This is a genomic window from Micromonospora arborensis (assembly GCF_003205615.1).
Classification (GTDB): Bacteria; Actinomycetota; Actinomycetes; order Mycobacteriales; family Micromonosporaceae; genus Micromonospora; species Micromonospora arborensis.
Genome location: NZ_PYBV01000019.1, coordinates 1 through 55,030, shown reverse-complemented (window position 1 = coordinate 55,030; position 55,030 = coordinate 1). Strand labels below are relative to the sequence as shown.

At 71.1% G+C, this 55,030-nt stretch carries 61 protein-coding genes, 1 tRNA gene and 1 pseudogene (1 of these 63 cut by a window edge); 36 read left to right on the top strand and 27 right to left on the bottom strand.

The genetic code is table 11. The features are described from left to right. On the top strand, window positions 1-289 hold the 3' end of the coding sequence (locus tag C7C45_RS16240) for a S1C family serine protease (protein WP_110564501.1). The gene continues 1,001 nt to the left of window position 1, outside the view; only the last 289 of its 1,290 coding nucleotides appear in the window; its start codon lies off the left edge, out of view; the stop codon is at window positions 287-289. A gap of 76 nt (window positions 290-365) precedes the next feature. Continuing rightward, entirely contained in the window at window positions 366-788 is a 423-nt protein-coding gene (locus C7C45_RS16235) for a twin-arginine translocase TatA/TatE family subunit (protein ID WP_110564500.1), read from the top strand. Window positions 789-851: 63 nt separating this feature from the next. Here the strand turns inward: C7C45_RS16235 and C7C45_RS16230 are convergent, their stop codons facing one another. The 3 genes from C7C45_RS16230 to C7C45_RS16220 all read right to left on the bottom strand — a co-directional run bounded on the left by C7C45_RS16230 (window position 852) and on the right by C7C45_RS16220 (window position 4,017). Next, window positions 852-2,000, bottom strand: a complete 1,149-nt coding sequence (locus C7C45_RS16230; protein ID WP_110564499.1) for an Mrp/NBP35 family ATP-binding protein — start codon at window positions 1,998-2,000, stop codon at window positions 852-854. Window positions 2,001-2,087: 87 nt separating this feature from the next. After that, window positions 2,088-2,738 (bottom strand): DUF1003 domain-containing protein, encoded by a 651-nt coding sequence (locus C7C45_RS16225; protein WP_110564669.1) that lies wholly within the window; start codon window positions 2,736-2,738, stop codon window positions 2,088-2,090. Beyond that, on the bottom strand, window positions 2,731-4,017 hold the full coding sequence (locus C7C45_RS16220) for a magnesium transporter MgtE N-terminal domain-containing protein (protein WP_110564498.1): 1,287 nt from the start codon (window positions 4,015-4,017) through the stop codon (window positions 2,731-2,733). Before C7C45_RS16220 ends, C7C45_RS16225 begins: the two co-directional genes overlap by 8 nt. Before the next feature lie 33 nt (window positions 4,018-4,050). Here C7C45_RS16220 and C7C45_RS16215 point away from each other — a divergent pair, with 33 nt between their 5' ends. Both C7C45_RS16215 and C7C45_RS16210 read left to right on the top strand, forming a co-directional pair. Continuing rightward, window positions 4,051-4,920: a PhzF family phenazine biosynthesis protein gene (locus tag C7C45_RS16215; RefSeq protein ID WP_110564497.1), complete on the top strand. Its 870-nt coding sequence runs from the start codon at window positions 4,051-4,053 to the stop codon at window positions 4,918-4,920. A gap of 49 nt (window positions 4,921-4,969) precedes the next feature. Then, a complete protein-coding gene (locus tag C7C45_RS16210) occupies window positions 4,970-5,479 on the top strand; it encodes a hypothetical protein (RefSeq protein WP_110564668.1) in 510 nt (169 codons plus the stop codon). Window positions 5,480-5,487: 8 nt separating this feature from the next. On the opposite strand, the gene C7C45_RS16205 is transcribed toward C7C45_RS16210, so the two are convergent. After that, window positions 5,488-6,207 (bottom strand): HAD family hydrolase, encoded by a 720-nt coding sequence (locus tag C7C45_RS16205; protein ID WP_110564496.1) that lies wholly within the window; start codon window positions 6,205-6,207, stop codon window positions 5,488-5,490. 106 nt (window positions 6,208-6,313) lie between these two features. Here C7C45_RS16205 and C7C45_RS16200 point away from each other — a divergent pair, with 106 nt between their 5' ends. From C7C45_RS16200 to C7C45_RS33625, 3 genes are all read left to right on the top strand, one after another. Then, window positions 6,314-7,270 carry a DMT family transporter gene (locus tag C7C45_RS16200; protein ID WP_110564495.1) on the top strand — a complete coding sequence of 319 codons (957 nt, stop codon included), beginning with the start codon at window positions 6,314-6,316 and terminating at the stop codon, window positions 7,268-7,270. Window positions 7,271-7,367: 97 nt separating this feature from the next. After that, entirely contained in the window at window positions 7,368-7,490 is a 123-nt protein-coding gene (locus C7C45_RS35535; protein WP_280101379.1) for a hypothetical protein, read from the top strand. A gap of 52 nt (window positions 7,491-7,542) precedes the next feature. Beyond that, the gene (locus C7C45_RS33625) at window positions 7,543-7,875 is read left to right on the top strand and encodes a hypothetical protein (RefSeq protein ID WP_146247333.1); all 333 of its coding nucleotides are present in this window, start codon (window positions 7,543-7,545) and stop codon (window positions 7,873-7,875) included. A gap of 153 nt (window positions 7,876-8,028) precedes the next feature. On the opposite strand, the gene C7C45_RS16185 is transcribed toward C7C45_RS33625, so the two are convergent. Together C7C45_RS16185 and C7C45_RS16180 are read right to left on the bottom strand one after the other, a co-directional pair. Beyond that, window positions 8,029-8,304 (bottom strand): hypothetical protein, encoded by a 276-nt coding sequence (locus C7C45_RS16185; protein ID WP_110564493.1) that lies wholly within the window; start codon window positions 8,302-8,304, stop codon window positions 8,029-8,031. Between the two features lie 7 nt (window positions 8,305-8,311). Beyond that, complete coding sequence (locus C7C45_RS16180; RefSeq protein WP_110564492.1) at window positions 8,312-9,136, bottom strand: SDR family NAD(P)-dependent oxidoreductase; 825 nt, start codon at window positions 9,134-9,136, stop codon at window positions 8,312-8,314. A gap of 130 nt (window positions 9,137-9,266) precedes the next feature. Between C7C45_RS16180 and C7C45_RS16175 the strand changes: the two genes are divergently transcribed. Further along, on the top strand, window positions 9,267-10,223 hold the full coding sequence (locus C7C45_RS16175; protein ID WP_110564667.1) for an HpcH/HpaI aldolase/citrate lyase family protein: 957 nt from the start codon (window positions 9,267-9,269) through the stop codon (window positions 10,221-10,223). Between the two features lie 75 nt (window positions 10,224-10,298). Here the strand turns inward: C7C45_RS16175 and C7C45_RS16170 are convergent, their stop codons facing one another. Then, complete coding sequence (locus C7C45_RS16170; protein ID WP_110564491.1) at window positions 10,299-10,826, bottom strand: DUF4190 domain-containing protein; 528 nt, start codon at window positions 10,824-10,826, stop codon at window positions 10,299-10,301. A gap of 117 nt (window positions 10,827-10,943) precedes the next feature. Here C7C45_RS16170 and C7C45_RS16165 point away from each other — a divergent pair, with 117 nt between their 5' ends. Beyond that, window positions 10,944-11,849 carry an SDR family NAD(P)-dependent oxidoreductase gene (locus C7C45_RS16165; protein ID WP_110564490.1) on the top strand — a complete coding sequence of 302 codons (906 nt, stop codon included), beginning with the start codon at window positions 10,944-10,946 and terminating at the stop codon, window positions 11,847-11,849. A 36-nt stretch (window positions 11,850-11,885) separates the two neighbouring features. Here C7C45_RS16165 and C7C45_RS16160 read toward each other — a convergent pair whose 3' ends face one another. Further along, complete coding sequence (locus C7C45_RS16160; RefSeq protein ID WP_110564489.1) at window positions 11,886-12,371, bottom strand: DUF4190 domain-containing protein; 486 nt, start codon at window positions 12,369-12,371, stop codon at window positions 11,886-11,888. Window positions 12,372-12,548: 177 nt separating this feature from the next. Between C7C45_RS16160 and C7C45_RS16155 the strand changes: the two genes are divergently transcribed. From C7C45_RS16155 to C7C45_RS16130, 6 genes are all read left to right on the top strand, one after another. Then, the gene (locus C7C45_RS16155; RefSeq protein ID WP_110564666.1) at window positions 12,549-13,745 is read left to right on the top strand and encodes an acyl-CoA dehydrogenase family protein; all 1,197 of its coding nucleotides are present in this window, start codon (window positions 12,549-12,551) and stop codon (window positions 13,743-13,745) included. 269 nt (window positions 13,746-14,014) lie between these two features. After that, window positions 14,015-17,566 (top strand): ALF repeat-containing protein, encoded by a 3,552-nt coding sequence (locus C7C45_RS16150; protein WP_146247332.1) that lies wholly within the window; start codon window positions 14,015-14,017, stop codon window positions 17,564-17,566. After that, a complete protein-coding gene (locus tag C7C45_RS16145; protein WP_146247331.1) occupies window positions 17,566-17,988 on the top strand; it encodes a hypothetical protein in 423 nt (140 codons plus the stop codon). Before C7C45_RS16150 ends, C7C45_RS16145 begins: the two co-directional genes overlap by 1 nt. 54 nt (window positions 17,989-18,042) lie before the next feature. Continuing rightward, a complete protein-coding gene (locus tag C7C45_RS16140) occupies window positions 18,043-18,519 on the top strand; it encodes a hypothetical protein (protein WP_146247330.1) in 477 nt (158 codons plus the stop codon). Between the two features lie 264 nt (window positions 18,520-18,783). Beyond that, window positions 18,784-22,275 carry an ALF repeat-containing protein gene (locus C7C45_RS16135; RefSeq protein ID WP_208641183.1) on the top strand — a complete coding sequence of 1,164 codons (3,492 nt, stop codon included), beginning with the start codon at window positions 18,784-18,786 and terminating at the stop codon, window positions 22,273-22,275. Further along, window positions 22,275-22,694, top strand: coding sequence for a hypothetical protein (locus C7C45_RS16130; protein ID WP_110564484.1), 420 nt, complete (start codon window positions 22,275-22,277; stop codon window positions 22,692-22,694). Before C7C45_RS16135 ends, C7C45_RS16130 begins: the two co-directional genes overlap by 1 nt. A gap of 96 nt (window positions 22,695-22,790) precedes the next feature. On the opposite strand, the gene C7C45_RS16125 is transcribed toward C7C45_RS16130, so the two are convergent. From C7C45_RS16125 to C7C45_RS16110, 4 genes are all read right to left on the bottom strand, one after another. Further along, window positions 22,791-23,198, bottom strand: coding sequence for a CoA-binding protein (locus C7C45_RS16125; RefSeq protein ID WP_110564483.1), 408 nt, complete (start codon window positions 23,196-23,198; stop codon window positions 22,791-22,793). 120 nt (window positions 23,199-23,318) lie between these two features. Further along, a complete protein-coding gene (locus tag C7C45_RS16120; RefSeq protein ID WP_110564482.1) occupies window positions 23,319-24,263 on the bottom strand; it encodes a DUF2092 domain-containing protein in 945 nt (314 codons plus the stop codon). Beyond that, complete coding sequence (locus C7C45_RS16115; protein ID WP_110564481.1) at window positions 24,260-24,850, bottom strand: RNA polymerase sigma factor; 591 nt, start codon at window positions 24,848-24,850, stop codon at window positions 24,260-24,262. The genes C7C45_RS16120 and C7C45_RS16115 overlap by 4 nt, the downstream gene beginning before the upstream one ends. Before the next feature lie 206 nt (window positions 24,851-25,056). Beyond that, window positions 25,057-26,103: an Rv2578c family radical SAM protein gene (locus C7C45_RS16110; protein ID WP_110564480.1), complete on the bottom strand. Its 1,047-nt coding sequence runs from the start codon at window positions 26,101-26,103 to the stop codon at window positions 25,057-25,059. 93 nt (window positions 26,104-26,196) lie between these two features. Between C7C45_RS16110 and C7C45_RS16105 the strand changes: the two genes are divergently transcribed. After that, complete coding sequence (locus C7C45_RS16105) at window positions 26,197-26,616, top strand: thiol-disulfide oxidoreductase DCC family protein (protein ID WP_110564665.1); 420 nt, start codon at window positions 26,197-26,199, stop codon at window positions 26,614-26,616. Here C7C45_RS16105 and C7C45_RS16100 read toward each other — a convergent pair. The 3 genes from C7C45_RS16100 to trxA all read right to left on the bottom strand — a co-directional run bounded on the left by C7C45_RS16100 (window position 26,580) and on the right by trxA (window position 28,495). Beyond that, window positions 26,580-27,539, bottom strand: a complete 960-nt coding sequence (locus tag C7C45_RS16100) for an HTTM domain-containing protein (RefSeq protein WP_110564479.1) — start codon at window positions 27,537-27,539, stop codon at window positions 26,580-26,582. The genes C7C45_RS16105 and C7C45_RS16100 overlap by 37 nt on opposite strands. Continuing rightward, window positions 27,536-27,976 carry a hypothetical protein gene (locus tag C7C45_RS16095; protein ID WP_110564478.1) on the bottom strand — a complete coding sequence of 147 codons (441 nt, stop codon included), beginning with the start codon at window positions 27,974-27,976 and terminating at the stop codon, window positions 27,536-27,538. The genes C7C45_RS16100 and C7C45_RS16095 overlap by 4 nt, the downstream gene beginning before the upstream one ends. A gap of 156 nt (window positions 27,977-28,132) precedes the next feature. Next, window positions 28,133-28,495: a thioredoxin gene (trxA, locus tag C7C45_RS16090; protein ID WP_007455291.1), complete on the bottom strand. Its 363-nt coding sequence runs from the start codon at window positions 28,493-28,495 to the stop codon at window positions 28,133-28,135. Between the two features lie 548 nt (window positions 28,496-29,043). Between trxA and C7C45_RS16085 the strand changes: the two genes are divergently transcribed. From C7C45_RS16085 to C7C45_RS16040, 11 genes are all read left to right on the top strand, one after another. Beyond that, window positions 29,044-29,574 carry a MaoC family dehydratase gene (locus tag C7C45_RS16085; protein ID WP_110564477.1) on the top strand — a complete coding sequence of 177 codons (531 nt, stop codon included), beginning with the start codon at window positions 29,044-29,046 and terminating at the stop codon, window positions 29,572-29,574. Window positions 29,575-29,665: 91 nt separating this feature from the next. Continuing rightward, a complete protein-coding gene (locus C7C45_RS16080) occupies window positions 29,666-30,196 on the top strand; it encodes a hypothetical protein (protein WP_208641182.1) in 531 nt (176 codons plus the stop codon). Between the two features lie 275 nt (window positions 30,197-30,471). Then, window positions 30,472-31,095 (top strand): TrmH family RNA methyltransferase, encoded by a 624-nt coding sequence (locus C7C45_RS16075; RefSeq protein ID WP_110564663.1) that lies wholly within the window; start codon window positions 30,472-30,474, stop codon window positions 31,093-31,095. Between the two features lie 38 nt (window positions 31,096-31,133). Continuing rightward, window positions 31,134-31,853, top strand: coding sequence for a DUF6758 family protein (locus C7C45_RS16070; RefSeq protein WP_341866493.1), 720 nt, complete (start codon window positions 31,134-31,136; stop codon window positions 31,851-31,853). Window positions 31,854-31,969: 116 nt separating this feature from the next. Then, window positions 31,970-32,128, top strand: coding sequence for a hypothetical protein (locus tag C7C45_RS34090; protein WP_007455302.1), 159 nt, complete (start codon window positions 31,970-31,972; stop codon window positions 32,126-32,128). A 6-nt stretch (window positions 32,129-32,134) separates the two neighbouring features. Further along, a complete protein-coding gene (locus C7C45_RS16065; RefSeq protein ID WP_110564475.1) occupies window positions 32,135-33,010 on the top strand; it encodes a PH domain-containing protein in 876 nt (291 codons plus the stop codon). 103 nt (window positions 33,011-33,113) lie between these two features. Further along, window positions 33,114-33,845 (top strand): SigE family RNA polymerase sigma factor, encoded by a 732-nt coding sequence (locus C7C45_RS16060; protein WP_110564474.1) that lies wholly within the window; start codon window positions 33,114-33,116, stop codon window positions 33,843-33,845. Next, on the top strand, window positions 33,842-35,101 hold the full coding sequence (locus tag C7C45_RS16055; protein ID WP_146247329.1) for a hypothetical protein: 1,260 nt from the start codon (window positions 33,842-33,844) through the stop codon (window positions 35,099-35,101). The genes C7C45_RS16060 and C7C45_RS16055 overlap by 4 nt, the downstream gene beginning before the upstream one ends. 61 nt (window positions 35,102-35,162) lie before the next feature. After that, window positions 35,163-36,035, top strand: coding sequence for a PHP domain-containing protein (locus C7C45_RS16050; RefSeq protein ID WP_110564472.1), 873 nt, complete (start codon window positions 35,163-35,165; stop codon window positions 36,033-36,035). Window positions 36,036-36,075: 40 nt separating this feature from the next. Then, window positions 36,076-36,690: a MarC family protein gene (locus tag C7C45_RS16045; RefSeq protein ID WP_110564471.1), complete on the top strand. Its 615-nt coding sequence runs from the start codon at window positions 36,076-36,078 to the stop codon at window positions 36,688-36,690. 14 nt (window positions 36,691-36,704) lie between these two features. Next, on the top strand, window positions 36,705-37,655 hold the full coding sequence (locus C7C45_RS16040; protein ID WP_425271142.1) for a RecB family exonuclease: 951 nt from the start codon (window positions 36,705-36,707) through the stop codon (window positions 37,653-37,655). 14 nt (window positions 37,656-37,669) lie between these two features. Here the strand turns inward: C7C45_RS16040 and C7C45_RS16035 are convergent, their stop codons facing one another. Next, window positions 37,670-38,533, bottom strand: a complete 864-nt coding sequence (locus C7C45_RS16035) for an oxygenase MpaB family protein (RefSeq protein ID WP_110564469.1) — start codon at window positions 38,531-38,533, stop codon at window positions 37,670-37,672. 59 nt (window positions 38,534-38,592) lie between these two features. Then, on the bottom strand, window positions 38,593-39,021 hold the full coding sequence (locus C7C45_RS16030) for a Fur family transcriptional regulator (protein WP_110564468.1): 429 nt from the start codon (window positions 39,019-39,021) through the stop codon (window positions 38,593-38,595). Window positions 39,022-39,223: 202 nt separating this feature from the next. On the opposite strand from C7C45_RS16030, the gene C7C45_RS16025 reads away from it, so the two are divergent. Further along, complete coding sequence (locus C7C45_RS16025; protein ID WP_110564662.1) at window positions 39,224-39,706, top strand: DUF2231 domain-containing protein; 483 nt, start codon at window positions 39,224-39,226, stop codon at window positions 39,704-39,706. Window positions 39,707-39,722: 16 nt separating this feature from the next. On the opposite strand, the gene C7C45_RS16020 is transcribed toward C7C45_RS16025, so the two are convergent. Continuing rightward, window positions 39,723-40,055, bottom strand: coding sequence for a hypothetical protein (locus tag C7C45_RS16020; protein WP_110564467.1), 333 nt, complete (start codon window positions 40,053-40,055; stop codon window positions 39,723-39,725). Between the two features lie 95 nt (window positions 40,056-40,150). Between C7C45_RS16020 and C7C45_RS16015 the strand changes: the two genes are divergently transcribed. Then, the gene (locus C7C45_RS16015; RefSeq protein WP_110564661.1) at window positions 40,151-40,345 is read left to right on the top strand and encodes a hypothetical protein; all 195 of its coding nucleotides are present in this window, start codon (window positions 40,151-40,153) and stop codon (window positions 40,343-40,345) included. A 496-nt stretch (window positions 40,346-40,841) separates the two neighbouring features. On the opposite strand, the gene C7C45_RS35045 is transcribed toward C7C45_RS16015, so the two are convergent. After that, entirely contained in the window at window positions 40,842-41,474 is a 633-nt protein-coding gene (locus tag C7C45_RS35045; RefSeq protein ID WP_244200405.1) for a flagellar biosynthesis protein FlgA, read from the bottom strand. A 338-nt stretch (window positions 41,475-41,812) separates the two neighbouring features. Here C7C45_RS35045 and C7C45_RS35040 point away from each other — a divergent pair, with 338 nt between their 5' ends. Next, window positions 41,813-42,043 carry a hypothetical protein gene (locus C7C45_RS35040; RefSeq protein ID WP_244200420.1) on the top strand — a complete coding sequence of 77 codons (231 nt, stop codon included), beginning with the start codon at window positions 41,813-41,815 and terminating at the stop codon, window positions 42,041-42,043. Window positions 42,044-42,057: 14 nt separating this feature from the next. Here C7C45_RS35040 and C7C45_RS35035 read toward each other — a convergent pair. Both C7C45_RS35035 and C7C45_RS15995 read right to left on the bottom strand, forming a co-directional pair. Next, a pseudogene (locus tag C7C45_RS35035) lies at window positions 42,058-42,264 on the bottom strand (FmdB family zinc ribbon protein); the annotation flags it as partial. Then, window positions 42,261-42,911 (bottom strand): 5-formyltetrahydrofolate cyclo-ligase, encoded by a 651-nt coding sequence (locus tag C7C45_RS15995; RefSeq protein WP_425271141.1) that lies wholly within the window; start codon window positions 42,909-42,911, stop codon window positions 42,261-42,263. The pseudogene C7C45_RS35035 and the gene C7C45_RS15995, both read right to left, overlap by 4 nt. Window positions 42,912-43,023: 112 nt before the next feature. Here C7C45_RS15995 and C7C45_RS15990 point away from each other — a divergent pair, with 112 nt between their 5' ends. The 6 genes from C7C45_RS15990 to C7C45_RS15965 all read left to right on the top strand — a co-directional run bounded on the left by C7C45_RS15990 (window position 43,024) and on the right by C7C45_RS15965 (window position 50,085). Further along, window positions 43,024-45,339: a diguanylate cyclase gene (locus C7C45_RS15990; protein ID WP_208641181.1), complete on the top strand. Its 2,316-nt coding sequence runs from the start codon at window positions 43,024-43,026 to the stop codon at window positions 45,337-45,339. A 9-nt stretch (window positions 45,340-45,348) separates the two neighbouring features. After that, a complete protein-coding gene (locus tag C7C45_RS15985) occupies window positions 45,349-46,311 on the top strand; it encodes a UTP--glucose-1-phosphate uridylyltransferase (protein WP_110564464.1) in 963 nt (320 codons plus the stop codon). Further along, entirely contained in the window at window positions 46,308-47,621 is a 1,314-nt protein-coding gene (locus C7C45_RS15980; protein WP_110564463.1) for a molybdopterin molybdotransferase MoeA, read from the top strand. Before C7C45_RS15985 ends, C7C45_RS15980 begins: the two co-directional genes overlap by 4 nt. 102 nt (window positions 47,622-47,723) lie before the next feature. Then, the gene (locus tag C7C45_RS15975; protein WP_110564659.1) at window positions 47,724-48,374 is read left to right on the top strand and encodes a GNAT family N-acetyltransferase; all 651 of its coding nucleotides are present in this window, start codon (window positions 47,724-47,726) and stop codon (window positions 48,372-48,374) included. A 177-nt stretch (window positions 48,375-48,551) separates the two neighbouring features. Then, entirely contained in the window at window positions 48,552-49,334 is a 783-nt protein-coding gene (sepX, locus tag C7C45_RS15970) for a divisome protein SepX/GlpR (RefSeq protein ID WP_208641194.1), read from the top strand. Between the two features lie 674 nt (window positions 49,335-50,008). Continuing rightward, window positions 50,009-50,085 (top strand) — tRNA-Ala (locus C7C45_RS15965). Window positions 50,086-50,147: 62 nt separating this feature from the next. Here C7C45_RS15965 and C7C45_RS15960 read toward each other — a convergent pair. From C7C45_RS15960 to C7C45_RS15935, 6 genes are all read right to left on the bottom strand, one after another. Next, window positions 50,148-51,404 (bottom strand): tyrosine-type recombinase/integrase, encoded by a 1,257-nt coding sequence (locus C7C45_RS15960; protein WP_110564461.1) that lies wholly within the window; start codon window positions 51,402-51,404, stop codon window positions 50,148-50,150. A gap of 1 nt (window position 51,405) precedes the next feature. Further along, entirely contained in the window at window positions 51,406-51,600 is a 195-nt protein-coding gene (locus C7C45_RS15955; protein WP_110564460.1) for a helix-turn-helix transcriptional regulator, read from the bottom strand. Beyond that, entirely contained in the window at window positions 51,597-51,800 is a 204-nt protein-coding gene (locus tag C7C45_RS15950) for a hypothetical protein (protein WP_110564459.1), read from the bottom strand. The genes C7C45_RS15955 and C7C45_RS15950 overlap by 4 nt, the downstream gene beginning before the upstream one ends. An 88-nt stretch (window positions 51,801-51,888) precedes the next feature. Next, a complete protein-coding gene (locus tag C7C45_RS15945; RefSeq protein WP_110564458.1) occupies window positions 51,889-53,481 on the bottom strand; it encodes a replication initiator in 1,593 nt (530 codons plus the stop codon). Next, complete coding sequence (locus C7C45_RS34085) at window positions 53,478-54,341, bottom strand: hypothetical protein (protein ID WP_244200404.1); 864 nt, start codon at window positions 54,339-54,341, stop codon at window positions 53,478-53,480. Before C7C45_RS34085 ends, C7C45_RS15945 begins: the two co-directional genes overlap by 4 nt. Continuing rightward, window positions 54,338-54,760: a hypothetical protein gene (locus tag C7C45_RS15935; protein WP_110564457.1), complete on the bottom strand. Its 423-nt coding sequence runs from the start codon at window positions 54,758-54,760 to the stop codon at window positions 54,338-54,340. Before C7C45_RS15935 ends, C7C45_RS34085 begins: the two co-directional genes overlap by 4 nt. Window positions 54,761-55,030: the final 270 nt, after the last annotated feature.

Below are 55,030 nucleotides of genomic sequence, written 5' to 3'. Positions count from 1 at the left end.
CACCGGCAAGGCCCGGCGTACGGTGATCGGCGCCCGGCCGGACGGCCCGACCGGGCCCGCCGGGGGTGGTCTGCGGTTGGCGGAGGTGGAGCCGTCCGGCCCGGCGGACAGCGCCGGGTTGAAGGTCGGCGACGTGATCCTCAAGATCAATGGGCGGCCGATGACCGAGCCGACGGACCTGACCGCGTTGGTCCGCAAGTTCGCGCCGGGCTCGGTGGTGACCGTCGAGTTTCGGCGGGGCTCCGCCCGGCAGAACACGTCGGTAACTCTCGCCGCGGACGCGAAGTGAACAGCGCTCACCCCTTGTCCGCACGCCATCCGGCGTGCGTAGTCTTGCTGCTGACGGCCGAGAGGAGGCCAGCGGGATGTTGGACAACCTGAACTGGTGGGAGATCGGGGCGCTGCTGCTCCTGGCGCTGCTGATCTTCGGTGACCGGCTGCCCGCAGTCATCACCGACGGCCTGCGGCTGGTACGCAATCTGCGCAACATGGCCCGCAACGCCACCGGCGACCTGAGTCGTGAGCTGGGCACCGACATCCAGCTGGAGGATCTGCACCCGAAGGCGTTCATCCGCAAGCACCTCCTCAGCGAGGAGGACGAGGCGGCGATCCGCAAGCCGCTGCAGGGCGTCTACGACAACCTGCGTGCGGACGTCAGCGGCGTGCACGACGACCTGAAGGACGTGGCCAGTGCTGCGGACCTGCGGTCCAACGGCACCCGGCCCGGCACGGCCACCAGCAGCCCCTCGACGCCGGCGCCCCGCGCCAGCTACGACGACGCCACCTGACCGAGCCGCAAGGTGATCAGCCCGCCGGCCGAAGGGCCAGCGGGCTGATGGCGTTTCCGACGGTCAGCGCCCGGCGGGCTTGAGGCCGAGCGGCTTGCCGAGCAGCGACTCGCGGCGCAGCGCGAGCCGGTCGGCGATCGTGCCGAGCGCCTGCGCGGCCGGGGACTCCGGGTCGGCCAGCACGATGGGGTTGCCCGCGTCGCCGGCCTCGCGGACCCGGGTGTCCAGCGGGATCTGCCCGAGCAGCGGCACCTGGGCGCCGATGGTCCGGCTCAGCGATTCGGCGACGGCTGTGCCACCCCCGGCGCCGAAGATCTCCATCCGGGAGCCGTCCGGAAGCTCCAGCCAGGACATGTTCTCGATGACGCCGACCACCCGCTGGTGGGTCTGCAGGGCGATCGCACCGGCCCGCTCCGCCACCTCGGCGGCGGCGGTCTGCGGGGTGGTGACGATCAGGATCTCCGAGTTGGGCAGGAGTTGGGCCAGCGAGATGGCCACGTCACCCGTGCCCGGAGGCAGGTCGAGCAGGAGCACGTCCAGGTCGCCCCAGTAGACGTCGGCCAGGAACTGCTGCAAGGCCCGGTGCAGCATCGGGCCGCGCCACACGACTGCGGCGTTGCCGGAGGTGAACATGCCGATGGAGATCACCTTCACGCCGTGCGACTGCGGCGGCATGATCATGTCCTCGACGCGGGTGGGCCGTCCGTCGGCGCCGAGCATCCGGGGCACCGAGTGGCCGTAGATGTCCGCGTCGACCACGCCGACGGAGAGCCCGCGGGCGGCGAGCGCCGCCGCCAGGTTGACCGTCACGCTGGACTTGCCGACGCCGCCCTTGCCGCTGGCCACCGCGTACACCCGGGTGCGGGAGCCGGGCTGGGCGAACGGGATGACCGGCTCCTCGCTGGCACCCCCGCCGCGCAACTGCGACTGCAACGACTGTCGCTGCTCGGGGGTCATCACACCGAAGTCGATCTCCACACCGGTGACGCCGGGCACCGCGGCGAGGGCGGTGGTGATGTCGCTGCGCAGCTTGTCCTTGAGCGGGCAGCCGGCGACGGTGAGCAGCAGCTCGACCCGGACGACGCCGCTGGCAGCGATCGTGGCGGAGCGGACCATGCCCAGCTCGGTGATGGGCCGGCGGATCTCCGGGTCGTTGACGGTGGCCAGGGCGGCCTGGATCGCGTCCTCGACGGTGCTCACGGGTGCTGACATGCCCGCAATGCTACGTCGCGGGGCATCCGCTGCCGCTGTTGCCCGGGGCGGTGTGAGCCAAACGATGACCCCGCCCTGATGAGCTGGTCAGCCGTCCGAACGGCGCGGCCCGGTGCCGTCCGGCCGGGCGTCCCGGACGAAGTCGCCGTCCAGGTCGTCGCGTGGTTCGTCCAGGCCGACACCATCGGTCGGCCGCTGACCACGTTTCTCCTGCCGGCTGTCCTTCTCCTGCTGGCGACGCTCCAGGCGCTGCCGGCGCTGCCCCATCTCGTCCAGTTCCTCGGCCAGCCGGGCCAGCTCGGAGCGGAGGAAGTCGCGGGTGGCCACCTCACCCAGCGCGATCCGCAGTGCGGCGATCTCCCGGGCCAGGTACTCGGTGTCCGCCTTCTGGGCGGTGGCTCGCCGCCGATCCTCCTCCAGGGCCACCCGGTCCCGGTCGGCCTGCCGGTTCTGGGCCAGCAGGATCAGCGGCGCCGCGTAGCTGGCCTGCAACGACAACACCAGGGTCAAAAACGTGAAGGTGTACGGGTCGAAGCGCAGGTCCGCCGGTGCCAACGTGTTCCAGACGAACCAGATCGTGATCACCACCGTCATGACGACGATGAAGTTCGCGGTCCCCATGCCCCGGGCGATGCCCTCGGACCACCGGCCGAACGCCTCCGCGTCGAACCGGGGCAGCTTGATGCCCCGGGGCTCGCGGGGCTGGTCGAGCCGTTCGTTACGCCGCTGCTCAGCCATCCGCGCCATCCAGTGCCGCGTCGGTGGCGCCCGGGGCGGTCAGGGCATCGCGGTCCCGCCAGTCCCGGGGTAGCGAGTGGTCCAGGACGTCGTCCACCGTCACGGCACCGACCAGCCGGTTGTTGCGGTCGATCACCGGCATGGCGACCAGGTCGTAGGTGGCCATGCGGCGGGTGATCTCCGGCAGCGGGGTGGTCGGGCGCAGCGGGTCGATGTCGTTGACCACCACCTTGCCCAGCAGGTCCGCCGGCGGTTCGCGCAGCAGCGCCTGGAAGTGCACCATGCCCAGGTAGCGGCCGGTCGGGGTGTTCTGCGGTGCCCGGGTCACGAAGACCTGCGCGGCGACGGCGGGGGAGAGCTGTGGCTCCCGGATCCGGGCCAGCGCCTCGGCGACGGTGGCGTCCGGCGGCAGGATCACCGGCTCCGAGGTCATCACACTGCCCGCCGTTCCCGGCGTGTACTTCAGGAGCTGACGCACCGGGTCGGCCTCGTCCGGCTCCATCAGGTCCAGCAGCACGTCCTGTTCCGGTGGGGGCAGCTCGTTGAGCAGGTCCGCCGCGTCGTCCGGGTCCATCTCCTCCAGCACGTCCGCGGCCCGCTCCCGGTCCAGCGCGGCGAGAATCTCCACCTGGTCGTGCTCCGGCAACTCGCTGAGCACGTCGGCGAGCCGCTCGTCGTCCAGCGCGGCCGCGACCTCGTTGCGCCGTGCGTCGGGCAGGTCCTGCAGAGCGTTGGCCAAGTCGGCCGGGCGCATGTCCTCCAGGACGGCGAGGAGGTTCGCCGTACCCCGGTTGTCGGCGATGCCGCTGAGCCCCCGCACCCGGTCCCATTCGACCTGGTGCAGGTGGCCGCGGCGGCTGAGCCGCCCGGTCTGCTCGCGTACGGCGACACGGGTCAGCGACCACTCACCACCCCGGGTGCACTCCATCGCGACGTCCACGACCGCGCCGGGCTGGCCGCCCGGCTCGAGTTGCACCCGTCGGTCCAGCAGTTCCTGGAGCACCAGCAGCTCGTTCGGGCGCTTCTCGAACCGGCGCAGGTTGAGGGTGCCGGAGCCGAGCACGACGGCGTCCGCGTCGATGGAGGTGATCCGGTTGATGGACAGGAAGATCCGCCGACGCATCGGCATCTCGGCGACGAGGCCCACCACCTCCGGCGGTCGCTTGGTCGCCCGGAGCCGTGCCACGGCGTCACGAACCCGGCCCACCTGATCACCGTTCGGGTCGAAGACGGCGACTCCGGCGAGACGGGCGATGTAGACCCGGGTCGGCGTGCTCACAGGCACCAGCCTAAGCGCCTAGTGTTTATCAACATGTCGACCTTGGCCTACGAGATCGTGGACGTCTTCACCGACCGCCCCTTCGCCGGCAACCCGCTGGCGGTGGTGTTCGGCGCGGAGGCGCTGGCCACCGAGCAGATGCAGGCACTCGCGCTGGAGTTCAACCTCTCCGAGACGGTGTTCGTGCTGCCACCGACCCAGGTCGGTGCCACCTACCGGGCCCGGATCTTCACCCCGGTCGAGGAGTTGCCGTTCGCCGGGCACCCGAGTGTCGGCGCGGCGGTCACCGCGAGCCGGCGGGGCATGTTCGGTGTGGGGCAGGTCACCCAGGAGTGTGGGGCCGGGGTGCTGCCGATCGAGGTGAGCGCGACCGGGGCGACGCTTACCGGTGGCACTCCGACCCTCGGGCCCGAGTTGGATCCGGAGCCGTTGCTGGAGATCGCCGGCCTGGTCGCGGACGACCACATCGGGCCTGCCCCGCGCGTCGCCGGCTGTGGGCTGGAGTTCCCGTACCTGCCGGTGCGGCCGGAGTCGTTGGCCCGCGCCCAGGTGAACGCGGCGGCGGCGCAGCGGTACGGGGTGTCGCACGTCAGCGTTTTCTCCTGGGACGCGGCCGCGCAAACCGCGCACGCCCGGGTCTTCGTACCGGGGATGGGTGTCCCGGAGGACCCGGCGACCGGCTCGGCGGCGCTCGGCCTCGGTGTCTGGCTGGTGGCGACCGGTCTGCTGCCGGGCGAGGGGCTGTCCCGTTACGCGGTCAGCCAGGGCGTGGAGATGAACCGCCCGTCCGCGTTGGCGTGCACGGTCACCGCGGCGAACGGTGTGGCGGTCGGTGCGACGGTCGCCGGTCAGGTGGTGCCGGTGGCCCGGGGTGAGATCGCCGTCCCGCCGTTCGTGGGCTGACACCCAGACGGCCTACGCGTCGCCGGTCGAGGTGCGGCAGGATGCGAGGGTGACTGACGACGCGCGTGGGTCGACGCCGCTGGTCGACGAGGCGATGAAGAAGGCTGCCGTGGCCTGGGTGAGTGTTGCCGGTGGGCCGGCGCTCGCGCTCTGGTGCGCCCCGCTCGAAGGTGCGCTGCTGGTGGTCACCGGGCCGGGTGAGCAGGCCGCCCCGGGCCTGGCCGACGCGACCGAGGCGCAGGTCACCCTGCGCGGCGACCATGGTGGTCGGATCGTCACCTGGCCGGCCCGGGTGAGCCGGGTGCAGCCGGGGACCGAGGCGTGGGACACCACCGCGCCGTTGGTGGCGGCGAAACGTCTCAACGCGCCCGGCCCGACCGCCGATCTGGTCACCCGGTGGGCCGCGGACGGTTGTGCGGTGAACCGGCTCACCCCGGCCGGTACGCCGCTGGCAGGTGCGGACCTGTCGGCCGACGCGCAGGCCGAGCCGCCCCGTGCCACCCCGGCGATCCGGGCCACCCGCAAGCCGTTCCGCCTGCACCGGGTTCGCCGCCGCTGATCGGGTCGTCAGCCTGGCCGACCGCCGACACCCACCACCTCGGCGTAGGCGTCGACGAGGGTGAGCACTTCGCCCAGGGTGCCGAGGGTGGGGCCGCGCCAGTCCAGGTCGGCGTTGAAGACCATGTGCGTGGCCAGGTCCGGTGCGGCGAGTCGGACGGCGGTCATCCCGGCCCGCTCGGCGCCGGTCAACTCCTGGCTGCCGCCGTCACCGACGTACAGGCAGTCCCCCGGCGCGAGCCCGAGCCGCTGGCAGGCGGTCAGGTAGAGCGCCGGGTCGGGCTTGCACCGGCCGACCTGCACGGAGAAGACCCGCACGTCGAGCAGCGGGGCGACCGCGAGTTGTGGCAGGAAGGCCGGCAGTTCGTGTGTGCAGTCGCTGATCACACCGGTGTGCAGGCCGCGTTGGCGCAGGGCCGCCAGCACCGGCACGGCGTCGGCCCGCAGCCAGGTGTCGGCGCGGACCGCGCGATGTCGGGACGCCACCGCCGCCCGGACCGCATAATCGCTGGGGTGTACGCCGGCCTGGGCGCACACCCAGCGAAGGGTCGCCTCCGCGTTACCGAGCCGGCCGGTGGCCCGCTCGTAGTAGGTGCGGTCCAGCACCTCGGTCAACGTGTCGGCGGGGCACCCGAGCAGTTCGGCGGTGCCGACGTGCGCGGCACCACGCTGCACCGAACGGGTCAGGGTGCCGAAGAAGTCGAACAGCACCGCCTGGTAGCTGGGCATGGCGAAGCGCCTCCGGGCGGTTGTGGTTCACCGGCGCGAACCCGCGTGATCGTAACGGAGTGCTGACTTTCCGTGCCGTCCGTCATACGTGTGAGGATTGCGTCCCGTGCCCCCACCTTCACACCGCCCCACTCCGGACCTGCTGACCACCGGCGCGGTCGGCCTGGCCGTGGTCGCCGTGTCGTCGTCCGCGCCGCTGATCGCGTACGCCGCCGCTCCCGCGCTGGCCATCGCGTTCTGGCGCAACCTGCTCGCGGTGGCCGTGCTGAGCCCCGTCTCGCTGGCCCGGCGCCGTGCCGAGTTCCGCAGGCTGACCGTGGGCGCGGGCCGGCGCGAGGGGCTGTTCTGCGTCCTCTCCGGGGTCGCGCTGGCCGGGCACTTCGCCACCTGGGTGCCGAGCGCGCAGCTCACCTCGGTCGCCACGTCCACCGCCCTGGTCGCCACCCAGCCGGTGTGGCAGGGGCTGATCGCCCGGGCCCAGGGGCGTCGACTTCCCCTGGTGGTGTGGATCGGCATCGCGGTCGCGGTCGGCGGCGCGGCGGTCGCCACCGGAACGGACGTGGGTGTCTCCGCCAGGGCCGTCCTCGGTGACGTGCTGGCGTTGACCGGCGGCTTGTTCGCCGCCGTCTACACCGCCTTCGGTGAGCGGGCCCGCGCCAGCATCAGCACCACCACCTACACCACCATCTGCTACGGGATCTGCGCGCTGATCCTGCTGGTCATCTGCCTCATCGGCGGCGTACGGCTGACCGGGTTCGACGGACGGACCTGGCTGGCCATCCTGGCCCTGGTGGCCGGCGCGCAGCTACTCGGGCACTCGATGTTCAACTACGCCCTGCGGAAGATCTCGGCGACCACGGTGAGCGTGTTGATCCTGCTGGAGGCGCCCGGCGCGGCCCTGCTGGGCTGGGCCTGGCTGGGTCAGGTGCCCCGCCCGTACGCGCTGCTCGGGATGGCGTTGCTGCTGCTCGGGGTGGCGGTGGTGGTGCTCGGCGGTGGCCGGGCCGCTCGCCGGGCCGCACCCACCACGCTGCCGACCGACCCGACTCCACTGGACGACTGATCGCACGTCGGGACCCGGAACGTGCTGAGGAATGTGGACGCTGGTTCCCTCTGCGGCGGGTCCGCCCGGCATCTGTCCGGGTGAGGAGGGCGATCCGTTGACGACTGAGGACCGCACCCGGGACGGCTTCGCCGACTTCGTCCGGGCCGAAATCGCCGGGCTGACCCGGGTGACGACCCCGACCTGCGGCTGGTGCTGTCAGCGGCGTTGGCCCGGCTGACCGTGCGCCAGCGCGCTGCCCTCGTCCTGCGTTACTACGAGGACCGGCGGCGGTGGACCTCCCGGAGGACCACGACATCGCTTGGGGGCCGTATCACGAGGTCGGCACGGAGGCGGTGGAACTGGTGGCGCTACGTCGGGGGGCGACCGCGCCGGAAGTGCTCTTCCGGACGCCGGAGGGCATCACCGACCTGTCGGTCGCCGCCGACCTCGCGATCAGCGGGGCGGTACGCGAGTCCGGCAGCCCCCACTACGGGCCACCGCCGTTCTGGGCGCTCGCGGTGGGGTTCGTCCTGGCGGTCCTGGTCGCACTGCCCGTGCTGGGTTGGCTGCGGCGCTGGCGCGATCGACGGCGGCCGGCGGTGACCGACGGCCACCTCCGTTAGGGCAAACGCGGTGTTGAGCGGTATACCTCAGAGTCATATTCATACCTCTGAGGTATACCGCTCAACAGCACATCGACATGGCAGGCAGCCAAACCGGATGGCGAGCGCCCTTCGCTGCGCCCGCAGCCCCGTCTTGAGTTAGGACTTAATCGTCTAGCCCTCGTGGACCTCGATGACGCGGGTGGTCGGTGCGGATTCACCGAGCGTGGAACGCAGGGCCGTTCGCTCCGGGTCGACGAGGAACGACTCGTAGCCTGCCCGGGCGTCGAACCGGATCACGTGCACCTCGTTCTGCCCGTCGGTGCCGCGCAGCCGCCGTTCCAGGTGGCCGCCGTGCCGTCCGAGCAGGGCCAGCACCGTGTCCTCGTAGCGTTGACCGACCGCCTCGGCTCCGACGGGAAACTCGACGATCGCGACGAAAGTCACCATGGCGGCGCTACTCCCCGATTCCGACGGCCTTGGCGCTGGCCTCCCAGAGCCGGGCGGCGAGCTGTGGATCGGCGGCCTTGCGGTACGGCCGACGCAGTCGACGGTCGGCGTAGTAACCCCCGTCGACCAGCCGGGAGCGATCCTGGTTGGCCAGCCACACCAGCGTCTCGGCGGCCTTCTCCGGGCTACGGAACGGCAGGATCCGCATGCCGAACGCCACCAGCTTGCTGTCGTTCGCGAACCGGGTGCGTACCACCCCCGGGTGGAAGCAGTACGCGGGAATGCCCGGCCAGCGGCGGGCCGCCTCGGATGTGAACAGGACGTTCGCCTGCTTGCTGGTGCCGTACGCGCCCATCGACCGGTAGCCGCGTAGTGGAGCGTTCAGGTCGTCCGGGTCGAGCGCGCCGAAGCGGTGTGCGCCGGAGGCGGTCACCACGATCCGGCCCAGCCGGTCGGCGAGCAGGTTGGTCAGCAGGAACGGGGCCAGGTGGTTGGCCTGGATCGACATCTCGAAGCCGTCGACCGTGGTGAGCGGCTGCAACGCGATGGCACCGGCGTTGTTGGCGAGCACGTCGATCCGGTCGTACGCGTCGCGTAGCCGCTCGGCGAGCCGGCGTACGTCGTCGAGGACCGCGAAGTCGGCGCGGAACAGCTCCGGACGCTCGCCCGAGTTCTCCCGTACCCGAACGGCGGCGGCCTGTAGGCGTGCCGGGTCCCGCCCGACCAGTACCACCTGGTCACCTCGGCAGGCCAGCTGCACGGCGGCAGCCAATCCGATGCCGGAGCTCGCCCCGGTCACCACCACCAGTCGACGCTCAGTGAGATCTTCCACAGGTCCATTCACCCCGGTCATGGCGCGAGGTTACCGTGGCGTCACAACGCCCTTTGGGATCGTTAAGGTCTCGGATCTGTCGTCAGGTGGCGTCGGCATGCCCGCCGGACGCTGGAAGGAGCGCCTCCCCATGGCCGCAGTCGGTCGCCCCCGCAGGTCCTGCCTCGCCGTGCCCGGTTCCAGCGTCAAGATGCTCGGCAAGGCGCAGGGGCTGCCAGCCGACCAGGTCTTCCTCGACCTGGAGGACGCCGTCGCCCCACTGGCCAAGCCGGACGCGCGGAAGAACATCGTGGCCGCGCTCAACGAGGGTGACTGGGCCGGCAAGACCCGGGTGGTCCGGGTCAACGACCTGACCACCCCGTGGACCTACCGGGACGTCGTCGACGTCGTCGAGGGCGCCGGCGCGAACCTGGACTGCGTCATGCTGCCGAAGGTGCAGACCGCCGCCCAGGTGCACTGGCTGGACCTGACGCTCACCCAGATCGAGAAGGCGCTCGGCCTGGAGGTCGGCCGGATCGGCATCGAGGCGCAGATCGAGAACGCCGCCGGTCTGGTCAACGTGGACGCGATCGCCGCCGCCTCGCCGCGCGTGGAGACCATCATCTTCGGCCCGGCCGACTTCATGGCTTCGATCAACATGAGGTCGTTGGTGGTCGGCGGCCTGATCCCGGACTATCCGGGCGACCCGTACCACTACATCCTGATGCGGATCCTGATGGCCGCCCGGATGCACGACAAGCAGGCCATCGACGGCCCCTTCCTGCAGATCCGGGACGTCGACGCGTTCCGCGAGGTGGCCAAGCGCTCGGCGGCGCTGGGCTTCGACGGTAAATGGGTGTTGCACCCGGGTCAGATCGACGCCGCCAACGAGGTCTACCAGCCGGCGCAGGCCGACTACGACCACGCCGAACTGATCCTCGACGCCTACGAGCACTACACCTCGGAGGCCGGCGGCCGGCTCGGCGCCGTGATGCTCGGCGACGAAATGATCGACGAAGCTTCCCGCAAGATGGCGCTGGTGATCGCCGCCAAGGGCCGGGCCGCCGGGATGATCCGTACCTCGACGTTCACCCCACCGGCCGAGTGACCGGTCGGGCCGGGACGCCCGCCGCCGGCTGTCGGTTCGGCCCGACAACCGGCGGTACGCCGACCAGCCCGTCGGTCAGTAGCTGCTGCTGCTGTCGCTGTCCACGCCAGTCGTGATCGCGTAGATGATCGCGGCGGCGTAGAAGGCGATCAGCAACACGAGCAACCCGGTGAGGATCCAGCCGACGATGATGGCGGCCTTCGCCATCCCCGCACCGCCCTCGCCACTGAGCCGGATCTGCTTCTGCGCCACGTGCCCGAGGATCGCGCCGACCGGCGCGGTGATGCAGGACGCGATGCCGACCAGCGCGAGCACCAGCGCCGCGATCGCCATCCCGTTGGTCTTCTGCGGTGGCGGGTAGCCGTAGCCGGGGTACTGCGGCGGGTAGCCGGGCTGGGCGTAGCCGGGTGCGGCGTAACCGGGCATCGGCTGACCCGCCGGCTGTGCTCCGGCGTACGGGTCGGCCGGCGCGTACGGGTCGGCGGTGCCCGGTTGGGCGGGCACCGGCTGACCGGCCACGAGGGTCGGGTCCGGTGCCGGGCTCGACGGCTGGGCCGACCACGTTGGATCGGTCCAGTTGCCGGGCGGCGGGGGATTGGTCATGCGAACTCTCCGTCAGGTCGGGGTGCGCTGTCAGGGTAGCCAGCGCCGCCCAAACCCGACGTCCCCACTACCGGGTGCCGCGTTGCTCGGGCCGGTCGTAACGGGCAGGATCCAGGCATGGCATTTGACGCGCGCGCCGCGGACCGCTCCGGCGGCCGACCCAGACGGGACGTCAGCCGCCCGGGCGGGGCACGGCGTGCCCGTGCCGCCATGCCGGCGGGCAGCCCCGGTCCCGACGAGCCGGTCGCGATGACCGATCCGGTGACCATGCGGCTCGACGGGCGGGTCGCCCTGGTGACCGGGGCGGGCAGCCCGGACGGCATCGGGTACGCCACCGCCCGGCGGCTCGCCGACCTGGGCGCTCGGGTGGCCATCGTCTCCACCACCCGGCGCATCCACGAGCGGGCCGGCGAGTTGGGTGTGACCGGTTTCGTCGCGGACCTGACCGACGAGTCCGAGGTCGGTGCGCTGGCCGACGCGGTCGCCGAGCAGTTGGGCGACGTCGAGGTGCTGGTCAACAACGCCGGCCTGGCCAGCCGGGCCAGCCAGGGAGTGCTGCGGCCGGTCGCGCAGCTGACCTACGACGAATGGCGCGGCGAGATCGACCGCAACCTGTCCACCGCATTCCTGTGCAGCCGGGCGTTCATCGGTGGGATGGCCGAGCGGGGCTGGGGTCGCATCGTCAACCTGGCGGCCACGGCCGGCCCGGTCAACGCCCTGCCCACCGAGGCCGCGTACGCCGCGGCGAAGGCCGGGGTCGTCGGGCTGACCCGGGCGCTGGCGATGGAGATGATCGCCGATGGGGTGACCGTCAACGCGGTGGCCCCCGGCACCATCTACACCGCCGCGTCCACCATGGCCGAGATCAAGCAGGGGCTGGGTACCCCGGTGGGTCGACCGGGCACGCCGGACGAGGTCGCCGCCGCGATCAGCTTCCTCTGCTCGCCGGCCGCCTCCTACATCACCGGTCAGATGCTGGTCGTGGATGGCGGCAACAGCGTCCGTGAGGCTCGGTTCCGCTGACCTGACGGTCCACGTCGGACCTTCCCGGGTCGCTGGTCAGTAGCCCCCGCTGTCGCCGGTGTTGTTGATCGCGAGGAGGGCCAGCCAGCCGCAGCAGGCCAGCACGGTGAGCCCGGTGAAGACGTACCCGAGGATCAGCCCCCAGGTCGCGAGCTGGTCGCCGTCCTCGCCGCTGGTGCGGATCTGCCGTTTGGCCACATGGCCGAGGACGGCGCCGGCCGGCGGAAACACGAAGGCGAACACCAGCGACAGGATCGCCAGCACGTTGGTGGCCCGACCCGGCCCGGACGGCGGTGGGCCGTACTGAGCGTAGGGGCCCTGCGGGGGGTACGGCGGCTGCTGACTCCAGTGCGTCGACTGGTGCGACCCCTGCTGCCCGTACGGCGGTGGTTCGTCCGTCGGTGGCCCGTACGGCGATGGTTCGCCGGTCGGTGGCGCGTACGGCGACTGGTCCCTGGGTGGCTCGTAGGGTGACGGTGGCGGCTCGTCCGATGGTGGTCCCGACGGCGGTGGGTAGCTCACAGCTGTCCTCCTCCTGCCGGTGCCGGAAAAGTCCCTCTTGCCGGACGCTACCCGCAGCGGTGAACCTTTTCACAGCGGTTGTGTGGACTGGTCGCCTTGGCCTCGTCGGCGTCCGAGACCGATACTGACCCAGCGTTCAGTTACCCACGAGTAGTGCGCGGATCCCCGGAGGCTGAGATGGCCCGACTCGCCCAGACGCCCGGCCTGACCGATGTGCAACTGTCGATCCTGGAGACCGTTCGGGAGTTCGCCGACAAGGAGATCATCCCGCACGCCCAGCGGTTGGAGCACGCCGACGAGTACCCCACCGACATCCTCGACGGCATGCGCGAGATGGGGCTGTTCGGCCTCACCATCGACGAGGAGTACGGCGGGCTTGGCGAGTCGCTGCTCACCTACGCGCTGGTGGTGGAGCAGCTGTCCCGGGGCTGGATGTCGATCTCCGGCATCGTCAACACCCACTTCATCGTGGCGTACCTGATCTCCCAGCACGGCTCCGCCGAGCAGAAGGCCCGCCTGCTACCGAAGATGGCCACCGGCGAGGTGCGGGGCGCGTTCTCGATGTCCGAGCCCGAGACCGGCTCCGACGTCGCAGCGATCAAGTCCCGAGCCGTCCGCGACGGCGACCGTTACGTGCTCAACGGGCAGAAGATGTGGCTGACCAACGGGGCGTACTCCTCGGTGGTGGCCACCCTGGTCAAGACCGACACCGGCGCCGACTCGGTGTACGGCAACATGAGCACCTTCCTGCTGGAGAAGGAACCGGGCTTCGGCGAGACGGCCCCCGGCCTCACCATCCCCGGCAAGATCGAGAAGATGGGTTACAAGGGCGTCGAGACCACCGAGATGGTGCTCGACGGCGTCACCGTGCCCGAGTCGGCGATCCTCGGTGGGGCCGACAAGCTGGGCCAGGGCTTCTACCAGATGATGGACGGCATCGAGGTGGGCCGGGTCAACGTGGCCGCCCGCGCCTGCGGCATCTCCATCCGCGCCTTCGAGTTGGCGGTCAGCTACGCCCAGCAGCGCAAGACGTTCGGCCAGCCGCTCGCCAAGCACCAGGCGATCGCCTTCAAGCTCGCCGAGATGGGCACGAAGATCGAGGCCGCGCACGCCCTCATGGTCAACGCCGCACGCCTCAAGGACGCCGGCCAGCGCAACGACGTCGAGGCCGGAATGGCCAAGCTGCTCGCCTCCGAGTACTGCGCCGAGGTCGTCCAGGAGGCGTTCCGCATCCACGGCGGCTACGGCTACTCCACGGAGTACGAGATCGAGCGGCTGATGCGCGAGGCCCCGTTCCTGCTCATCGGCGAGGGCACCTCGGAGATCCAGAAGACCATCATCTCCCGGGGTCTCCTCAAGGAGTACAAGCTCTAGACGCGGAGGATCGGCCAGCTGCCGAGCGAGCCGCCCATCTCCTCCGGGTGGCCCGTGGTTGGTCTAACATCGAAACTGTGACATGTGTCATATCCATTGGGCGCATGGCCTGCATCTCCACTGCCTAGTGTTAGCCAGCGCCTACTTAACGAAAAATTGCTACGTACTACGGGGGTAACGTGGCTGTACCTGCTTCCTGCCCGAAATCCAAGGGCAGGGCTATTCGTGTCCCACAAACGCGGGCGATCGTTCTTGCCACGTTCACAGGGTTGGTCGGCGCTCTGCTGACCGCACCGACGCCCGCCACGGCCGACGTCCGGGCGGACCGCTCCACCGTGCTTTCCCTACTCAAGACAGCCGGCCCGGCTACCGCCCACGCGGCCGAGGCCGCTCTCCTCGGGCCGGACGACCAGCTGACCGAGTTCGTTGCCACCGGGCAGCACGCCACCCGCCTCCAGGACGACCGGGTGCGACTCGCGCAGTTGATGGCGATGAGCGGGCCCGCCTTGTCGCAGGCCGCCAAGGCCCCCCTGACCGGTTCCCCCGAAGACGTTCGGGAATTCCTCGAAGACGGTATCGCCGGGCCAATGGCCCAGGACCTTCGCATCCGGACGGCCGAGATCATCGCCACGGGCGGTCCCGCCACCAGGAAGGCCGGCCAGGACGCGGCGACCGCGGGAGATACCGCGGTGGCGGCCTTCGTGGCACGCGGTCAGTATCTCGCCGCACAGCAGGACGACCGCATCGCGACATCGCTGGTGATGTCCACCGGCGGTCCACAGGTCCGAGCCGCGGCCACACTCGCTCTTCAAGGCACTCCCGCTGACGTCCGCGAGTTCCTCGAGTCCGGCCAGCACGTCGCGCGGGCACGTGACGAGGAGGTGCTTACTGTCAGCCGTCTCGTCGAGCTGGCAAAGGAAGCGCAGCAGACGGCCGCAGCCGAGTCGCGGGCAGCCAAGGAGGCGTCGGCTCGAGCGGTCACCGCCGCGCAGCTGGCGAAAGAGGCGGCCCAGCAGGCTGCCGCGGAGACCGCCGCGGCGAAGGACTCGGCCAAACTCGCCGCTGCCGCCGCTGCTCGGGCGGCGGACGCGGCCGAGCGCGCTGCCGCTGCGGCCCGCGACGCCATCGGGGCGGCGCGGGCGGCGACCAACGCCGCTCAGGTGGCGTCCATCGCCGCGTCCCGGGCGGCGAACGCCGCGGTACTGGCCGGTGAAGCGGCATCGACGGCCTACCGCGCGGCTGCCGATGCCGCCACGGACGCTTCAAAGGCGGGCGCAGCCCGGGTGGCAGCCCAGCGGGCACGGGACGTAGCACGGGCGGCAGGGCAGGCCGCCGATGCCGCACTGGCCTCCGATGACGCAGCCATCGCCTCCGCGGACGCAGCGAAGGCCGCACGCGGAGCGGCTGGTCACGCCAGAGAGGCGGCGGACGCAGCGGATGAGGCTGGCGGACATGCCAATGTTTCCGAGGCAGAAGCCCGCCGTGCTCGGCAGGCCGCCGAGAAAGCGAGAAGCCTCGCGGCCCGGGCCGAGCGTGCCGCAGCCGCTGCGGAGGGGCTTGCCCGGAAGGCCGCGTTGGCTGCCCGTGACGCCCGTCGCCACGCCCTTGATGCAGCCACGCACGCCAACGCTGCCGCGGCCGCAGCCGATCGCGCCGCAGACCACGCCGGCGATGCGTCTCAGGCAGCTGCTGCGGCGACCGCCCATGCCGCAGCCGCCGCCGTGGCGTCCGAAACGGCGACGGCTGCCGCAGCGACGGCCACGGACGTCGAGTTGACGGCTCGTGCCGCAGACGAGGAGCGGTTGCGGGCGGCGACCGAAGAGTCGATCGCCGAGGCGAAGGAAAACCGGGCTGTCGAGCAGGATCAGCCGTCGCAAATTCCTTGGGACGCGCCTGAACAGGACCGGGTCGACGCGGAGACACTGCGGCTCCTGACCGAGGCAGCCGCTGCCGACGCCCCCTCGACCGTCGTCCTCAGCAGCGGTCGGCAAGCAGCCCTGCGCCTGATGGCCGTGGGCGGCCCGTGGACGCGGGCGGCTGCGGAGAAGGCCATGACCGGCACCGAGGCGGACCTTCGACGGTTCTTGTCCGTTGACCGCGCCACGGCTGCGGAACAGGATGACCAGGCCCGCGTCAGCCACCTGACCGACCTGTCAGACAAGCCCGCGCTGCGGTCCGCGGTGCAGTCAGCGCTCTCCGGCGATCACGAGAACGTGGTGCGCTTCCTCAGGTTGCCGATGTACGAGGGCAAGACGCAGGACGACCGCGTCGCGATCGCCGAAGTCATGGCGAGCGGCGGTCCGGCGACCCACGCGGCGGCCGAGATCGCGTTGCGGGGCACGCCAGCGGACGCCCACGCCTTCCTGCGGACCGGGCGCCACGCCGCAGCCGAACAGGACGATCGCATCGCCATCGCTGCCGTTCTGGTCGAGGCGGGGCCCGAGGTGAGGGCGGCGGCCGAGATTGCGCTGAGCGGTCCCCGTTCCTACCTTCGACACTTCCTTGAGGTCGAGCAGTTCAAGGCTCGCCAACGTGACCAGGTCGCCGCGACCCACGTCGCCACGGTTCGGTCGCTTCTCGCGGAGGCCACCCGTTACGCGGCCCTTGCCGAGGCTGACGCCGCCGAGGCCGCGCGGGTTGCGGCGGTCGCGCGCGACGCGGCAGAAGAAGCTCGGATGTGGGCGGACCGGGCCGACGCGGCCGCGGACGATGCGGAGGTATACGCGGATCAGGCCCGCAGGTCGGCGGCCGAAGCGAAGGAGTCAGCGGCACGTGCGGCCGCGGCTGCCCAGGCGGCTCGCGACGCCGCGAATTCGGCCGCTACCTCAGCTGCCGCCGCCACTCGTTCCGCCGTCAAGGCCACGGCCTCGGCGGCGCAGGCCCGAGCCTCGGCTGATTCTGCATACCACGCCGCAGAGCAGGCCAGAGCCTCAGCTATTGCCGCTGGCAAGGACGCCGCATTGGCCGCAGAGGCGGCGGCAGAGGCGCTGCAGATCGCCATCACGAAGCAGCGCGAGGAGCAGCAGGCTCGCCAGGAGGCCGGCGTTCCAAGCCTGAGCGGGCCGGAGAGCGGCTTGACGGGTCTGGAGGAGTATGACGAGGGCACCGTCGTGTTGTGGTTCGACGGCGTCTGCTACCTCAACGGCACGCAGTTGCCGGGGACCTTGGGCGTGGAGTCCTGCACCGCCCTGGCGGAGGACTTCGACGACTGGTTGGGCGACCGCGCGGACTACATCTACTGGGAGAATCTCGCCAAGGTGGCGAACCCGGCCGAGGAACTGCTCAAGGCATACTGCGCCGACAAGGACAGTTGGTCCACGTTGCCATGGGACAATCGTGACGCTTGCGGAAAGGCCCTGCGGGACCAACTCGACACCGACAAGCCCTCGATCGTCCTCATGTACGCGGAGGCTGGTGCGGGGGGAGCGGCCTTCCGGGGCATTGGTCGGCTGCTCGGCATCGGGCTCCGGACGCCCGCGCTATACCGGATCCCGACCAACCGAGCGCTGTTCGAGACGTACAAGAACATCCTGCGCGCCGAGATGCAGCGGCCGAAGGTTGCCGACGCTGGTTTGTCGAAAATCATGGATGTCCTCTATCGCCCGGGTGCCACGATGGGCAGCGGAAGCACGGCGACCGCAGTCCGGTTCGAGACCTGGACGGGTGGTTCGGTGGGCGGAGCCCACCACACTCAGAAGGCGCGGGACTACATCGTCAACCTTGAGCGCTGGCTCCTCAACAACCCCGGTGCCAGTGCGGGTGACAGAGCCGCGGCGCAGAACGTGATCCTCGACATGCGCAACGCATTGGCGGGAAAGTGATGCCTGATCCGCAGTGGTGGCGATCGCTTCTGGCCACGAGCGACGTGCTGGCAACAGAGGACGCGGCCGAGGTGCGCCGGTGGACCTCGGGCTCCTCTGTCGACGAGGAGGGCGCGGAGGCTCCTCCTCTGTTGCTCCGTCTCTCCCACCTTGGCGAAGTGCTGGCCGAGCGCGTGGACGACGTGCCCGAGAGTGACCGCCGCGCCTTCTTCCGGATCCTGGACGGGGTGCTTGCCGATGGCGACCAGTCCGAGAAGGACGCCGTGGCGACCGGGTTCCTGGAATCCATGATGGCTGCCGGAGATCGGGGCTTCGACCTTCGCGGGGTGTGGCATGAGCTGGGTCCACGATCGCAGCAATACTGCCGCGATTGGAACGCTTTCACGGGAGTTCGATCACCTCGCTGGATGCGGTCATCCTGACGTTCGTTCCGACGCCGACCGTTCAAGTTCCGGTCGGGTAGAGAAGGGAAACACATGCGCAAGACCGTCATTCCCGCCATCGCGGCGGTACTGGGAGCTACGGCAGCGGTGGCTGTTCCGTTGACTCTGTCGGGAGGCCCGGCCAACGCGGCGGAAGAAATGCCCTCACTCGTGGAGGATTTCTCCTACCCGGGTGCCGCAGCCATCAAGCAGAGCCGCGACATCGAGCTCATCAAGGGCGATGGCCGGATCACCCTTGTCGACTGCACGGACAACCCAGCACTAATCCGGGTGGAGAGTCTCCTCCGCACCGACTTCTGCTTCGCGGTCAAGGACGACACCGGCTGGCTGAGCCTTCGCTTGGACGGCGTCTTCTTCATTCATTCCGGCGACCAGAAGGTGGCGGCGAAGGTGGCCGCAAACGGCGTCGAGGAGACGATCAACATCCGCGAGAATTCCCTTGAGCCGGTCGGCGTCGGCGATCCGGATTTCGGTGTGCTTCTCGAGCTACGAGCGACGCCGCCGGCCTGACCAGGCTGCATCTCCCTAGGTCTCGCCCATGCCGTGGTGGCGTGACCGAATGGCCAGTGGTGAGGGGCGTGCGCGTCCTTCACCACTGGTTCACAGACATTCTTCAATGTGATCTGAATCACTGCTTATCGGTTCCCGGGGATTAGATGTACATGAATAAATAGATTCATGTCATCCTCTTTTTCTCTTTGCCGAGAGTCTCATCCGGAGCTCTATTCACCACCGATTCCCCGACGAATACTGAAACGACTTCTCGCCGGTGCGGTGTCGGCCCTCCTGGCGATCGGCGCACCCTTCGTGTCGGGTTCGCCCGCGGTCGCTGAGGACCCGTTGCCCGGCCTGGTGTCCGACCGCGCCGGCGTCGTCTCGATCTTCTCGTCGGGTGGCCCGGCCTCCGCTCGGGCCGCTGAGGCCGCTCTGCTCGGTCCCGACGAGCAGCTGCAGGAGTTTCTGGCCACCGGGCAGCAGGAGACTCTGGTCCAGGACGACCGGGTGCGACTGGCTCAGTTGATGGCGACCAGCGGACCGGCGATGGCGGCGGCCGCCCAACCAGCGCTCACGGGTTCCCCCGCTGCCGTACGGACCTTCCTGTCGACCGGGTGGCAGGCGCCCGCCGCGCAGGACCGGCGAGTTCGCATCGCGGAGCTCATCTCGGTCGGTGGCCCGGCGACGAAGACGGCCGGACAGACCGCGTTGAACGGCGGCGACTCCGCCGTCGTGGAATTCCTGCGCAACGGCGCGTACGCGGCGCGGATCCAGGACAACCGGATCGAAGTTTCGACGATCATGTCGGTCGGCGGTGCGGAGGTACGCCGAACGGCCCAGGTCGCCCTGGCCGGAACTCCCCTGGACGTACGGGAATGGCTCGACAGCGGGCAACACGTCGCCCGAGCGCGCGATCAGGAAGTGATGACGGTCGCGCAGTTGATCGGGATTGCCCGGCGGTCGCAGGAACTCGCCGCAAAGGAGACCGCAGCGGCCGAGGAGGCGTCCGAAAGGGCGGTGACCGCCGCGCGGTTGGCCAAGGCGGCCGCGGAGACAGCTGCGGACGAGACCGAGGCAGCCAAGGATTCAGCGACCAAGGCGGCGGCCGCGGCCGGCCGTGCGGCTGACGCGGCTGCCCGTGCGGCCGATGCCGCCCAGGACGCGATCGGTGCCGCCAATGCCGCGAACCAGGCGGCCCGAAACGCTGCCAACGCGGCATCCCGGGCGGCTTCGGCGGCCGCGCTCGCGGGCAGGGCCGCCTCGCAGGCGTACCGCGCCGCCGCGGACGCCGCCACCGACGCGAGCAAGGCGAGCGCCGCGCGTCAGGCCGCCGAGGCGGCCCGAAGCGCGGCTCGTCTGATCGACGACGTCATCGCCTCGATGCCCAAGGTGATGGATGCGGCCAACGCGGCGAAGTCAGCCTCCGGCGCCGCACGCAGTGCGGTGGTCAACGCGAAGGCCGCCGCTGCGGCGGCTCAACGCGCGGGCGGTCAGGCCAACGTCGCGGAGAGCGAGGCCGCCCGAGCCCGTCGCGAGGCGAATCGCGCGCTGTCCTTGGCCGCAGCGGCCGACCGGGCGGCCACCAGGTCCGAGGCGCTCGCCGGGCAGGCGTCGGCTGCGGCCGCGCAGGCCCTCCAACTGGCGACGAACGCCGCGCAGCACGCGCGGGCGGCGGCGGCGGCCGCGGATCTGGCGGCCGAGCACGCCGGAGACGCTGCCAAGGCAGCAGAGGAGTCGAAGAGGCATGCAGAGGCCGCCCAGCTCGCGGCAGATATGGCGTCGGCTGCGGCGGAGCAGGCAGACCTGGTCGACCGTACGGCCAGGACGGGTGAGGCGGAACGGCTCGCCCTGGAGACCGAGCAGGCGATCGTGGAGGCTCAGGAACTCCGGCTCGTGGAGGACAGCCAGCCGGCGGAGCCGCTCTGGGATACGCCTGAAGAAGATCGGGTGGACAGCGGCACGCGGCAGTTGCTCGCGGACGCGGCTGCCCCGGGTGCCTCCACCGCAGTGGTGATGTCGAAGGGGCGGGCGGCGGCGGTCAACCTGAGTCGGTCAGGCTCCTCGTGGGGTCGGGCGGCGGCCCAGGCGGCCCTCGCCGGCGATGAGTCCGGTATGCGGAGCTGGCTTGCCACCGTGCGGGTCATCGCCGTGGAGCAGGACGATCGTGACCGAGTGTCCGAGTTGGCGACCACGACGAGCAAGCCCAACCTGCGGGCAGCGGCCGAAGCCGCGCTCAGGGGCACTCACGCCGACGTCGTCGCCTTCCTCAAGTTCCCGGCCTACGACGGTAAGGTGCAGGATGATCGGGTGGCGATCGCGACGGTCATGGACGCCGGCGGTCCGGCGACCAAGGCGGCAGCGCAGATCGCCCTCGGCGGCACGCCGCAGGACGCGCACACCTTTCTCCGCACCGGTCAGTACGTCGCGGCGGCCCAGGACGATCGGGTGGCCATCGCCGGCATCATGAATGGCGCGGGTCCCGAGGTCGTCGCGGCCGCGCGTATCGCGCTGGCCGGTCCGCGCGCCTTCGCCCGGGACTTCGTCCAGGTCGGGCAGTACAAGGCGGCCCTGCGGGACCATGACGCGGCGGTGCACGCCGCCACCATCAGGGGTTACGTCGCCCAGGGCGCCGAGTACGCCGCAACGGCGCAGGTTGACGCGGCACGTGCTGCGGAGGTCGCGGCACGGGCGCGGGCGGCCGCGAGCGAGGCACAGGGGCATGCCGACCGAGCCCGTCTGTTGGCGGAAGAGGCGGACGGGTACGCCGAGGACGCGGCGCAGTCGGCCCTGGATGCAAGGCGGTCCGCGGATCAGGCCGCGGCATCCGCGCAGACAGCCCGTAGTGCCGCCAACCGGGCGGTGCAGGCTGCTCAGTCGGCTAGTGCTTCGGCTTCGCGGGCCGCAGACTCGGCGCGGAAGGCCCGTGCGTCGGCCAACTGGGCGCAGACCTCTGCGGCAAACGCCCGGCAGTCGGCGCTCGCCGCGGGTGCGGACGCGGCCGCCGCAGCGCAGGCGTCCCAGGAGGCGTTCACGACCGCGATGGAGAGGATCCGGGCCGAGGCTGAGGCACAGCGGGCCGCCGGCCCAGAGGGAACCTTCTTCGGAGCGGAAGGGTACGGCCAGGTGCGTGCCACGGAGGCGACATCCGCCACCGCGCCGGGCAACGGCGTCATCGTCTTCCGACTGTTCATCAGCGACAAGTACTTCTATTGCCCACCGGGTGCGCTCCTTACCTGCGGTAAGGGCGATGGGCGCTCGTTCTCGACGGACTCCCAGGCGGGCTATCGTGTCGCGGTGGCCTGGAACACGGAGACGGGTGCCGTGAGCATCACGGCTTCCCCGAGCTGCTTCAAGATCGGGTATTGTTCGCCGCCGCGGTCGATCGGTCAGGGAAACAACCTCGACATCATCAGCTCGGGTGCCGGCCTGCTGAACTTCGCCGTGGCGGCCCAATCGTCAGTTCCGGGGCTGCCGACCATCAACCAGAACATCAGCATCAAGATTAATTCTGGAATGACCGTGATCAGCATCGAGGGTGATCCGTACCCGGACTTCGAGGCCGTCCAGTTCAAGAACAACAGCAACACTGGCACTCTGCTTGCCAATTCATCGCACGCAGGCCCGGGCGGGCCGCAAATCCAACTCCTGGATCTGATGGATAACCGCAAGGAGACCTGGGTCGACGGTCAAAGCCGTGACCTCGCGCTGGAGTACTACCTCCTGAAGAAGGAGCTGTGTCTACGCAACCCGGCCATGTCGATGTGTCGTTGATGGCGGACGATCGTGCGATGACCTGGCAGCGGCTCAGGGCCCTGCCGCTGCCAGGCTTCGTTCTCGTCTACACGGGGCTTTACGGCGTGCTGATCGTCATCGGCAGCACGGTCGGATACCTCGTGCTCGCCAACCAGCCGTCCTTCGGAGCGTTCGTGCTGGAGATGATGGTGGCCGCCGTGTATCTCGTGCTCGCCTCGGTGGTCCCGTTCGCCATCGCGCTCGCGGTTGTCTTCCTCTTCCGCGACGCGAGACCCGTCTGGTTCCGACTGGCTGCCGTGCTGCTCTGCTGCCTGCCGTCGATGTGCACGTCCGAGCCGCGACAGTTGGCGTACTTCCTGCCGATGCAGATCCTGGTCGCGTTGGTGATACGTCAGCCGTACGACCCGGCGCGGGACCGGGTCGGTGACCAGCACTGACCGGTGACGTACCGGACTCCCCGGCGGGCAAGGGTGCCCCCGGGGAGTTCGGTACGCCGGGGAGCACAGAGGTCCGGGTCCGCTGGACGAGGCGGATCAGCCGAGGCGGGTGAGGCCGGCGGCGGCGCGTTCGACGATGAGGCACCGGTCCTCGACGTAGTCCATGCCGGCCTCCTCGGCGATCCGCCGCGCCTCGGCCGAGACGATGCCCAACTGCAGCCAGACCGCCGGGGCCCCGATCGCCGCCGCGTCCCGGACCACCTGCACGGCGTCGGCCGCCGGCCGGAACACGTCCACCAGGTCGACCGGGTGCGGGATGTCGGCCAGCGTCTTGTACGCCCGTTCTCCGAACAGTTCGTCGACCGTCGGGTTGACCGGGATGATGCGCCAGCCGTACTGCTGCATCTGCAACGGCACACCGTGCGCGGCCTTGAACGGGTCGCGGGACGCGCCCACGACGGCAATCACGGCTGAGTCGGCGAGGATCTGCTGAGCGGTACGCACCAGCCGACTGTAGCGCCGACCGCGCCTCAGATGTCACGCGAGAACACCCCACCAGATGCCCTGTGTGCTGAGGCCCGACTTGACGCGCCCACACGACCAGTCGGGCCCCGTCAAACATGGCTAGGGGTGGGCGGGTGCGGTGGCCTGCACGTCGCCCCTGGTGGTTTTGCCAGCGCCGCTCTTCGTGTAGCCGGTGGGCGGCGTGAGGTCGAAGTGGCGCAGGTTCTCCTCCGTGCGGGGCAGCCACTCGAAGGTGCTGACCTCTGCCTTGTCGGTCACCTGTCCGCTCTTGTCGGCGACAGCCTTGTAGGGCAGGAACGAGGCTGCGTCCACCCAGAGTTCTACGGTGTAGGTGGCCGTTCCCGCCGTCAACCGCAGGTGCACCGTGTCGTGCCCGCCCACCTGCTCCTGGCCCACGATCTCCAGATCTCCCTTGTCGAGCCAGGCCCTGATGCTCGCCGGGTCGTTCGGAACGAAGACCGCACCTGTCGCGTTCTCCGGCGACCCGGTGTCTTCGAAGTACGTCCGATCGAGGTGGTTGACCTGGATACCGCGCAGTTTTCCGTCGACGACAGTCGTCATCAGCGAGGAGTTCGGACTGCCGTCGGCCTGATACACGTCGACCCGGTAACGCCCGGTCTGCTTGTCCGTCCAGGTGTCGTACGAGCCGCCCTTGTAGGCGTCGTGCACCTTCACGACGTACTTGTCCGCGTCGTCCAGTGCGGCCCGGGTTTGCGCGCTGACGTAGGCGACGTTGCGCATCTCCAACGGGCGAGACTCGTCAGTCGAGCTGGTGGAGGCCCCGGACGGTTGCCCGGTGCTGTAGTCGACCATGCTCAGCGCGACACCACCGGCGGCGAGACCGGCCAGCGCGAAGGCGGTCGCGGTCGCGATCGCCGGACGGCGCAGAAACCAGCGCTTCGCGGCCGGGCGCTGGTACATGGACCCGTTGCGGAGCGCGTGCCGGATCCGGTCGGTCGCGTCCGGCGGGGCACCGGTCAGGTCCTCGCGGAAGGCAACCAGCAGCTCGACGCCTGCGTTGTCGGGCTCGGAGTTGTTGTTCATGCGTGTCCTTCATGCGCAGAAGTGGCCGGGGCGTAGTGGGCGGGCAACGCAGCCCGCAGGCGTGCCTTGGCTCGATGGAGGCGGGACCGGACGGTTCCCGGTGCCAGGCCGAGCGCGGAGGCCAGCTCCGGGTAGTCCAGGCCAGCCCAGACATGCAACAGGAGCAGATTGCGCTGGTCGTGCGGCATCGCGGCGAGCACACCGGCCAGTGCCTGCGTGGCGGCCAAGGCATCGAGCCGTTCGTTGGCCCGGTCAGCGAAGTTGTGCTGACCGGAACCACCGAGCGGGTCCGTACCTGACTTCTCCAATGCCCGCAGCCACCGCACCTCGGCACGGTGATGTTTGCGCAGCAGGTTGGTCAGGATGCCGAACAGCCATGGGCGCGCGTTGAGCACCGACGTGTCGTACCGGTCACGTAGCGAGAACGCGACCAGGAACGTCTCGGCGACCAGATCCTCGGCGAGTTGCCGTCCGACCCGGCGGGCGCTGAAGTCGTACAGCCAACCGCCGTACCGCTCGAACAGCTCTCCGAACAGTTCAGGCGCGCCGGTGACCAAGAACGCGTCGGAGCGCTCGGTCACGGTCATGTCCCGCTCGTCCCCTGGTGTGACGGTGTCTTCATGCCTCGTTCTTGTCTGCCGCCGACGCCCAGGTTCCCGTCCATGTTCAGCCCATCACCGCGGTCAGACGGTGCTGGCCGCGCACCCGTTCACGTTCTGTCATCCGCCACGTGTGGTCCGCAGGTGAGACCGATCAATGCTCAGGCAGATCGGGGCTCCCTTCCGGCCACGGGCTAGAGCAGGGTCAGTTGCTCGGCTGCCGGCGGTGGCGGCGGCTCGGGCAGGTTTCGGTTGTCGCCCCGCTCGCCGCGGTGCAGCCCGTGCCGGCGGGCGGCGATCCGCACCCGCGCGGTCAACTCCCGCTGGTACGCCTGCGGCGCATAGGAGCCGGCCCGGTACAGCTCGCGGTAGCGGGGCACGAGGTGCGGGTGCTCACGGGCGAGCCACTGCGCGTACCACTCCCGGGCGCCGGAACGCAGGTGCAGGGGCAGGGCGGTCACGCTCGTCGCACCGGCTGCGGCGATCGCGGACACGGTGGCCTCGATCGACTCGTCGCTGTCGCTGAGGCCGGGCAGGATCGGGGCCATCAACACGCCGACGGAGAAGCCGGCATCGGCGAGCGTTCGGACCGCGTCCAGTCGGCGGCGCGGGCGCGGCGTGCCGGGCTCGACGGAACGCCAGAGCTGCTCGTCGACGAATCCCACCGAGAAGGAGATGCCGACCGAGGTCACCTCGGCGGCCTCGCGCAGCAGCGGCAGGTCACGCAGGATCAACGTGCCCTTGGTGAGAATCGAGAACGGGTTGGCGAAATCCCGCAGGGCGCTGATGATCTGCGGCATCAGCCGGTAACGGCCCTCGGCCCGCTGGTAGCAGTCGACGTTGGTGCCCATCGCCACGTGGGCGCCCCGCCATCTCGGCGCGGCCAACTCCCGCCGGACCAGCTCACCGGCGTTGACCTTGACGATCACCTTCCGGTCGAAGTCGGCACCGGCGTCGAGGTCGAGGTAGGTGTGAGTATTTCTCGCGTAGCAGTAAACGCATGCATGGGAACAGCCCCGGTACGGGTTGATGGTCCACTCGAACGGGACGCGGGACTGCCCGGGCACCCGGTTGAGGATGGACTTGGCCTGGACCTCGTAGAAGGTCATCCCGGCGAACTCGGGGGTGTCGAAGGTGCGGGCGACGGCGCCGGGCAGCGCCAGCGGCAGGGGTGGTGTCGCTGGCGCTGCCCGCTCGGGGTCTCCCTCAACCGGGGGAGCGGTGAGGTTGTCCCAGCGCATGGCCACTATTCGAACACGCGTACGAGTGGAGTGCAAGTGACCCGCCGTACACCGGTGGTCGTTCCGATGGTCGGGGAGTGGAGGATGGACACCATGGAGACGTCGACCTTCGTCTACGACGGGGACTGCGCGTTCTGCACGACCTGTGCGGACTTCATCGAACGCCGGATCCCCACCGCGGCTCGCGTGGTGCCCTGGCAGTTCGCCGATCTGGACGCGCTCGGCCTCAGCGCCGCCGAGTGCGAGGAGGCCGTGCAGTGGGTCGGCGCGGACGGCTCACGCGCGGCGGGTCCGGACGCCATCGCGAAGCTGCTCGCCGCGAGCGGTCCGCTCTGGCGCGTCGCCGGTGCCGGCCTGCGGTTTCCGCCGGTACGCGCCGCGGCCTGGCCGGTGTACCGCTGGGTGGCGCGCAACCGGCACCGGCTGCCGGGCGGCACGGCGGCTTGCTCTCTGCCGCAGGAGGCCCGGGAACGCCTCTACGGGCCGGCCGGTCGCCCGAGCGCCGGGGCCTGATCGCCGAGCGGCTCCGGTGCCGCGCTGGCTCCGACCGGCTCCGGTGCCGCCCCGGCCTCCGCCGCGTCCTGGTTCGTGCTGCCCGAGGCGTCGGGCGCGGGACGGCCGACGAGCCGGCGGGCCCACAGCAGTGGGCGGACCCGCTCCAGCGGCAGGAAGCTCGTCATCGCGGCCAGGTGCGGCGCGAACGAGATCGTGATGGTCGCGATGGTGACCGCGTGGAACGAGTAGAAGAAGCCGACCATGGCGAGCCGCCAGCGGGCGGGCAGCAGGAAGACCACGGGGCTGAACAGTTCGAAGGCCACAATGCCGAACTGGGCGACGATCAGCAGGTACGGCACGTGGGCGATCAGGTCCGCCAGGTCGGTGCCGCGCCGGATGATCGCGCGGGCCAGGACCGAGCCGGTCAGCCAGTCGAGGCCGCCGAACCGCAGCTTGGCCCAGGCGGCCAGGAAGTACGTGCAGATCACCGCGATCTGGGTGACGCGCAGGGCCCAGCCGCCGGCCTCGGTGCGGGTGGCGTCGCCGTGGCGGGCTCGACCGGCGGTGGGTAGGACGGCCAGTGCGACGAGCAGCCCGAACCGGTCGTGGTCGACCTTCCCGTAGCTCATCGCGATGATCATCCACTCCAGGTACAGCGCGCAGACCGTCCAGCCGAGCAGTCGGGGCGCCCGTCCGGTCGCGGCGAGCAGCGCGAGCACCAGCAACGCCCAGAAGATCACCGTCACCAGCGTCTCGGTTGGCGTCGGGAGGGGGAGCAGGCGGCCGATCAGGAGCGGCCGATACAGGTCGCCGGGGACGCTGACCCGGGTGCGTACCCAGGGGGTGAAGATCACCAGGTCGGCGGCGACGAAGAGGTAGATCAGGGTCCGGAACGCGGCGACCCGACCCCGGGGCACGGCCTCGGTCAGCCAGCGGCTCATCGGGGGGCCTGCCAGCGGACGACCGTCTGATCGGTGTGCTGGCCGGTCGGTCGGCCGGCGCGGATGCCGTGCCAGCGGATGACGATGCGGACCTCGACCAGCGCGGCGGCATCGGGGTGGCGCTCGGCGTACGCGTCGGCGACCTCGGTGAGCAGCGTCGGGTCGGCGGCGTAGCGGGCCTGCTGACCCTCGATCTCGGCCCGGCGGATGCCGGTCGCGTCCTGGTTGAGGTCGATCACGTCCCCGGTGGTGTTCACTCCCTCGACGCGGGTGTCGGGGGCGGGCGCGTTCGGCGGATTGGAGGTGGCGTACATCCGGAACGGGCCGAACGGGAAGTCGTCGTCGCTGCCCCAGAGGGTGCCGGCCAGCAGCAGGACGAGACCGACGGCGGTCGCGCCCAACCGGGTCACGCGCCCGAGGGTGGTCAGGTTCTCCATCGGGTCGTGACGATACGGGATGTACCGACTGCGTCGGGTCCCTCCGATGGTCAGTTCCGGCTGCCCAGGCAGGTGATCATGCGAGCGTTCCCGGGGGACGACGAAGGCCGGGCCCGCATCGGGGGCCCGGCCTTCGAGTGTCGTCGTGGAGACGACTCAGTGGTTGTGCTCGGCCAACTGCTTGCGGACGTCGTCCATGTCCAGCGCCTCGACCTGCTCGATCAGGTTCTCCAGCGCGGATTCGGGAAGGGCGCCCGGCTGGGCGAAGACGATGACGCCGTCACGGATCGCCATGATCGTCGGGATCGACCGGATGTCGAACTTGGCGCCCAACTCCTGCTGAGCCTCGGTGTCGACCTTGCCGAAGACGATGTTCTGGTGCTTCTCCGAGGAGCGCTCGTAGACCGGGGCGAACCGCTTGCACGGACCACACCAGTCGGCCCAGAAGTCGACCAGGACGATGCCGTCGTTGCCGGTCACCTCGTCGAAGTTCGTCGAGGTCAGCTCAACGGTTGCCATTGCACTCTCCGATCACCGCGGTTTATCTACGTCCCGTAGAACCAGGGCTGACCGTATCGAATTCCCGGGCGGTGGGGCGCGAAACGTGCTCGGGGCTGCGTGCGGGTGCTGAGGGTCATCGACCCATGTCTGTTCATACTCAACTGCGGAACGCAAATGCACGTCGCACTTGCGTGACCTGCGGTGATGGGAGCGTTTCCAGGGAGATCCACCCGATCGAGCGCTACGAATCGGTAACTTGGGCCTTGACAAGGACGTATCCGGCCTGGGGAGATCGCTGATCAACCTCCCCTCCGTCACCGAGAGTAGTGTTACAAAATGATAAATGTGACCTCGGTCTCTGTTGAACCTACGCTGCCGTAGGGCAGAATTCTCGGCATCAGAGCGTGGGCGGCGGGTGCCGGGGAGGGCCCCGCCGCTCATTGCGTCTCCCCCTGTGGGAGTGACCGGTGTGACCTTTCCGCCGCCGTCACTCCCCATCGGTTTCCTTAACCAGCGATAAGGCATGCTGTGCCGAACTCCATCGCCGTCCGTCGAAGGGGACCAGGATGCAGTTCGGCCGCTACTACGAGGAGTTCGAGGTCGGCGCGGTCTACCGGCACTGGCCGGGCAAGACCGTCACCGAGTACGACGACCACCTCTTCTGCCTGCTCACCATGAACCACCACCCGCTGCACATGGACGCGCACTACGCCGCGACGGCCAGCCAGTTCAAGCGCAACGTCGTGGTCGGCAACTACATCTACTCACTGCTGCTCGGCATGTCGGTGCCCGACGTGAGTGGGAAGGCGATCGCCAACCTGGAGGTCGAGTCGCTGCGGCACGTCGCGCCGACCTTCCACGGCGACACCATCTACGGCGAGACCACGGTGCTGGACAAGCGGGAGTCCGGCTCCAAGCCCGACCGGGGCGTGGTGTCGGTCCAGACCCGCGGCTACAACCAGGACGGCACGATGGTCTGCGTCTTCCGCCGCAAGGTCATGGTCCCCAAGCGGGAGTACGCGGCCAGCGCCGTCCCGGACGGGGTGGATCCGGAGCGGCCCAGCTTCCCCGAGCCGCGCCTTCCCGAGTCGCGCTGAGCATCGCGGCGGGTCGACCGCTTCCGGACTCAGGGCCTCCTCCCGCAGTGGGTTCTGCTGGGAAGGGGCCCTGTTTCCGTTTTCGACGCATATGCTGGCGCCGGAGGTTCCGATGAGCCACTCCGTCGCCGGAGAGCCACCCTCTGCCGGCCGCCGAGCCGCACCCTTGACCACCGCTGTCTACTCCGCCGCCGAGTGGGAGCTGCTCATCAGCCTGCCCGGTCGGGTCCTCGTGGCCGCTGCGGCTCCCGGCCCCGGCCGCCCGGAACGGGGGGTCATGGCGAGTCTGGCCGGCCTGGACGCCGTGGCCGCAGGCCGAGCCTTCGACAGCGATCTCGTCCGCGCGGTGGTCACCGCGATCTACGCCCGCCACGACGGCACCCCGCAGCCCGTCGAGCGGCTCACCGATCTGGTGGACCTGCTGGCCGCCTGCCGGGCGGCGAGCCGGGTCCTGGGGCGCCGCGCCGACCCCGCGGACTCGGCCGCGTACCGCCAGTGGGTGCAGTCGGTCGCGGCCCGGGTCTGTCGCGCGGTGCCCGGCGGACGCCGGGTGGACCAACCGGCCACCTCGGCGGACCGGCGCTTCCTGGACCGGCTCGGTGCCGCGCTCGGGCTGGGCTGACCCCCGTCTGCGTTGATCAACCGGCCCGCCGCACCCGCCTGGCGTTGATCGACTCCATTTCGCCGATCTGGCGGCATCCGCCGTCCGGGACACCCCCACATCGGCGGCCTGGAATGGATCAACCCGCCGGGGCGCGGAGCGCGCCAACCCAGCGCCTGCCGCGCTCCGCGCCCCGCCTGCCGCGCTTCGCGCCCCCGCCTGGCGTTGATCGACCTGCCCGCCGCCCGGCAGGCCGTGGCGACGAGCGCCGGCACGTTCCGTACCCTCTGATGACCGTGACCGACGACCAGCTTGAGGTGGGCGTGGGCCCCTGGCCGGGGGACCCACCGGACGACCCTCGTTACGACCCGCAGTTGCTGGCTGAGGGGGACCGGCGCAACGTCGTCGACCGCTACCGCTACTGGCGGCACGAGGCGATCGTGGCCGACCTGGATCGGCACCGGCACGGCTTCCACGTCGCGATCGAGAACTGGCAGCACGACTTCAACATCGGCACGGTGGTGCGCAACGCCAACGCGTTCAACGCCGCCGAGGTGCACATCGTCGGACGGCGCCGGTGGAACCGGCGCGGCGCCATGGTGACCGATCGTTACCAGCACGTGCGGCACCACGAGACGATCGAGGAGTTCGTCGCCTGGGCGGCGGAGCAGCGGCTGCCGGTGTTCGGCATCGACAACCTGCCGGGCTCGCGGCCGTTGGAGACCGGCGCCCTGCCCCGGGACTGTGTGCTGCTGTTCGGCCAGGAGGGGCCCGGACTCTCCGCGCCGGCCCGCGCCGCGTGCGACCAGCTCTACTCCATCGCGCAGTACGGCTCGACGAGGTCGATCAACGCGGGCGTGGCCAGCGGCATCGCGATGCACGCCTGGATTCGTGCCCATGCCGGCGTGCCGCCGGACTGAGCCGCGCCCAGAGGCCGAATCGGACGTTCCGGCTTGACGTGCCGGCGGTTCGGGGCGACGGTGGGGATGTGAGTGTCGCGGTGAGTTGTCCGAGATGCGGGGGCCCGGTACGGGCGCCGGATCTGATGCATGCCGACTCGAGGTGTCTGCGCTGTGGCCCGGTGCCGCCCCTGCACGTACCGGAGCACATCGGAGCGGACATCGTGGCGAGCGTGGTGGAACGGATCACCGCGACCGGGGATCCGCCGGTGACCCCGCTGTGGTGCCCGTGGCCGCTGCCGCCCGGCTGGACCCTCACCGGCGTGGCGTACGCCGGGGACGAGCGGACCGGTGTGCGGGCGACCGCGGTGGCCTGCGCGGGCCCGGCGCCCCTGGGCGGTGGTCCGGCCGATCTGGTCTTCGTGGCCGAGGAGCCGGGCGTCGGCCTGGGCACCCGGCTCGCCGGACTGGCTGGCCCGGATCCGGGACCGGAGTTGGCCGACGCGCTGACCGACCCGGGGCCGGGTCACCCCGACCACGTCGGACAGGCCAGGATCAGGGTCGCCGGGCACCCGACTCCACTGTGGTTGGTGAATTCTCCGACGGATCGAAGCGCGTACGCTGGCGAAGCTCGGGGAATCTGGCTCCATGCGATAGCCTGGCCGGCGAGTGCGGGTCACCTGCTCGCGGAAGACGTCGTGTTACACGACCTGACCGAGTGGACTCCGCCCGAGCTCGTGTACGGCGCACCGTCTCCGTACCTACCAGGGAGGGTTTGACAATCCTTCTGGTTTGACGGAGAACGGACGCAGATCTTCACTGTACGACACCACACTGATACTCTGGGTGCCGCTGCGGTAATGGGACCCGGCGCCGCGCGAGAGGATGGCCCGCCATGGTCAAGAAGGTCCTCACCTGGGCCGGAATCGCATTCTTGATCTTCTTCGTCGCCTATCGGCCAAACTCTGCGGCAGACGTGTTCAAGTCGCTCGGCGGCGGGATCATGGATATCGCTCAGGGGTTCGGCGACTTCTTCACCAGCCTCGTCGCTTAACCGCCGATGGGCAGCCCCTCCGGTCCACCCTTCGACCCGGACGACCCCGACCGGGAACGTCGCGAACGTGACACCGAGCCGATCCCGCGGATCGGGCCTGATGACGGCCCGGACTACGGGGCCGGGCCCGGCCTGTCCGATGGTCCGTCCCTTTCGGACGACGTCGGCTACGGCGACGGGCCCGGCTATGCCGGCCAGGGTCGTTCGGGCCGGGCCTGGATCCGTGATCCGGAGGCCGGCTACCAGCAGCCGCAGATCTCCGAGGACGAGCTGGCCGGGTTGCGCGCGGACGCGACCGGCTCGACTCCTCGGCGGGTGCTGCCACTGGAAGACGAGCCCAGTTCGCTGGTCGCTCGCTATCTCTTCCCCACCGAGCGCTACCGGGGTGAGTGGAAGCGGCACTGGATCCACCTCACCAACCCGCTTCTCATCGGCGTCGCGGCGACCTTCGTGCTCGGCTACCTCGCCGGCTTCCTCGCCGGGCAGGCCGTGGGCGCGTTGACCACCATCGCCGTGTTGCTCTGGTTCGCGGTGATGGGCTGGGTGGCCTGGAAGGTCGCCGACTGGTGGTATGACCGCTTCATCCTGACCAACAAGCGGGTCATGGTGGTCAACGGCATCGTCACCCGCAAGGTGGCGATGATGCCGCTGGTCCGGGTCACCGACATGAAGTACGAGCAGACGCCGACCGGTCGAGCGCTCAACTACGGCACGTTCGTGCTGGAGTCCGCCGGCCAGGAGCAGGCGCTCCGCGAGATCAAGAATCTGCCCAACCCGAACGAGCTCTACCTGCGTGTGGTCGAGGAGATGTACGAGCCGCAGGCGGTCGAGGCACGGCTCGGCAAGGAGGCCGACGAGGCCAAGGCCGACGACGGGGCGTGAAGGTTTTCGACCGAACATCGGAGCAAGTGCACACCTTTCGTCATGGACCGGAACGCCTCTGACGTGGCACTCTGCCAGGACGACTGGGGCGCGGAGGTGGGCGGTGGCGAGCAGGGACACGCTGGAGGAGCAGTTCCGCGAGTTCGTCGCGGCCCGCTCCGCCGCGCTGCTACGCACCGCCTATCTGCTCACCGGGGACTGGGCCACGGCCGAGGATCTGCTCCAGACGGCGTTGACCAAGACCTACCTCGCGTGGAAACGGCTCGGCGGGATCGAGGCCGTCGAGCCGTACGCCCGACGGGTGATGGTCAACACGTCGACGAGTTGGTGGCGGCGACGCTGGCACGGTGAACGCCCCACCGAGGTGCTGCCGGAGCGGGCCGGTGTCGACGAGATCGAGCAGCAACTCGACCGCGACCTGCTCTGGCGACACCTCAGGGAACTGCCCCACCGGCAGCGGGCGGTGTTGGTGCTGCGCTACTACGAGGACATGTCCGAGGCGCAGACCGCCGCGATGCTGGACATCTCGCCGGGCACGGTGAAGAGCCAGGCGTCCCGGGCGTTGGCCACACTGCGCCGGCGGATGGGCGCCGACGCACCGGACCTGGCCGCCGCAGCCGGCGCTGCCCGCCCTGGCGGCTCGGGCGTCCCGACCGGGCAGGCCCCGGCCACCGGTGTTGCCGCGACACTCAGAACCCGGCAGGCGGCTGGCCGACCCGTCCCCCGTCCGGCCATGCCCCGTCCGGCCGCGCCACGGCCGATCGGCCCGCCGGTCGTGCTGCCCACCGCCCCGGCGGCCGTGCCCGTCGGCACGGGCTCCGGGGAGCAACAGTGAGCGGATTCCCAGGCCAGACCGACAACCTGACGGACGGCCCTCGGCGTTCCTATCAGGTGCGGCCTGACGAGCTCGAAGGTGCGGTGCGGGAGACCCTCTCGCGCCAGGTCGCCCTCGCCCGTCCACTGGGCGTCGACCCGGCGGGCCAGGCCATCCGCCGGGCGAACCGGATCCGGCGTCGACGCACCGTGGCCGGCCTCGCCCTCGCGGCGGTCGCCACCGTTCTGCTCAGCGCCGGCATGGCCCAGCTCGGTGCCGAGACCGGGCGGGATGGGAAACCCATCGTGGTGATCGGTGACCCGGACCCGTCCGTCGGGCCGATTCCGACGGCCAGCGTCCCAGGCGTCGACCCCTCGCCCGGAACGCCCCCGGCCCGGCTCATGAGCGAGACGCTGGTCAGCGCCGACGGGCGGCGGCTGGTGCTGCCCGACGTCGGACCGGCCGAACGCGCCCAGCCCCTGCCCGGTGGTGACGGTTGGCTGGTGGTCAGCACACCTTCCACCGCCGGTCGTTCCCTCTGGGTGGTGCAGGACGACGGCCTGGTGCAGGTGCTGCTGGCCGGGGCGGGCCCGATCGTCCTGGCGCCGGACAGCCGCCAGGTCGCCTGGCGCGACGGCAGCGACCTACTGGTGGCAGGGCTGATCGGCACCCAGCTCATCGCGGCGGCACGCACCCCGGCACCCGCAGACGCGGAACCCGTCCGGTTCGTCGGCGACAGCGTGCTGGTCCGACTCGACCCGGCCGACGCTGGTCACACCCTCTGGCGGCCCGCTCTCGGGCAGTTGCCCGGGGCCGTCGACCACCAGAGCCTCAACGTCTACGGGAAGCTGCCCGACGGTCGGCTCGTCGGCCAGATCGCCACGACCGGCCCGGGTAGGACCTGCCTGGCCGTGCTCGACCCGACGCACCTGACACCGCGACAGACCGGCTGCGGCCCGGACCTCAGCCAGGACGGAGTCGGCGGGATCTCGGCGGACGGCCGGTGGCTGCTGGTGAACGGGCGGGTGGGCAAGGCCAACCGGGCCCTGCTGGTCGACCTGTGGCAGCTCGGGCCGAAAACGACAGCCGCTTCGGCAGGGCCGCCGATGACTGGCCCGGTCGTCTGGAGCGACGACTCCCACGCCTCCTACCTCGACGGCACCGGCGACCTGGTCCGGGTCGACGTCGGCCGGGTGCGGGCAGGAAAGCCCGCCAGCCCCACTCCGGTGCCCGGCGTGCCAGCCGGCGACCGCCCAGTCCTGGTGTCCGGCCTCTGACCCACGCGACCACGGTGACCTCCGTGAGTCGGGCTCGGATGTCGCTCGGTAGCGTCGTGAGGTGACCTCAGGTACCGGCTCCGCCCCGAGGATCGACCTGCACACCCACTCGACGGCCAGCGACGGCACGCTGAGCCCCACCGAGTTGGTCCGCGCTGCCGCCGAGGCCGGGTTGGACGTGCTCGCGATCACCGATCACGACACCACCGCCGGCTGGAGGCCGGCCGTCGACGCGCTGCCGCCGGGGCTACGCCTGATCCGGGGCGCGGAGTTGTCCTGCCGCTGGTCCGGTACGCAGCCGGCGGTGCCGCTGCACCTGCTGGCGTACCTGTTCGACCCCGATCATCCGGACCTGGTTGCCGAGCTGGCCCGGGTGCGGGCCGCCCGGGAGGAGCGCGGCGAACGGATCGTCGCGCTGCTGCGCGCCGACGGCATCGACGTGAACTGGCCGGACATCCTGGCCGGTGCCGGCGGGGGCACCGTGGGCCGCCCGCACATCGCGCAGGCGCTGATCCGGGCCGGCCTGGTCGGCAGCACCCGGGAGGCGTTCGGTCCGGACTGGCTGGGCGAGCGGTACCGGCTGCCCAAGGACGACATCGACGTGTTCCGGGCGATCCGGCTGGTCCGGGCGGCCGGCGGCGTGCCGGTCTTCGCCCATCCCCGGGCCACCCGGCGCGGCCGGGTGGTGCCCGACGAGCTGATCGCCGAGCTGGCCGCCGCCGGACTGGCCGGGCTGGAAGCCGACCACGAGGACCACAGCCCGGCTGAGCGGGAGCACGTACGTGGGCTCGCCGCCGAGTGGGGCCTGTTCGTCACCGGCTCCTCGGATTTTCACGGCACTCACAAGACCGTCCAGCTCGGAGAATTCAGCACCAGCGTCGAGGCGTACGAGCGGATCGTCGCCGAAGGGGTGACCGAGGTCGCTTCCGGCTGATCCCAGTTTCGGCTGAGGGCGGCACGGATAGGTTGATCACGTGGAGCTGAAGCTGTTCGGCGAGGTTTTCGTGACCCTGCTGGTGATCACTGACCCGCCGGGCATGGTGCCGATCTTCCTGGCGTTGACCGGCCCGCTGCCCGCCCGCGACCGCAATCGGGCGGCCTGGCAGGCCGTCACGCTGGCGTTGGGCGTGATCGTGGTCTTCGCGGTGGCGGGGCAGACCCTGCTGGACTACCTGCACGTGGACCTTCCGGCGCTGCAGGCGGCCGGTGGGCTGCTGCTCGTGCTCGTCGCCCTGGAGTTGCTCACCGGCAAGACCGACGGCCCGAGCTCGGACGCCACCTCGAACATCGCGCTGGTGCCGCTCGGCACTCCGCTGCTGGCCGGCCCGGGCGCCATCGTGGCGACCATGCTCTTCGTCCAGCAGGCCGACGGGTTCGGCGACTACACGGCCATCGCCGTGGCGATCCTCGCCGTGATGCTCGCGGTCTGGATCGTCCTGCGCTTCTCCGGCGGCATCGTGAAGATCCTCCGACCCGGCGGGATCGAGGTGCTGACCCGGATCGCCGGTCTGCTGCTGGCCGCGATCGCCGTGCAGCTCATCGCCGACGCGGTGTTCGCCTTCGTCACGCAGTACGTGAACATGACCTGACCGGCGTACCGACGATGTCGCAGGGGGATGGCAGGATCGCAGGCGTGCGACGATCCTCCTCAGCGGGACGGCCGGCGGCCGGTGGCCGGGCACCGCAACAGCGCGCCGGCGGTGCCGAGCAGCTCGGTTTCGAGGGCATGCCGGAGCGCCTGTTCGTCTGCACACCGAGCAAGCTCGGCGCGTACGCGGACTGCCCACGCCGCTACCGCTACTCCTACGTCGACCGGCCGGCCCCGCCCAAGGGCCCGCCGTGGGCGCACAACTCGCTCGGTGCCAGCGTGCACACAGCCCTGAAGAACTGGTATGCGCTGGCCGCCGACCGACGCCGCCCCGAGGTGTTGGCCACCCTGCTCAAGGCCACCTGGGTTCGCGAGGGTTACCGCGACGACGAGCAGGAGCGGGCCGCCTACCGGAGGGCGTTGGGCTGGTTGGAGGCGTACGTCGAGACGCTGGAGCCGGATGCCGACCCGCTCGGCGTGGAGCGGGTGGTGGCGGTCAAGACCGCCGTGCTGGCGTTCAACGGCCGGGCCGACCGGATCGACTCGCGACCCGGGCCGGAAGGGCCGGAGCTGGTCATCGTCGACTACAAGACCGGTCGCACCGGGCTGGACACGGACGACGCCCGAGGTTCGCAGGCGTTGGCGCTCTACGCGTACGCGGCCGAGCGGGTGTTCCGCCGACCGTGCCGTCGGGTGGAGCTGCACCACCTGCCGACCGGCACGGTCGCCGGCCACGACCACACGACCGAGTCGCTGGCCCGGCAGCTGACCCGCGCGGAGGAGACGGCCCGCGACATCATGGCCGCCGAACGGGCGGTGGCGGACGGCGCCGACGCGGACGAGGCGTTTCCGGTGGCCCCCGGCCCGCGCTGTGGCTGGTGCGACTTCCGACGGCACTGCCCGACCGGCGCGCAGGTGCCGGGCAAGGAGCCGTGGGCAGCCATGGACCGGCCCGCCGACGGTTGACCGGACGGGGCAGGTCAGCCGGGCAGCGGGGCAGCGGTGCGGCGGGCGGCCCGTTCCTTGGCAGCCTGAATCAACGGCCCCTCCAGATAGCGACGGGGGACGGCAGCGAACGCGAGCCGCAGTGCGCGCACGGTCAGGTCCGCCGACAGGGCGGTGGTGGGTAGACCGAGCCCGCCGTACATGCGGCGTGCCCAGGCCGGCAGCAGTGCGAGCGCGGTGCCGGCGATCCCCAGGTACGCCCAGCGCGGCGGGCCGAGCGTGAGCCCCAACCGGGCCGGCAGGCTGAGCTTCCACGGCAGCGGCGGGGCAGTGAGGAAGAGCGCCGTCTCGGCGGCCTCCCGGGTCATCCGCAACTGTGGTCGTACGGCGCGGTAGTAATCCGCGACCTCGGCCGCGGTGCCCGGGACGGTCGCCGGGTCCAGGCCGACCAGAGCGGCGGAGCGCCGCTGCTCGGTGTAGTAGCCGTCCACCTCGTCGTCGCTGAGCGGCAGCCCGGCACGCCGAGCCGTGCTGAGGAACGACTCGACCTCGGTGATGTGCACCCAGCGCAGCAGGTCCGGATCGTCGATGCGGAACTCGACGCCGGTCGCGGGGTCGGTCGCCCGCAGTCGGGCGTGCAACCGGCGCAGCCGGGCCCCGGCGGCCTCCGCCTCGGCGGTCGTCCCGTAGACGGTGGTCGCCACGTAGGTGGCGGTGCGGACCAGGCGGCCCCAGGCGTCGGTGCGGTAGTTGCTGTTCTGCGCGACCCCGGCCATCGCCTGTGGGTGCAACGCCTGGAGGTAGAGCGAGCGCAGGCCGGCGACGATCAGGATCGGCTCCTCGTGCACCTTCCACGTGACCGAACCCGGACCGAAGAGGCCGAGGTCATCGGAGTCCACCGCCCAAGAGTGCCACGCTGGGGCCGACCTCGTCGGCCACGTGTCGGCTGTGCCGACGGTCAGACGTCGGCCAGGCGGCGGGCCCGGCAGCCGGGGCAGAGACCCCAGAAGGTCACTTCCGCCTCGTCCACCTCGAACCCGTGCGCGACGTTCGGCTCCAGACACGGCGCGCTGCCCACCGCACAGTCGATGTCGGCGATCTCGCCGCAGCCCCGGCAGACCACGTGGTGGTGGTTGTCGCCTACGCGTGCCTCGTAGCGGGCGGGACTGCCGGCCGGCTCGATCCGTCGGGACAGCCCGGCCCGGGACAGCGCGCCCAGCACGTCGTAGACCGCCTGGGTGGAGACCGAGTCGAGGCGTTCGCGGACGCGCCGGGTGATCTCGTCGACCTCCAGGTGGCCACCGCCGGCCAGCACGTCGAGCACCGCGAGGCGCGGCCGTGTGACACGCAGGCCCCTCGATCGCAGCAGCTCCTCGGCAGCGGACATGGGCCAATGACAGCACGCGCGACCAGCATCGACAACCGTCGCCCGGGCCGGGTGGCCACCGACACAGCCGGGAAGATCCGAGGCGCGGCCCGCGACGGTGAACCCGATCGCGGTGGCGCGCGTGTGTCCGGTCGAGAGCCTGGGGACGGTCGGAGGGCCGTACGCTGGCCATCCCCTGACCATGATCGACCTGGAGGGTTCGATGTTCGAGGAGATCCTGGGTCTACCGGTACACGTCCTGGTGGTCCACGCGGTTGTCGTGTTCGTGCCGCTGCTGGCGGTGCTGGCCATCGCGTACGTGGGGCTGCCGCGGTGGCGGCGCCGGCTGGACTGGGCCCTGGGCCTCCTCGCCGTGGTCGCGCCGGTGACCGCCTTCGTGGCCGTCAAGTCGGGTGAGGCGTTCACCGACGCGCTGGTCGCCCGGGGCTTCCAGGGTCAGATCCTCGACCAGATCTTCGAGCACTCACGCTACGGCGACATCCTGTTCCGCATCGTGGTGCCGCTCGGAATCGTCGCCATCCTGCTGTTGGTGGCCACCAGTGGGCACCCCCGGGTGCCGCGGTTGCCGGCGCTGGTCACCCCCGTGCTGGCGGTGGCGGCCGTGGCGCTGGCCATCGCCGCCCTGGTCTACGTCTACCTGACCGGCCACACCGGCGCCGAGGCCGTCTGGGGCACCACCCTCTGACCTGCGGTCCAGCGCGTCAGAAGATGATCCGCGAGCAGAGCAGGCAGACCACGACCACCAGCACCACGCCGGCCGCCACGCCGAAGCCGTAGGTGACACGCTGCGAGCGCTGCTCAGCCACGTCCAGGTCGGCCATGTCCTGCGGCGGCAGCCGTCGCGGCGGCGCCGGCTGCAGGTGTACGGGTGGACGCCAACCGGTCGGCGGCGGCACGCTCGGCGGCGGACCGGTGTAGCCGCTCGCGGGGGTGTTCGTGGGCGCGGCGGGGGGAAGGTCTGCCACCGCGTCGTCGCCGGTGCCAGGCCGTCGCCAGTAGTCGTCCGGGGTGCTGCCACCGCTGGGGGTCGTCACGCCGTCCGACGCTACCAACGCGGTCGGCGGCCCGTTCGTTTCTGGCCGGCGTGCCACCGGCGGCAACCGGTCTGCTGCCGTCGGCTGCGCTAGTCTTGCCGCTCGTGAGCACCATCATCGACCCCGGCACGCAGGGCGCGCGCGGCGACGACGACCGCACCGTCGACCTGAGCGAAGACTTCGTGGTGCTGCCCGAGCAGACCTCCGACGACACCGACCGTGGCTGGGGCGAGCGGACGGGTGGCAACGACGACTGGCTGCTCGCCGAACGCCCCCCGCACTGGGACTGACGCGGCCGCTGGCCGCTGGCCGCTGGCCGCGAGGTGCGCGACGGTCCGGCCGCTGAGTGCCAGGTGAGCCGCACGGTCCGGCCACTGGCTGTCAGGTGCGCCGGATGGTCCGGCCGCTATACGAGTCCTAACTCAAGACGGGGCTGCGGGCGCAGCGAAGGGCGCTCGCCATCCGTTTTGGCTGCCTGCCGTGTCGATGTGCTGTTGAGCGGTATACCTCAGAGGTATGAATATGACTCTGAGGTATACCGCTCAACGCCGTGTCCGCCCTAACGGAGGTGGGCGACGGTCACCGCCGGCCACCGGCTGCGCCCACAGCCCGAGCCAGGGTTAGGAGCGTCTTACTCGTCTAGCTGTCAGGTGACACCGGACGCTGCGGCCAGTTCGCCGGCGCCGGGTGCCAGGTGCGCCGGACGGTCCGGCCACTGACGGTCAGGTGACACCGGACGCCCCAGCCGGCTCGCCGCCGGGTGGACCCGATGGTGAGGGCTCGCGGTCAGCCGCGGACGACGATGGCGAACCGGGTGCCTTCCGGAAGCCCGACGGCGCGTTTCGCCTGGTCGGGGCGGAGCGCCAGATAGAGCGCCGAGGACCCGTCGGTCGCGCCGTCGCCGAGCACGTCCAGCACCAGCGCCGCAGGGGCGAGCAACGTCGCCTCGGTGTCCGCCCCATCCGGTGCGGCCGAGAGCAGGTCGACCCGGGCTCCGGGGCGGACCACCGCCAGCGTGGCCGGCTCGGCCAGCCGGACCGGCAACCCGACAGCGCCGCTCGGCAACGGCAGCGGGTTCCTCGCGCCGCTGCCGACGGTCGTGCCGCCGGTTGGCGAGGGGCCGGCCGGTCCGCTTCCACCGGTGGCGCCTGCCCCCTCGGTGGCGTCTGCCCCGCCGGTGGAGCCTGCCCCCTCGGGGTTGGTCGGCCCGGCCCCGTCGACCCGCCTGGTCGTGCCGCCCACTCCCGCCGGTGCGTCGGAGGGCGCGGTGGTGGGTGGGCAGGCGGTCGGAGTATGCAGAACGGCGGCGGCCAGGCCGAGCAGTGTGGCGACCAGGCCGGCCCGGAGCAGGGTGCGCCCGCCCGGCAGGGTGAGCCGGCGCAACGGACGCAACGCCCGCGCCGAGTCTGGATCGGCCATCGTCTCTGCCGCCTCCCGTCCACTGGTGTCGCAGCGACACCCGTGGACGGCAGATTAGGCCGTTCCCGCCGGTGGCAACCGACCGTCGGTCGGTGCCTGTGGACAACCGGCTGGCCTGTGGACAACGCCCGCCAGCCGGCCCAACCTGCTATGGCGCCGGCGGTGATCGCCTGATGGCCGCGCATGCCGGAGGTCACCGCGGTCTTCACCGCCGACGACCACGCCGAGGAAGGTGGGCTGCCAGGCCAGCCGGACCAGGCCAGCATCCGTGAACCCGAGTGGGCCCGACCCGAGGGGGTCGGGCGACTTGTCAGGACGCGGAGCTTGCCGCCGGGGCCTTGCCGCCGCTCGACCCGCCCGACGAGGAGGACCCCGACGAGGACGACGAGCCTGCGGACGACGAGCCCGAGGACGACGACGAGCCCGAGGACGACGACGAGGACGACGATGACGAACCGGACGACGATGACCCGGAGCCCGCACCAGAGGACGACTCCGACTTCGCCGGCTTGCTGGTCGTGCCGCCGGCCGTCGCCTCCGAGCCGGACGCCCGCGAGTCGGTGCGGTAGAAGCCCGAGCCCTTGAAGACGATGCCGACCGAGTTGAAGACCTTGCGCAGCCGCCCCTGACACGCCGGGCACTCGGTCAGCGGCTCGTCAGAGAAGGACTGCACCGCCTCGAGCTGGTGACCGCACGTGGTGCAGGCGTACTGGTACGTGGGCACGTTCTCCTCCGGATCTGGGCTCAGCCAGTTGGCACTCGACGTATTCGAGTGCCAATGGTGCGTCATTCGCCCCGGGTTCGTCCAGCGGACGTGTGGGGCGCGACACCGTGCGCCGCACCCGGGCCGGCGTCAAGCGTACGCACCCCGTCGGCGGGGGTGACGACCGCGCGGACCAGACGGTCGTGCGGCTCCGCCGGCAGCGCCTCGACCAGCTCGCCGTCGTGCAGCGGCACCACCGTCAACGTCGCCTCGGGCACCCGGGCGAGTGCCCGGTCGTACGAGCCGCCACCGCGCCCGAGTCGCCGACCGAGGCGGTCGACCGCGACAGCCGGTACGACAAGCAGCTCCGCGTCCGCCACGGCGGCCACCCCGAGGCGGGCACCGGCCGGCTCCCGGATACCCCGACCGGCGGCGATCAAGGCCCCCGGCCCGGTATACGCCGCCCAGTCCAGATCCAGGTCGGCGAGGAGCACCGGCAACAGCAACTCGGCGTCGGCCGGTAGAGCCCTCCGCAGCGCCTCCGGCAGATCGGCGCCGCCCGGTTCGGAGCCCACCGGGACGTACGCCGTCATCCGGCGCGGGCGCAGCCGGCGTACCAGCGCGACCAGCTCGGCCTGCACGCGCCCGGCGGCGACGGCGCGGGCGGGACCGCTCAGCGACCGGCGGCGGGCGAGCAGCTCGACACGGACGTCCCGCTTCGCCGCACGGGTCACTTCCGCTTCATCAGAAAATTCCGCCACGCAACACTCCTGACGCAACGCCTCTCCCACGGTTGCACTGTGTCAGCATCGCAAGCAACGGAGGCGGAACTTCCGGGGGGACCGAGTGACGCTACGCGGGCGGTTGACGGCAGCCTTCCTCGTAGTGGTGCTCGGGCCGGTCCTGCTCTGCGCGCTCTTCGTCGCCTCCACCGCCACCGCCGTCGACCGCAGCCGCTCCACCGAACGTCTGTCGGTGGCGGCGTCCACCGTGCGTACCTCGGTCGACGCGCTCTGCCAGCAGTTGCGCGCCACCGCCGACGCGGTGGCCCTCACCGCCGACCCGGCCGCCGCCGCCGCCCAACTGGTCGGCCGAGGCCTGGCCACCGCAGTGCTGATCACCGACGTGAGCGGCCAGGTCACCTACGTCTCGCCAGACGCGCCGTCGACGCCCTGGCGGGCCTGCTCCGGCTCGACGACCGACGCGGCCAGCCCGATTCGGGCGCTGGCCGCCCAGGTCGACCTCCGCGACCGCGCCGGCACCCTGCTGGGCACGGTGGCCGCCGCGCAACGTGTCGATCCGGCCTTCGTGGCCCGGCTGGCGGCGGTGACCGGGGTGGCGGTCACCCTGCTCGACAGCGGAGCGAGCCCCGCGCAGGTCACCCACACGACCGAGTCCCGAGAGGTACGCGACGCGGTGCTGGCCGCCGCCAGCGCCGTCGACGGCGAGCGGGTCACCGAGACGAACGAGGGCCGGTACGTGCGGAGGATCGGGCCGTCCGACGGGCAGCCGCTGCCACTGGTGGTCTCCGTGCCGAGCGAGCGGCCACCGGGGCTGCACGCCATGCTGGTCGGGGTGGTCGTGGTGGCCGGGTTGCTCGCCGTGCTGACCGCCTGGCGGCTGGCCCGGGTGACCACCCGACCGCTGGCGGAGCTGGCCGGCGCGGTCGACCGGGTGGCCCACGGCGACCTGACCGCCCGGGTGCCGGTGCGCAGCCGTGACGAGTTGGGCCGGCTTGCTGTCGCGTTCAACCGGATGACCCGGGAGACCGGGTCCTACGTCGCGGCGCTCACCAGCAACCGGGACCAGCTCCGCGGCCACCTCGCGGTGCTCGGCGACACCCTGGCCAGCACGCACGACCTGCAACGCATCCTGCGGGTGATCCTGCACAGCGCCATCGGAGCCACCGGCGCGCGTGCCGGTGCCGTGCTGCTGGTCGAGGCCGGCGGGGTGCTCGTCGCGCAGTGCACCGAGGGGTTGGACGGACGCTGGCCGGACGGGGACGGGGACGGGTCGCAGACGCTCCGGGTGCCGGTGGGCGTCGGCGTGGTCGGTGCCGTCGCCGCCACCGGGGAACCGCAGCGGGGCAGGGCGGAGCCGACCGACGCCCCGTCGGGTGAGCCGCGCTGCCGCACGTACGTGGCGGTCCCGTTCGCCGCCCCGGCCGCCCTCGGCGGACCGTCCGGACCGTCCGGGCCGGCCGACGAGACCGGCGTGGCGGCGGCGCTCGGCGTGCTGGCCCTCTACGACCGGTTGGGCGCCGACGAGTTCGACGACGACGACCTGGTCACCCTGCGCACCTTCGCCGGTCATGCGGCGGTCGCGGTCGACAACGTCCGGGTGCACGAGGAGGCGCAACGGCTCTCCCTCACCGACCCGCTCACCGGGCTGTGGAACTACCGCTACCTGCGCGAGTCGATCCGGCGGGAGGTGGAACGGGCCAGCCGCTTCGGGCGGATGCTCAGCGTCCTCGCCCTGGACCTCGACCGGTTCAAGGACGTCAACGACACGTACGGGCACGCCGCGGGGGACACCGTGCTGGCCGAGTTCGCCCGGCGGGTGCGTGCGGAGATCCGGGAGGTCGACCTGGCCTTCCGGCAGGGCGGGGAGGAGTTCGTGCTGCTGCTGCCGGAGACCGACGCGCGGGGAGCGGCGATCGTGGCCGAGCGACTCGGCGCGGCGGTCCGCGAGACACCGATCGCCGTCGAGGCGTACGCCGGGCCGGTCGTGGTGACGGTTTCGGTGGGCATCGCCGTCTACCCGGACAACGGCAGCACCGGACGGGAGGTGCTGGAAGCCGCCGACGACGCGCTCTACGCGGCCAAGGCGGCCGGCCGCGACACGTACCGGATCGCCGAGGTACGCCCGGACGTGGCGACCCGGGAGATACCGGTGCTCGCGGGTGCCGTGAGCCCACCCGACGGGCTGCCGCGCGCCGGCCACCCCGTGCCGGCCATCCGGGAGCCGGGCGGGCCCGCCCGGTCGCAGCCGACTGTGGGCGTACCGGAAGGGTCGCCTGCGCACGCACGGCCCGACCCGGCCGACGATTCGGCGGACATCGACGCGGAGGCGGCCCGAGCCGGCCCGGACGCCGCGCGGCCGGGGCCGGGTGGCGGCGCGTCTTCTGGGCCACACCCGCCGCGGCAGAGCCGTGGCCGATAGTCTCGCGGCATGTCGGAGCACTCAGCGAACCCCTCATCGACGGTCGCCGCAACTGGCCGTCCCCTGGCGGTCAAGGCCGTCATCCCGGCCGCCGGACTGGCCACCCGGTTCCTGCCAGCCACCAAGGCGGTGCCCAAGGAGTTGCTGCCGGTGGTGGACCGGCCGGTTCTGCAGTACATCGTCGAGGAGGCCACCCAGGCCGGCATCGGCGACGTGTTGCTGATCACCGGACGGGGTAAGACGTCGATGGTGGACCACTTCGACCGTCGCCCCGACCTGGAGACCAGGCTGGAGGAGAAGGGCGACGCCGAGCGGCTGGCCGCGGTGCGTCGGCCCAGCGAGTTGGCCGAGATCTACACCGTGCGGCAGCCGGAGCAGCTCGGGCTCGGCCACGCGATCGGGTACGCCGAGTCGCACGTCGGCGACCAGCCCTTCGCGGTGCTGCTCGGCGACGAGTTCGTCAAGCCGTCGGAGCCGCTGCTGCCGGCGATGCTGGAGCTGCAGGCCCGCACCGGCGGCGTGGTCCTCGCCTTCTTCGAGGTCGACCCGGCCGAGACCAAGCGGTACGGCATCGCCTCCGTCGAGCCCGCCGAGTCGGAGCTGACCGACATCGGCGAGGTCGTCAGGGTGACCGGGATGGTGGAGAAGCCGCAGCCGGAGGACGCCCCGAGCAACCTCGCGGTGCTCGGCCGGTACGTGCTGCCGGGCAAGATCTTCGACGCGATCCGGCGGACCAAGCCGGGCAGCGGCGGCGAGATCCAGCTGACCGATGCGATGGAGCTGCTGCGCACCGAGGGCACACCGGTGCACGCGATCGTCTACCGGGGCACCCGCTACGACACCGGCATGCCGCTGGGGTACCTGCAGACGGTGGTGCAGATCGCCGCCGAGCGCGAAGACCTGGGCGCCGAGTTCCGGTCCTGGCTGGCCGACTTCGTCAAGGCCGACGCGGCAGGCGGATCTGGTACATGACCGCGACGGCCGACGCCGAGGCGGCCGCGAACGAGTTGACGCCGCTCGCCGACTACCTGGGCAGCGTGCTGCGCAGGTTGCGCGCGCTGCCGCCACTCGACCTCGATCTCACCCAGGCGCACGGCAACGTCCTCGCCGAGGACGTTGTCGCGCCGCACTCCTTCCCGGCCTTCGACCAGGCGGCCGTGGACGGCTACGCCGCCCGCTGGGAGGACATTTCCGGAGGGGGCCGGGGCCCGAGCTATGTCCCGGCCCCCTCCGGCACGCCCGGCGGCCGGACCATCCGACTCAACGTGGTCGGCGATCTCGGCGCCGCGAGCTGGCGGCCGGTCCGGCTCACCCCCGGCTCGTGCTTCTCGGTGGCCGCCGGGGCGCCGCTGCCGGTCGCCGCGGACGTGGTGGTCCCGGTGGAGTGGACCGACCAGGGCATGGCCGCGGTCGAGATCTTCCGCACCCCCAAACGGGGGTACGGGGTACGCCGAGCCGGTGAGGAACTGCCCGCCGGCACCCTGCTCGCCCGGGCCGGCACGTACGTCTCCCCGGCCCTGGTCGCGGTCTTCGCCGCCACCGGTATCGGGCACGTGGTGGTTCGGCCCAGTCCACGGGTGGTCATCGTGGCCACCGGCGACGAGCTGGTCGACGTGGGTCGGGGCAGCCAGCCGGGGCAGGTGGTGGACGCGAACTCGCACGCGTTGACCGCCGCCGCGGCCGAGGTGGGCGCACTGGCGTACCGGGTGGGAATCTGCGACGACGACCCGGAGGGGCTGCGCGGGTTGTTGGAGGACCAGACCCTGCGCGCCGATCTGATCATCACCACCGGGGGCACCGGCACCGGCCCCGGAGACATGGTGCGTCGGATCCTGTCCCGCCGCGAGGGTGGCCGGGCCGGGCCGGTCACGTTCACCGACGTGGCGCTCTATCCCGGCACCGCGCTCGGGTTCGGCACGGTCGGCGCCGAGGAGGTGCCGGTGGTCTGCCTGCCCGGCGACCCGGGCGCCGCGTTGATCGGCTTCGAGGTGCTGGCCCGCCCCGCCATCCAACTGCTCGCCGGCGCCGAGCCGGTGTTCCGACCCAGTGTGCGGGCGCACCTGCTGGAGACCGTGTCGTCCCCGGCGGGGCTGCGCGAGTTTCGACCCGCGCACGTCGCCGAGCGGCGCGGCGGCGGGTACACCGTCCAGCCACTCAGCGGTGGGCCGTTCACCCTCTCCGGGCTGGCCGAGGCCAACGGGCTGCTGGTGCTCGGCGAGCGGGTCACCACCGCCGCCGCCGGCTCCACCGTGGACGTCCTGCTGATGGACCGCCGTCGATGACGGTGTGCCGGTCGACCCGCTCGCGGGCCGCGTCAGGTGCTGGTCGGTGAACGGGGTGGGTCCACCTGTGCGCGACACGGTCCCGCGCGGGAGACTGTGCGGGTGAGCCTTTTCGGACCCCCGCGGGCACCGGGCTGGCCGGTGGAGCTGGCGGACGGCCCGGTGCTGCTGCGGCCCTACCGGCGCTCCGACGCCACGGCGTGGTCGGAGGTGCGGCGTGCCAATCGGGCTTGGCTGGCACCCTGGGAGTCGTCGCTGCCCGGTGGTTGGGACGAGCTGAACTCGCCTGCCGCGTTCCGCTGGGTGCACCGTGACCAGCGCCGCTCGGCCCGTGAGGGTGACGGCATGCCGTTCGCGGTCTGCCTGCGCGAGGCCAACCGGGATCGGCTGGTCGGGCACATCAACGTGGGCAGCATCGTGCGGCGGGCGCTCTGCTCCGGCTATGTCGGTTACTGGGTGGACGCCCGGGTTGCCGGCCGGGGTGTGATCCCGACGGCGCTCGCCCTCGCCGTGGACCACGCGTTCGGCCCGGGCGGCCTGCACCGGGTGGAGGTCAACATCCGTCCGGAGAACCGGCCGTCCCGCCGGGTGGTGGAGAAGCTGGGCTTCCGCGAGGAGTCGTACCACGTGCGCTACATGCACATCGACGGTGCGTGGCGGGACCACATCGGATACGCGATGACGAGCGAGGAGATCGCTGCCGAGGGTGGCCTGCTGGCCCGGTGGCACCGGGTACGCGCCAACGCCCGGTGAACCGTCCCACGGACGGGATCGGCGCGGCGCGGTGGCATCCCGGTCGGTGCGCCGTAACCTCAAGTAACTGCAAGCTACGGCAAGCGCTCCCCGGCCGGACGATCCACGCACCCAGGCACGATCGGTGGAAGATCCTGCGGTCGGGTGACGGTTGCTTCGAATTCGGTGACGGGAGGGGTGAGGGTGCCGACCTCGGTGCTCCTCGCCGTCCTCGCCGCCGCCGGCCTGCTCGCCCTGGCTCCGGCGCTGGTTCGCCGGTACGACGCCACCGAGCGGCTGGTGGCGGAGCGGGCGCAGTCGACGGCGCGGGTGCTCCAGCGCCACCGACGGCGCCGCACTGTGCCGGGACGGCGGCCCGTCCACCCTCCGCGCACACTGATCGTCACCCTCAGCGAGGATGCGACTACTGGAGCGTTGACCGCTCCGGTCTCCGCACCCCCGGCCGGCCGCCGCTCCGGCCGCCTACGCGCCGTGCCACCCGCACCGAAGCGGTCCCGCCGCCGCCCGCCACCCCACCGGCAGCACACCCCCGCCGTGTACCGGCGTCGCCGGGTACTCGCCGCTCTGCTCCTGCTCAACGTCGTCGAGTTGATCGGCGTGCTGTTCGTCAGCCCCGGCTTCTGGATCGGCTTCTCGGTCACCTTCCTGCTCCTCGCCGTGTACGTCGTCCACCTGCGCGGTCAGGCCCTCGCCGCCCGTCGCCGCCGCCGCGCGCGCGCCCGCGAGGCGGCCTGGCTGGCAGCGCGGCAGGCCGAGGTGCGCCGGGAGCAGGCCCGCCGGGCCGCCGCCCGTCGGGAAGCGCAGCGCCGCCTGGCCGCCCAGCGCGAGGGGGTACGCCGAGCCGCGATGGGCCTGGACCGCCCTGGCGACCTGCCGGCGGCCGTCAACGGTGGGTCGGTGTCGTACCGACGGTCGGGCGGGCTACGCGGGCGCCCCTACGAGGCCGGACGAGGCGCCTGACCACCCGACAAGGCCCCGCCCGCTGACCAGCGTGCGCCCCGTTCCCGGCGGGCCGTAGGTTCGCGTGTTCCGTGCCCCGGCGGGTTGATCCACTCCAGGTCGCCGATGTGGGGGTGTCCCGGAGGGCGGATGCCGCCAGATCGGCGAAATGGAGTCGATCAACGCCGGGCGGCGCGGCGGGCAGGTCGATCAACGCCAGGTGCGGGCGGCGGCGATCAACGTCAGGCGGGGGCGTGAAGCGCGGCGGGCGCTGGGTTGGCGCGCTTCGCGCCCCGGCGGGTTGATCCACTCCAGCTCGCCGATGTGGGGGTATCCCGGACGGCGGATGCCGCCACGTCGGCGAGCTGGAGTCGATCAACGCCAGGCGCGGCGGCGGGCAGGTCGATCAACGCCAGGCGCGGCGGCGGGCAGGTCGATCAACGCCAGGTGCGGGCGGTGGGCAAGTCGATCAACGCCAGGTGCGGGCGGTGGGCCGGTTGATCAACTCGGGTTCGTGGAAGGTGAGGTGTCGGGGCGTCCGGGATGCCCCGATTTTCGGGCCAATCGAGTGGATCTTCGGTTGGGCTCGGGTGGCGCGCCGGGGGCGGATTCGCGGTGGGGGCCGGCGACCTGTTAGCCTTGCTGCCGGCCCGCCCGGTGTAAGCCGGGTGGGACCGAAGCCGGTTCGCCGGCGGGGGGCTGTGGCGCAGACTGGTAGCGCACCTCGTTCGCATCGAGGGGGTCAGGGGTTCAAATCCCCTCAGCTCCACCAGCACGACGCTTTACCTGGGGAAACCCGCCAGGCAAGATCGGCGGGCACAGATCCGGCACAAATCAGCGAGGATGCGGGGCCTTCGGGCCCCGTTTTCGTTTGGCGCTCGCGTCGCGCAGCGCGCCGCTGATGATGTTGCGGCGGCGGTCCTTCTTCGGCCACCAGTGGACGTAGGTTTCCAGCGTGATCCGCAGGCTGGAGTGCCGAAGCGCGTTCTGCACGTCAGTGGGATCGGCACCTGAGGTGATCAGGCGGGTGGCGAAGTAGTGCCGCAGAGAGTGGAAGGTTCCCTCGTCGGGCCAGCCGGCCGCCTCGCGCCAGGTCCGCCACATCTGCGACCACCGTTGGTCATGGATCGGCCGCCCCTGGTCGTCGGTGAACAGCAGCGGGACCATCCGGCGCTTGGGCTCCTTGCCCGGGTCGGGGGTGCCCGCGGTGATGTCGGGCAGTGCCACCAGGACGGGTGGGTACGCGCGGACGTGCTGGGCGAAGACGGCGGCTACGTGGTCGTCCAGGTCGACGTCGCCGACTGAGCCGGCTTTCGGCGGGGCGAGGTAGAAGCCCCCGTAGGCGACCTTGTGGAATCGCAGTTGTTGAACGACGTGGAGTTCTTGGCGGTCCGGGTCGATGCACCGGGTGCTGTCCTCCAGGCCGAGGACTTCCCCGAGTCGCATGCCCTCGCCCGCGCCGGCCCAGATGGCGGCCTGATACTCGTCGGGGACCACGTCGACCAGGGCGAGCACGTCGTCGTCGGTCGGTACCCACTTCGGTGCGCGGGAGAAGCCCCGCAGGATGGCGAACAGCCGGATCGACTTGCAGGGGTTGTCGGGGATCACCTTGTCCGCGACGGCGGAGTTCATGATGTTGTTCAGCAGGTCGAAGTAGGTCTTCACCGATGATTGGGCGACGTTGTTTTGCAGCAGCGTGGCGACCCACTCCAGGACGTCGGTAACGGTGATCGCGCGGATAGCCCGGTCGCCGAAGTGCGGGTAGTGGTGGTGGCGTAGCCGGGATTCGGTGTGGCGCTGGTAGTCGAGGGCCTGACTGATCTGGCGGGATAGTCGCCATCGTTCGCCGTAGTCCTGGAAGGTCAGCCGCCGCTCTCCCTGGTCGATCCGGGTTTCCTCGGCGATCCCGGCGCGTGCCTTGGCGTCCCAGTCTTCGGCGTCTGCCTTCCGGTCGAAGAGACGTTCCCGGGTTTCGCCGTTGCGGTCCACGTACCGGCAGCGCCACCGTTTACCGCGCCCGTAGCGCTTGGACTTCAAGCGCTCCTTGTTGGGGCCGCGTTTGGTCAGGTACCAGAGGTCATCGATTGCCATGTCAGGCCGCCTGGTCTTCCAGCCAGGCCCGGACATCGGCTGGGTCGTAGCGCAGGTGTCGGCCGACTTTGAAGGCACGCGGTCCGGTCCGGCGGTGCCGCCATTGGTAGAGGGTGCCGACGGGGATGCGCAGGAAGGCGGCTGTGTCGCTGATGGACCAGAGGTCCGGCAGCGGGAGTGGGGTGGGTGCGGTCATCGTGGCTCCTTCCGGGTGATGGTGATGTAGGTGCGGCTTTCGCCGCTGTAGCCGGCGGGTCGGGTGCTGGTGCGGCAGGTGACCCGCTCGCGGCCGTAGTAGGCGGTGAGTTGAGCCGCGATCGTGGCGGCGTGGGCGGTGACAGTGGCGGTCGGGCCGATGAGCCGGACCGCGACCAGGGGGCGGGGACGTGTGGGCACGGCGTGCTCCTTCCAGGTCGGTGGGTGGGTTCTTGCTTGCGCTGTGGAGTTGTCAAGGAACGGCTTCACTGGTGTTGACACGTACGTGTCAAGCGGCCAGGGGTTGGACCGCGCGAGCGGCGGCGAGTTCGTCGGCCAGGGCGTCGATGCCGGCGAGGTGCTGTGCGCGGGCCATGGCGGCGGCGGTGTTGGCGAGTAGGGCGTCTCCGGTGGTGATCCAGCCGGTTGCCTGGTAGCCGAGTTCGTAGATAACGCGTTCGGTCTGCTCGTCGTCCCAGGTGTGCGGGTGGCCCTCGGTGCGTCGCCAGATGGTGCGTTGGAGGCGTAGGAAGCCGAGGGTGACGGAGAAGGCGCGGCTCTTGGTGGCGATGTGTCCGCCGTAGCCGAACTGGTGCGCCCACCGCCGAAGCCGGGCGTAGTCGGGGTGCTCCCCGATGTCCCAGCACGCACGGATCAGCCGGCCGAGGTGCGTTGCCGGGTCGCCGTGGATTTCCACGGAGAGGTCGTCGACGCGGCGCAGGCTCAGGCCGGTTACCTCGGTGCTCTTAGTGACGTACTTGGCGATATAGCCGGTGATCTGGGCGAGGTTGACCTCAGTACCGGGCGCGTTGACGTGCTTGAGGTCCAGGCCCTTGTCGCCCCACGCGATGCGCCAGCCCTGCCCGCCGTTGGCCGGGTGCGAGGCCGACGTGTAGGCCGTCTTGAGGAACGCGGCCCGGACGGCAGCCTCGAACATGTCCCGGGTGACCACCGACGGCGGCGGCACGATGGCATCGGGGCAGTCGGGGTTATAGCCGTCCAGGCGAATCAACGCGTGGTAATGGATGACGCCGCGTACCTGGAATTCGTAGACCTTGATGTAGCGGCGGCGCAGGTCCACGCCGTGGGTGCGGCCGAGGCGGCGTAGCTCCCTGTCGGCTTGTTGGATGGTGCGGCGCCACAGCTCGGGTGCCTCGTGATTCCAGACGACTTGGCCGGTGTGGTCGTAGCAGTCCAGGCACAACGGCTGTCCGAGCTGGGTGTCGGCGGCCTTGTGACGCTGGCCGCAGCGCAGCTCCTGGCCGTGAGGGCAGGTCCGGCCGAACGGGTGGCACACCGAGGGCCGGCAGGTGCAGCCGTCCTTCTTGCGGCAGTCCGCGGAGTGCACCTTCACCACGCGGTGGTGGACCGGCCCGAACGATGGGGCGGTGGCGGTCAGGAAGATAGCGATGTGCTCGTTGAGCGGCGGCAGTCCCCACCGGTCGCCCTGGAGCCCAGCTTTGATCAGGTGGTAGGTGTCGCGGCGGTACAGCTCGGCGCAGGAGGGGCAGACGGCGGCGCGGCGGTTGCCGCAGGGGGTGTAGATCGCGCCGTCGGGCATGTCCTCGGTGTCGACGGTGGCCATGCGGTTGCCGTCGGCGTCGTTGACGTGGATCTGCCCGGCCAGGCGGATCGGGTGCTTGCACGCCGAGGCCGCGCGGACGTGGCCCAACCATTCGGAGTAGTCGGGGTCCTGGGCGCGAGCGCGGCCAGAGGCGACGGTGCGGGGATCGTGCCCGCGTACCCACCCGTCGGCGGCGGGGTTGCGGGTGGTGCGGGTGGGCGTGGCCCAGGGCCAGTAGTCGTTTCCTGCTACAGCGGAGGCTCCCGTGCCCGAAACCGTGGTGGTTTCGGGCGCGAGAGGCAACGTCGAGAAGGTCACGCAGAGGCTCCAACAGCGGTGCCGTTGTGGTGCTTGTCGTTGATGGTCGGTTGGGTGGTGAGGGCCGTCAGGATGTCGGCGGCCGTTTGGGTGGGGACGCGCAGTCGCACAGCGAGTTGGCCGGGGGTGATGGGTTCACCGTGAGCTTTCGCGTGGGCGTCGGCGACGATCCGGGCACCTGACAGCAGCGCCGCAGCGGGCTTGACCGCTGGGATCGCGGGTGCAGCCGGCGGGGTCGCCGGGGCCGGGGTGTCCTCGGTCGTGGTGGTCTGTGGTGCTGCGATCGCGGGGGTGGTCCGCTTCGCCGGAGTTGCGGGCTCGTCGGTTGTGTTCTCTTCGGTGGGTGCGGTGGCCGTGGTGGTCGCGGCTGCCGGGCTGACCTTCGCGTCGGCGGTGGTGTCGGGTGACGACGCCGGGGCGGAGGTGGCCGGCTCGGGTGCCGGGACATGGTTGGTGGGCCGGGTTGCGGTGAAGACGAGCTTGGACAGGGCGAAGAAGGCCAGCGCGGGCAGCGCGGAGACCATCCATCCGAAGACGGTCGGCTTGGCGACGGCTAGCTGTGCGGTCAGGGACAGTCCGACGGCGGCGATGAGCAGGAACATCGGGTAGCCGATCGGGCCGCCTGTCTTGCGGCGGCGGATGATGACGATCATTGCGGCGATCGGGATGAGTTCGGTGATGACCGCGTTGGCCCAGCCGAACCAGTCGGCGGTTCCGGTGGGGCTGTTGCTGATGGTCCAGTCGTGGACGTGGTTGAACGAGGCGGCACCGGCCATGGCACCGACGAGCAGCACGATGAGGACCAGGACGCCGTCCTGGAGACGTGCGTTGAACGGGGACTTGGGCGTTGGCGTCGTCATGACGCCGCCTTGGAGGCGGGAATGTCGCTGGGGTCGAAGCGCAGGTAGCAGAAGCAGCACTCGAACGGGTAGGAGCCGCCGATGTAGTCAAGGTGCTCGAAGTGGTCGTGTGCCGCGATGGCGGGCGTCGGGGTCTGCTCGGGTTCACCGATGAACGCGGCGTTGTCGGCCGGGCGCAGTGCGGGCGGGATTTCGCCGCAGCAGCTGAGGTTGTGAGTGACGGTCTGGGTGCCGTCGGCGTGGCCGATGGTGAAGCCGGTGCCGTAGCAGCCGTACAGCTTCGGGTTAGCGGCGAGGTCGGTCGGTGCCGGTTCCGGGCCGACGAAGTAAAGGTGCCCGTCGATGACGAGAGCGCCGGGAAGGGCGAGCTGGTTCGTCCAGTACCGCAGGGTGGAGTCAGACAGGGTGTGTGAGGTCATGACAGTCCTCCGGGTGCGCAGTCGAGGCAGGTGCCGGATCGGCGGGGAATGTAGTAGGGCTTGACCTGGCCGCAGTCGGGGGAGGGACGCCGGGGGGGGGGGGGCTTGTCGATGGGCGCCCGGTGGGGGGGGGGGGGGGGGGGGGTGGGGTTCGGGGGGGGGGGGGGGGACAGGGAGGGGGAGCGGCTTTCCCGGCGGCACACCGATTTGTGGGGGGGGGGGTTGGGCTGCGGGGGGCGGGGTGTGGGGGCGCAGTGTGCGGCGGGGGGG

Bases quoted from the DNA above. Each gene is read 5' to 3' on its own strand.
- C7C45_RS16235 (WP_110564500.1), top strand. From the start codon at position 366: ATGTTGGACAACCTGAACTGGTGGGAGATCGGGGCGCTGCTGCTCCTG.
- C7C45_RS16230 (WP_110564499.1), bottom strand. From the start codon at position 2,000: ATGTCAGCACCCGTGAGCACCGTCGAGGACGCGATCCAGGCCGCCCTG.
- C7C45_RS16225 (WP_110564669.1), bottom strand. From the start codon at position 2,738: ATGGCTGAGCAGCGGCGTAACGAACGGCTCGACCAGCCCCGCGAGCCC.
- C7C45_RS16215 (WP_110564497.1), top strand. From the start codon at position 4,051: ATGTCGACCTTGGCCTACGAGATCGTGGACGTCTTCACCGACCGCCCC.
- C7C45_RS16205 (WP_110564496.1), bottom strand. From the start codon at position 6,207: ATGCCCAGCTACCAGGCGGTGCTGTTCGACTTCTTCGGCACCCTGACC.
- C7C45_RS16185 (WP_110564493.1), bottom strand. From the start codon at position 8,304: ATGGTGACTTTCGTCGCGATCGTCGAGTTTCCCGTCGGAGCCGAGGCG.
- C7C45_RS16175 (WP_110564667.1), top strand. From the start codon at position 9,267: ATGGCCGCAGTCGGTCGCCCCCGCAGGTCCTGCCTCGCCGTGCCCGGT.
- C7C45_RS16170 (WP_110564491.1), bottom strand. From the start codon at position 10,826: ATGACCAATCCCCCGCCGCCCGGCAACTGGACCGATCCAACGTGGTCG.
- C7C45_RS16165 (WP_110564490.1), top strand. From the start codon at position 10,944: ATGGCATTTGACGCGCGCGCCGCGGACCGCTCCGGCGGCCGACCCAGA.
- C7C45_RS16155 (WP_110564666.1), top strand. From the start codon at position 12,549: ATGGCCCGACTCGCCCAGACGCCCGGCCTGACCGATGTGCAACTGTCG.
- C7C45_RS16145 (WP_146247331.1), top strand. From the start codon at position 17,566: ATGCCTGATCCGCAGTGGTGGCGATCGCTTCTGGCCACGAGCGACGTG.
- C7C45_RS16140 (WP_146247330.1), top strand. From the start codon at position 18,043: ATGCGCAAGACCGTCATTCCCGCCATCGCGGCGGTACTGGGAGCTACG.
- C7C45_RS16130 (WP_110564484.1), top strand. From the start codon at position 22,275: ATGGCGGACGATCGTGCGATGACCTGGCAGCGGCTCAGGGCCCTGCCG.
- C7C45_RS16120 (WP_110564482.1), bottom strand. From the start codon at position 24,263: ATGAACAACAACTCCGAGCCCGACAACGCAGGCGTCGAGCTGCTGGTT.
- C7C45_RS16115 (WP_110564481.1), bottom strand. From the start codon at position 24,850: ATGACCGTGACCGAGCGCTCCGACGCGTTCTTGGTCACCGGCGCGCCT.
- C7C45_RS16110 (WP_110564480.1), bottom strand. From the start codon at position 26,103: ATGCGCTGGGACAACCTCACCGCTCCCCCGGTTGAGGGAGACCCCGAG.
- C7C45_RS16105 (WP_110564665.1), top strand. From the start codon at position 26,197: ATGGAGACGTCGACCTTCGTCTACGACGGGGACTGCGCGTTCTGCACG.
- C7C45_RS16100 (WP_110564479.1), bottom strand. From the start codon at position 27,539: ATGAGCCGCTGGCTGACCGAGGCCGTGCCCCGGGGTCGGGTCGCCGCG.
- C7C45_RS16095 (WP_110564478.1), bottom strand. From the start codon at position 27,976: ATGGAGAACCTGACCACCCTCGGGCGCGTGACCCGGTTGGGCGCGACC.
- trxA (WP_007455291.1), bottom strand. From the start codon at position 28,495: ATGGCAACCGTTGAGCTGACCTCGACGAACTTCGACGAGGTGACCGGC.
- C7C45_RS16085 (WP_110564477.1), top strand. From the start codon at position 29,044: ATGCAGTTCGGCCGCTACTACGAGGAGTTCGAGGTCGGCGCGGTCTAC.
- C7C45_RS16080 (WP_208641182.1), top strand. From the start codon at position 29,666: ATGCTGGCGCCGGAGGTTCCGATGAGCCACTCCGTCGCCGGAGAGCCA.
- C7C45_RS34090 (WP_007455302.1), top strand. From the start codon at position 31,970: ATGGTCAAGAAGGTCCTCACCTGGGCCGGAATCGCATTCTTGATCTTC.
- C7C45_RS16065 (WP_110564475.1), top strand. From the start codon at position 32,135: ATGGGCAGCCCCTCCGGTCCACCCTTCGACCCGGACGACCCCGACCGG.
- C7C45_RS16040 (WP_425271142.1), top strand. From the start codon at position 36,705: ATGTCGCAGGGGGATGGCAGGATCGCAGGCGTGCGACGATCCTCCTCA.
- C7C45_RS16030 (WP_110564468.1), bottom strand. From the start codon at position 39,021: ATGTCCGCTGCCGAGGAGCTGCTGCGATCGAGGGGCCTGCGTGTCACA.
- C7C45_RS16025 (WP_110564662.1), top strand. From the start codon at position 39,224: ATGTTCGAGGAGATCCTGGGTCTACCGGTACACGTCCTGGTGGTCCAC.
- C7C45_RS35045 (WP_244200405.1), bottom strand. From the start codon at position 41,474: ATGGCCGATCCAGACTCGGCGCGGGCGTTGCGTCCGTTGCGCCGGCTC.
- C7C45_RS15985 (WP_110564464.1), top strand. From the start codon at position 45,349: ATGTCGGAGCACTCAGCGAACCCCTCATCGACGGTCGCCGCAACTGGC.
- C7C45_RS15980 (WP_110564463.1), top strand. From the start codon at position 46,308: ATGACCGCGACGGCCGACGCCGAGGCGGCCGCGAACGAGTTGACGCCG.
- C7C45_RS15960 (WP_110564461.1), bottom strand. From the start codon at position 51,404: ATGGCAATCGATGACCTCTGGTACCTGACCAAACGCGGCCCCAACAAG.
- C7C45_RS15955 (WP_110564460.1), bottom strand. From the start codon at position 51,600: ATGACCGCACCCACCCCACTCCCGCTGCCGGACCTCTGGTCCATCAGC.
- C7C45_RS34085 (WP_244200404.1), bottom strand. From the start codon at position 54,341: ATGACGACGCCAACGCCCAAGTCCCCGTTCAACGCACGTCTCCAGGAC.
- C7C45_RS15935 (WP_110564457.1), bottom strand. From the start codon at position 54,760: ATGACCTCACACACCCTGTCTGACTCCACCCTGCGGTACTGGACGAAC.